This window comes from Phytopseudomonas straminea (assembly GCF_900112645.1).
GTDB classification, from domain to species: Bacteria; Pseudomonadota; Gammaproteobacteria; order Pseudomonadales; family Pseudomonadaceae; genus Aquipseudomonas; species Aquipseudomonas straminea.
The window spans coordinates 227,765-285,435 of sequence record NZ_FOMO01000003.1 but is presented as its reverse complement, the minus strand read 5'-3'; the positions used below and the strand labels follow the sequence as shown (position 1 = coordinate 285,435).

Below are 57,671 nucleotides of genomic sequence, written 5' to 3'. Positions count from 1 at the left end.
ATCGTGCCGACCCACGCCGAAACCGGTTACGGCTACCTGCAGAAAGGCGCCGCGGCGGGTGAAGGCGGCTTCACCGTCGCCCAGTTCGTCGAGAAGCCGGACAGCCAAACCGCCGAGCGCTACCTGGCCTCCGGCGAGCACTTTTGGAACAGCGGCATGTTCATGTTCCGCGCCAGCCGCTACCTGGAAGAGCTGCAGCGCTGGCAGCCTGAGATTCTCGAAGCCTGCCGCCGCGCCACTGCGCAAAGCGAAGAAGACATGCACTTCGTGCGTATCGGCAAGGAGGCGTTCGCCGCCTGCCCGGAAGACTCCATCGACTACGCGGTTATGGAAAAGACCGAAGACGCGGTGATGGTGCCGCTGGATGCCGGCTGGAGCGACATCGGTTCCTGGTCCGCGCTGTGGGACGTCAGCGACAAAGACGCCGACGGCAACGTGCACAAGGGTGACGTGCTCAGCCACGACAGCCAGAACAACTACGTGCACGCCGACTACCGCCTGGTGACCACCGTCGGCGTCGAGGATCTGATCATCGTCGAGACCAAGGACACCGTCATGGTCGCGCACAAGGACAAGGCCCAGGAGGTCAAGCGCATCGTCGAGCAGCTCAAGCGTGAAGAGCGCTGTGAGCATCTCAACAACCGCGAGGTGTATCGCCCGTGGGGCATGTACGACTCCATCGATCAGGGCGCGCGCTACCAGGTCAAGCGCATCACCGTGAAGCCTGGTGCCAAGCTGTCGGTGCAGATGCACCACCACCGTGCAGAGCACTGGATCGTGGTCAGCGGCACCGCCCAGGTCACCAACGGCGATGAAACCTACATGGTCACCGAAAACCAGTCGACCTACATCCCGATTGGCCAGATTCATGCATTGGAAAACCCGGGCATGATTCCACTGGAACTGATCGAGGTGCAGTCCGGGACCTACCTGGGCGAGGACGATATCATCCGCTTCTCCGACAACTATGGCCGTGTCAAGGAACTCAAGGTTTCCGCGGCCTGAGGTCAGGCCAGCGCTCATGTGCGCCGGCGCCCTTCACCGGGGCCCTATGGGGCCCCTTCGCCGGGTGGTTCGCCACCTCCGTAATGGCTCTGCCAGTTCACATTCAATGAGGCACGGATTGCCTTCAATTTCGCCATCAAACGGACTTCTACAACAACAAGCAAAGCGCGAAGCCCTAGTGAACAGACTCCGGATGATTTTTTTACTTTCCGACAACGAGGCTCGCCCGTGAAAACTTCCAAACTCCTGTACGACCCAGTTATTCACAAACTGAAGTTGCTGGAAGAACATGATGTGACGCCCTTGCTCGAAGAACTGAGCACGCCGAAGAAACCGACCATCGTCGGCTTTCTCAACCAGCACGGCTACAACCTGATCCAGCAGGACAAACGCGCCCGTCGCCATTTCCTGCAGATCAACCACCTGCTGCGCGACGGCATCGGCATCAAGCTGGCGTGCCAGTTGAACGGCCTGGCGCCCGGCGCCAACCTCAACGGTACCGACTTCATTCCGGCGTTGATCGAGCACGCCCTGCAGGACGAGCGCAGCGACCAGTACCAGCTGTTCGCCATGGGCACCTGTGAGCCGTGGACGGAAGAAGGTGCCAATGCCCTGTTCAACGGCCGTGAGTACCATGCCATCGATGGTTTCCAACAGGTGGAGCGCTACCTGGAGTTCGTTCAGGAGCACCTGCAGCCGGGCAAGATTCCGCTGATCGTGATGGGCATGGGCATGCCGCGTCAGGAAGAGGTGGCAGTCATCCTGCAGCGCCAGCTCAACTGCCCTGCCCTGATGATCTGCGGTGGCGCGATTCTGGATTTCGCCGCCCAGCGCTTCAACCGCGCACCTGAGGTGTTTCGCAAGGTCGGCATGGAGTGGGCCTATCGCCTGCTGATGGAGCCGCGTCGGCTGTTCGCCCGCTACGTGATCGGCATCCCGCAGTTCTTCTACTACATCGTGCGCAATGGCCGCGACAGCAAGGTCGCCGTCAGCGAGCAAGGTGCCTACGACCGCAAATCCTGAGGTCGACTGCAGAAGCCAAAACGCCCGGACGAGTGATCGTTCGGGCGTTTTTTGTTCATCGCGGTATTTCAAGGGAATCAGTCTTGGCAACGGACTGGCAATAAAGCGCTCGTTACCGATGGCTTGGCACTCTCCATTAGCATGCCGCCTTGCCTGATGGGTTTCGCCCCTTACGGGCGAGTCACTTGATTCGCTGCGCTCACCCTTCGGGCCAGCCTACGGCTGTTACTTCGCTGCGCTTCGTAGCTCTTGCTTGCCCAAGAGAAAGTAACCAAAGAGAAGGGCACCCCACCATCCGGCCCCGGCTGCGCTGGGGTTACCTCATTCCTTCACCACTCCAGGGCACGACCGAATGCGGCCCACTGACGAAGGGCCATCCCTGGCCCATCGCAGCTCTCGCGACCTCCATGTCGCTCATGGCTACCCGCCCGGCCCCTTACGTGGCGATTCCATTCGGCCTCCTGAAGGGGAATTGGGCGTCGCCTGTGCGATCGCAGCTCAAAAGCAAAAGCAAAGGCAAAAACAGACGCCGCCGAGCTTGAGCCCGTGGGAATATTGAAAGCTCGCGCTCCGGTCCCGTCAGGAGGCCGAGCGGAGGTGTCGTGTAGGGGGACGAGCCGCATGGATGCGGCGAGAGGCTTAATGGGCTAGGGACGGCCCATGTAAGCCGGCCCCCGGAGCGTCGCCAGAGCGAGGGAAGTTTCGCGCAGCGAAACCCGAATGTCGGGGTGCCCTTCTTTGGCACACCTTTCTTGGGCAAGCAAAGAGACGTAGCGAAGCGCAGTAACAGCCACAGGCTGGCCCGAAGGGTGAGCGAAGCGAATCAAGGTGTGGCGCCCGTAAGGGGCGCAACACAATGGTTCAGTAGACGCGGTAATGGATAGTGCGAAGCCAGTAGGTGATACACACAAACCTGCCAGTCCGGTATCAACCGGGTGTTCCCCTACAGAACGAAGAACATCGGTCTGACATGCTGGAAAAGGCGACGCAGCGGATGCTGCATCGCCCTTCTCCGTTATCGACCTGCGGCAACCGCGACCGACTTCTCGCTACGTACACTGCGCCCCTGCTCGATCAGCGCAAACACTTCGTTCCACATGGCCTGGGTACGGGTCTTCAGCTCCGCCGAATGCGCATTGAGGCGCGCGGACAGCGCCTGCATCTGCACCGGGTCGGTAAGGTTGTCGAGGGCGCGGTTCAGCTCCTCGTCGCTCAGGTTGATGTCCAGCACGCCTTCGGAGAAACCGTAGTCGGCGAACAGCATCTGGTACTTGTGGCTCCAGCCGGTAGCCAGCGACGGCACGCCCTGCGACAGCGCACTGACCAGACCGTGGAAGCGGCTGCCCAGGGTGCCACGGCAAGCGCCGAGGATGCCCTTGATGGCCAGCGGATCGGTCTCGCGCAGGATCGGCAGGCCACCTACGGCCTTGGACACCTGCTCGGCCAGGCGCGCATCGCCCTCGCCCTCGTGGATCAGCAGGAACGGCTTGGCGCCGCGCTCGACCAGCGCCTTGGCAGCACGTTCGAGGAACGGGGCGTAGCCCTTGGCCACACTGTCGTCGGTCTTGTCGAGCATGCGGCAGTTGGGCACCAGGCAGATCTGGTGGATTTCCGGATCGAAGTAATCCGGTACCGGCCCGGTGATCAGGTTGGTGAAGTCCGGGGCGATCTTGATGTTGTCGCGCTCACCAACGATCTCGGTCAGGTAGTCATAGGAAATCTGTTCACGGGCGAAGATCAGGTCGCAGTTGTCGACGAACGCCTTCACCGCCTCGCGGCTGCGTGGGTCACGGAACGGCCCGAACGCCTGGGGCAGCAGAATCACTTTGGAGCCCTGCTTCTTCCAGCGCTTGCTGGAGCGGGCCAGCTCTTCGGACAGGTCCGGGCCCCACTGGTCGCTGTAGGCGAAACCGGCGGCGTCCAGTACCACGTTGATGTCCTTGTCCAGCACGATGCCGTACTGCTCGCGGATGCCGGCCGGCACCAGCGCCGCCAGGTCACCGAAAGGGATGCCCTTACGCCACAGCCAGGCCTTCTGGTACAGCCCCAGGGAGGCGCGATTGAAGTACGGATATGGGCTCTTGGCGCGGCCTGGCTCCATCACTACCTTGGCAGCCGGCATGTTCTTGCGTACTTGCTGCAGGGCGGCGTGCAGCATCAGCGCAGCGCCCTTGTTGACGAAACCGGCCTTGCGAATCTCGACGTACATATCACGTTCTCCTTAATTCACGAATCAATTGGGGCACGCTCAGGAACACGTGCAGACACATACTCTTGGTCATCATGACGAACAGCGGCCGCGTCTTGCGCGACAGCAACAGGCTCACGTAGCCGGCCACGCCGTAGGAAATCAGCGTCGCCCAGGCAGAGCCGACCACGCCGTGGCTTCTGATGAGGAAATAGTTGAGGACGATGTTGCTCAGCGCCCCAAGGCCCTGGGTGACCAGGGAAAAGATGAAGGCCTCTTCGATGATGATCCACTTGCTGAACAGCGCGCGCATGAACACGAAGGTGGCCGCGAAGATATGCACGGCCAGCACCGGTCCGGCATCGGCGTACTGCTGGCCATACAGCAGATTGACGATCCAGTCGGAAAGGAAGAACACCACCACAGCCAGAGCGAAGGCCATGAAGAACAGCACGTCCAGCGACACCTGCATGAAGCGGTTGTAGCCGGCGGTATCGGTCTTGTGCAGGTCGATCATCTTCGGGAAGACCGAGGCCATGAGGATGGTCGGAATCAGGTACCAGGCCTCGGACAGGCGCGAGGCTGCCGAGTACACCCCCACGGCATACTCGCCGAGCATGTACTGCAGCATGATCTGGTCGACCTTCAGGTAGATCACCGCCGACAGCGAGCCCATGAAGATCAAGAAGCTCTTCTTGAGCAGGGTCTTGCCCAGCGACCAGGAAAAGTCGAAGCGGAAATCGCGCTTGAGCATCACCGCGTAGCAGACCAGGATCGCCGAGGTGATCATCACCACCACCACGTGTGCCAGGGCGATGTACACCAGGCCCGCACCAGCGACGGCGAGGATCATCTTCAGGCCGTTGCCACCCAGCTGACCCACGAACCCGGCCACCGCTGCGTATTTGGCCTGTACCCGCGCCTGGAACCAGTCGATGAGCATCTCGAACGGTGTGAAGAACAGCGCCAGGGCAGTGAACAGCAGCACCAGGAAGTTCTGGTCGTTGCCGAACAAGTAGGTGCTCATCATGATCGCGAAGGCGATCACCGAGCAGCCCACCTTGATCATGAAGACCGTGGAAAGAATCTGGTCTTCGTTGTCCGGGTTGCTGCGCAGCTCCTTGACCACCAGGCCAGTGAGCCCCAGGTGCACGACGATGCTGAGCAAGCCCAGCAGCGCCAGCGCATAGTTGAGATAACCGAACTCCTCAGGGCCCAGATAACGCGCCAGTACCACGGTGGTGGCCAGGCCGATGGCCAGCATCAGAAACTTCTCGGCCAGCATCCAGCCGGAATTGAGGAGGTACTTCATGCCCTCCTGGACACGCGAGGCACTCATCGAGCAGGCGACTCCAGGCGCATGTAGCTGCGGGCTTCCTCCAGCGAGAGTTTCTGCGAGTACGGCACCAGGCCAGTGTCGGCGGCGTAGCCCAGGGAAATGAACATCACGATGCGCTCATCCGGGTCGAGCTTGAGCAGCTTGGCCGCCGCCTCTTCACGCTCGGGGATGTCCGGCCAGTTGATCGAGCACGACGACACACCCTGGGTTTCCAGCGCGAACATGAAGGACATCGCCGCCAGGGCGCCGTCGATGTAGATCACGTGACGGTCACGCACATGGGGATAGGCGCGCAAGCGACCGACCACGGCGACGATAGCCGGGAAGTTGTGATCGAAACCGGCCACGCCCATTGGCAGGCGCGAAGCCTGGGCCACGGAGGCCGGATCATCGAACACCACGAAACGGTACGGCTGGCGGTTACAGGCGCTCGGCGACTGCACGGCGACTTCTACGGCCTTGTCGATCACCTCGCGCGGCACCGGGCGGTCCTGCTGATACCAGCGCACCGAACGGCGCTTCATAGCCAGCTGACGCATGGCGGTGAAGTCCACGCTCGGCGTGCTCACGTCGGCGGCGAACGGCACGCGCTCGGCATCCGGGTTGCGCAGGGTTTCCGGCGAGCCGCTGGGGCGCTCCAGGCGGGCGAACTTCTCGCGGGCACGGTTGAGCACCGGGTGATCGCCCGTTACGGCAAAGTATTCGGCGAGTACGTCATGGGCCCAACTGACTTCGTCGCGATCCACATTGCCCTTGAGCGAGGCGATGTAGCTGTCGACGGTGTCGTTGATGTAGTCCAGGGCGAACACCTGGCGCCGCGGCTGCATGATCAGGCCCTTCTCGATGCGGTGCACGGCGCGGCGCAGGAAGTAGTTCACTGGCTCGGCACCGGAGAGGTTCTGCTCATGCTGCAAGTGGCCGACCACCACCGCGTAGGCTTCACGGTCGAAAGCCGAGGAGAAGAACGAGTAATGGAAACGGCGCAACATGGCCGAGCGCGACAGCGCGCGGATCCAGCCCATGGCAAGCCGCTTCTGCAATGCCTTGAGGTTATCGATACTGTCCCGCGGCAAAACCTTCTTGAGGGATTCTTTCAACATTTTCATAGGCTGTGATTACCGTTCAATGGTTAATATCTCCCCCACAATCGCCGTAACGGTACGGCGACACTCGATTGATGGACGCTGGCAGTTCTAAGCCGAACCACAGGCACCTGCACACCAGCCACTGCTCGTCGAGGCAATGCAGGCTGCAGCATCCCTTCCCTTTGCCAATCACCCGCCTGGCATCTGCCTGCTCATGTTGGGCAGTGCAAAATCGGCATCAGGTGCTGCAACGGTTCGACATCCAACCCGGTGTTTCGAGGGTGTTGGAGGCGGCGCTCTGGGGTGCCGCTAATCGTTGTCAGGTTTTAGGACTACGCGGCAACGCTTTGATTCCACATCCACATGCTTTGCGTGAAAAAAGATGCCGAAAGTCCGTAAGGCCGCGCTTACAGGCGGGCTTGCAGGCCCTCTCAACGCCTGAACCCCACCTTTTTCAGCACTCCCTTAGGCGTCAGCGCACGGATAGCAAAGCGACTAAGGTTTCGCTCAGCTCACGTTTTGAGAACGGTTTGGCGATACTGCGCAGCGCCGGCGCTGCCGCCAGTTGCCCTACATCGGCAGCTGCGGCGACCACTAGTACGGCCAAGTCCGGACGTTCGGCCAGCGCCTTCTCGGCCAATTGCACACCGCTCATGCCGGGCAAGCTGACATCGCTGATCAGCAGGTCGAAAGACTCGCGCCCGAGCAGCTCGAGAGCCGCCTGCGGATCGGCGGCATTGACCAGTTGATGACCGCAATCGGCCGCCACTTCGCCGACCAGCAGACAGACCGACGAATCACTCTCCACCAGCAGGATGCGCGATTGCCCAGCCGGCGCCTCGCTCGCAGGCTGCCGTACCTGGGCCGCATCTTCGACCACTGGCAAGTAAAGACGCACCGTGGTGCCCACCTGCGGCTCGCTGTGAATGGTTACCTGTCCGCCACTCTGCCGAACGAAGCCGTGCACCATGGACAGACCAAGACCACTGCCCTGGCCGACCAATTTGGTGGTGAAGAACGGATCGAAAACCCGCTCCAGGGTTTCGTTGCTCATGCCGGTGCCGGTGTCCGACAGTGCAATCAACAGATAACGACCAGGCTGCAGGTCTGGCAAAGCCGCAAGGCTCTCCTGCTGCAGCTCGACGAGCGACGTATGCAGGCCGATCTCCCCACCGCCCGGCATGGCGTCCCGGGCATTGACGGCGAGGTTGAGTATCGCGCTCTCCAGCTGCCGAGCATCGGCCAGCACCCGCACGCTGCCATGCTGGTAGTCGCCCTGCAGCGCGATACCATCGCTGATAGAGCGCCGGATCAGCGCCTCGAGCGAGGCCATCAGGGGGCTCACCTCAATGGGCTGTGCCTCCAGCGGCTGGCGATGGGAAAGCGTAAGCAGACGCTGGGTCAGCGCGCTGGCGCGATCGGCAGAGATGCTCGCAGCCTCGATAAAGCGCGACAGGTCATCGAAACGCCCCGCGCCGACATGGCGCTTCATGATATCCAGCGCACCAATGATGCCGGTAAGCATGTTATTGAAATCATGGGCAACACCGTCGATCACCGACTCGACGGCGTCCATGCGCTGGCTCTGTTGCAAAGCCAGTTCCTCGTCAGGTGACAGCAACTGCTGGCTACCCTCTTTCAAGGCCTGCAAAGCGCTGCACAGCCCGCGGGAGGTGAATGGCTGCTCCACTATCAGACTGACGCCCTGCATACGCTGCGCTGCCTGGAGCGTGCCATCAACCGAGCCCAGCAGCACCACGGGAATTCTCGAATCCGCGAACCTGGCCAGGGCTTCGGCATGGCTGTCGAGCAGTTGCTCAGCTAGCAGCACAGCATCGACGCCCTCATCAAGGGCATCAAACATCTCGGAAAGGTTCGCGCAAGCAAGGCAATTTGCGCCAAGCGGCGCGAGCAGCGGCAGGAGTTGCTTGGCTTGATCACTACGGATGAGGATGCGCATGAATGAATTCCTCACGCGTCGATGCAGGCGCGACAGCGCAGTGCTCGGGCAGGCACTGTGAAGCCATCTGCGTGGGCAGTTAGACATTCGCTGCAACCGCCTTCGGCGCACGACATCACCACACCAAGCATGGCACCAACCGATGTCCGCCTTATATCCTCATCCATGATTCTCGCGCCCTGGACACTTCACTGTGCTGGGGCACATCGACCTTCACCCCAGCTTGCGCAGCGTTCGACCGCCACGCCAACGAGGCGTTCCGCTTGTGCTTAATGAGGAGGAGATAGCGGCTGATCAGCTCGGGCCAATCAGTTCCTTGACCTTGGCGATGACCAGATTGATATCAAACGGCTTGTCGAACACCGCGGCGAACAATTCAGGGCTGGCGCGCCCGACGCTGCCCTGGGCGCCACTCATGAGGATGATCGGCAGCTCTGCCGATCCAGGCCTGGCACGGATGGCCCGGGCAAATTCGAGACCATCCATCACCGGCATCATGAAGTCGGTGATCACCAGCTCAGGGCGCTCACGATCGAGCACCTCGAGGCCGCGCCGGCCATTGCTGGCCTTCACAACCATGTAGCCTTCGTCTTCCATGGCATAGCCGAGAATATCCGCAATCAGGTATTCGTCGTCGACTATCAGGATGGTTGTCATAGTTTATCGGCTCGGTCAGGCACACATGGCTCAGGCGTCCTGCGCAGGGACGGCATTGCCTGACAGCGCACCAGCCGCATGTCTGAAGGCCTTGCTGAGTTCAATACCATGATCACTGATGACCACTTCCAGGAGCGAGGGATCGTAACGGCTGTCCCTCATCTTAAGTATGGAAAGAAGGCGCTTTAGTTCAGCGTCTTTTTCCACGAAACGCATGAGAATCAGATTGTCGACGATGCTCGACAGCTCCGGCGCCGGGGCGTTGATCTCGGCCGCGAACAGGTCGCGCATTTCCCAGGTGGCGAACACCGTCACACCCATGGCACGCAGCTGGCTCATCAGCGCGCTGAAGAACTCGATCAGCCGAGTGCTGCCAGTGGCGACGCGGGCCATGCCGCCGAGGCTGTCGATATGCAGGCGCTTGATGCCCTTCTCGCGGACCGCCTTGATGACTCGCGCGCCTAGACCGTCGAGCAACCCTTCGGTGGTCGGCTGCCACATGATGTGCAGCGCGCCTTGTGCTTCCAACGCCTCCAGGTCGATACCAAGGGCCTTGGACTTGAGGCGCAGGCGTTGCGGGGTTTCATAGAAACCAAAATGCAGACCTGGCTCCTCGACGGTGGATTGCGCCAGGAAGTTGAGCCCCAGGGTGGTCTTTCCGACGCCCGCAGGCCCCATGATCAGGGTTACCGACGAAGCCGACAGTCCGCCGCCGATCAGCCCGTCCAGGCTCGGGATGCCACTGGATACCAGCCCCAGGGTTTCGCTGTCCGGCTGACTCGGGTGGCTGTACAGACTCTCCAGGCGCGGGTGGATCACCAACCCGTCGTCGGTGATCTCGCACTCGTGCAGGCCGGACAAGGCGCCGCTGCCACGGGTCTTGCGCAGGTGGATGCGCCGCACCGAGCGAGCACCGAACAGCTCCTCCCCCATCTCGATCACGCCATCGACCATGGTGTGTTCAGGGCTGCCATCGTCCAGCCGCGAGCTGGTCAGGAACAGCACCGTGCAGCCGGCGAAGGCCGCATGGCCCTGCAGCTCGGAGATGAATTTCTTGGTGTCGATCTGGTTCTCGGCCTTGGAACGGGCGTTGAGCAGGCCGTCGACGATCAACAAGGTGGCCTTCTGGCGACTGATCTCGCGGCGCAGCAGCTTGACGACTTCATCGAGCCCTTCGTTTTCCAGGGTGTCGAACGCGCTGACAAACTGAATCTCGGCGCCAACCTTGCTGGGGTCGAAAAAGCTCATCGTGGAAAGGAACTGAAAGAGCCTTTCATGGGACTCGGCCAGCAGGGTGGCGACCAGAACCCGGCCCCCGTCGCGTACGTGGTTGAACGCGACCTGGTTGGCGAGAATCGTCTTGCCAGAGCCGGGGCGCCCCTGAACGATATAGGATGCACCGGCCACCAGACCGCCCTTCAATAGAGCGTCAAGACCCTCGATCCCACTTTGCAGGCGTTGTAGCTGTTCCAAGATCTGGCGAGCCTCAGTCGAATGTGCGCCTGTCTGGCCTGGGTACTCAAGTACGTGTCCCAAGCGCCGCAGGGCTAGCTGAAAAAATGATTGGCGATACTAACATGTCATAACGGTTCATCTGCCAGACCGCCGACGATCGCCGGCAGGTAAAGCCTGATCAGAGTTCCCCAGCCAGCGGCGCTGTCGATCTGCACCCCGCCTTTTGCCTGACGGGCAAAACCATAGACCTGACTCAGGCCTAATCCGGTTCCCTTGCCGACATCCTTGGTGGTGAAAAATGGCTCGAACAAACGCGAACGAATCGACGGATCGATCCCGCAGCCTTGATCAGCCACGATGATTTCCACGAATTCACCATGCAGCCCGCCCGCCTCGCCGGCCAACTGCCGGTTGCAAGCCTGAACCTGCACTTCGCCCACTACACCCATGGCATCGCGTGCATTGAGCACCAGATTGAGCAGGGCCATTTCCAGCTCGCTGGGGTCGAGCTGTACGGGATGCAGTCCCTCATCGACCTGCATGCGCAACGTCATGGTTCGGGGCAGTGCCTGGTCGATGAAGGTGGCCGCAGCATCCAGTAACTCGTCGAGATCGACCTGCCGAGTGGCCTTGGGCTCGCAGCGAGCGAAGGTCAGCAGATTGCGGGTCATCTGCGCCCCCCGCTGACCCGCCGTCTGTATGCTGTCCAGCAGACTGGCCAGGCGTTCGGGATCGTCGGTACGGCTGGCCAGCTTGGCGGCGCTGAGGATGATGGTCAGCAGGTTATTGAAGTCGTGGGCCATGCCGCCGCTCAGCTGTCCGAGGGCTTCGAGCTTCTGAGCCTGGAACAGCTGGGCGCGCAGCGCTTCGTAACGGCCTTCGGCTTCGCGGCGGTCGGTGATGTTGCGGGTGATCTTGGCCAGGCCGATGACCTCGCCCAGCTCGTTGCGGATCGCATCGATGACCACCAGCGCCCAGAAACGCGTGCCGTCCTTGCGCACTCGCCAGCCCTCGTCTTGGGCGCGGCCTTCGCAGCGCGCCAGTTCGAGCAAGTAATCGGGCTTGCCTGCCTGGCGGTCTTCATCGGTGTAGAACAATGACAGGTGCTGACCGATGGCCTCGTTGGCGTCATAGCCCTTGATGCGAGCCGCGCCAGCGTTCCATGACACCACGACACCTGCCGGGTCGAGCATGAAGATGGCGTAGTCGACGACCGCCTGCACGAGCATCTCGTAATGGCGCTCGGTCAGGGTACCCGGTGAAAAAGGCGCAAACTGGCTATTCATGGGGCCCGTTCCAGACGGCGATGGAGGTGCAGTGTAGTCCGCGACCGCTACCGAATGACAATGCGTTGTACCACCCGCCCATCCCGTAGCGATTGCCAGATGACGGGCGGCCTGATATCTGTATAAAAAAACAGTACCCCCGCCGCCCCCATGTCTTCAACCCTTGATCCTCGTTTTTATTACCTGCACAACTTTCGCAAGGCCCTGGCCTGGATCGGCGATCGCCATGCCGACCTGCTCGACACCCGCGAACAGGCTTTTCTACAGGTCTTCGATGCCCTCGACTGGTCGGCACAGGCCCTGCTGGTACGCATGATCATGCGCAAGGGTGTGCACTTTCGCGCCAGCAAGCTCAATTACGAGGAGATCGGTTGCTGCCGTCAGGCTGCTGCGGCGCTGATCGCCACTGGCTGGGTAGTCGATGATGCCGCGCTGAGCCTCGATGAACTGCTGGCCCTGCTGCGCAAGGACGAGATCGTCGCCAGCTTCGCCGCCCAGCTCAGCGACCGGCGCGCCCGTAAGGACGATCTGGCTCTGCAGCTCGCCGAGCACTTCGAGACCAGCCAGGCATTCGCCGCCTGGTGCCCGGCACTCGATGACATGCTCTACAGCCTGACCATCGACGATTTGAGCGAGCGCCTGCGGCTGATGTTCTTTGGCAACCTGCGCCAGGAGTGGTCGGAATTCGTGCTCGCCGACCTGGGCATCTTCCGTTACGAGCGGGTCGACTTCCCGGCTGACTCGCGGGCCCTACGCTGCCGCGAGGACGTCGATGACTACCTGCACCTGCAGCGCTGCCGCGAAGTTTTCGAAGCCGGTGAAGTCAGCGATGAACTGCTTGCCTGCATCGATGCGCGTCGCTACGACAACCCCTACATCGCCGAGCGCCGCGCCAAGCTGCTGTTTCGCATCGGCCAGCATCTGGAACGCTGCGCAGAATTCGATCTGGCCCTGCAGGTTTACGCCAGCAGCGGTTATGGCGCGGCGCGGCAAAGGCGTATCCGCGTGCTGGAGCGCACCCTGCAGCACCGCGAGGCCTTCGAGCTGGCCAGCCAGGCGGTGGCCGAGCCGCTCAGCGACGGCGAGCTGCAACTGGCCGAACGGGCACTGGTGCGCCTGAGCCGCCACCTTGGCCTACCGACACAGAAGCGCAGCAAGGCGCAGGCGCCGGCACGCCTGGATCTGCAACTGCCGCGTGCGCCGCTGCTGGCGGTCGAGCAGATGGTGCAGTTGCACCTGCAACGTAACGAGGCGCCGGTGCACTACGTCGAGAACACGCTGATCTGCAGCCTGTTCGGCCTGCTCTGCTGGCCGGCGATCTTCGCTGCGATTCCCGGTGCGTTCTTTCATCCGTTTCAGCACGGCCCGGCGGATCTGCTCACCGCCGAGTTCTATGCGCGGCGCCGCATGCTGTTCGCCGAATGCCTCGCCCAGCTCGAGGACGAGCGCTACCGCGACAGCATTCGCCAAACCTACCGCGACAAGTTCGGCATCCAGTCGCCCTTCGTGCACTGGGGCGTGCTCAACGAAACGTTGCTCGAACAGGCACTGGACTGCCTACCGGCGGCGCATCTGCAGGCGTGGTTTCGCCGCCTGCTCGGCGATATCCAGGCCAACCGCTCGGGCATGCCGGATCTGATCCAGTTCTGGCCCGAAGAGAAGCGCTACCGGATGATCGAGGTGAAAGGCCCGGGTGATCGCCTGCAGGACAATCAGCGTCGCTGGCTGGCGTTCTGTGCCGAGCATGACATGCCGGTGGACGTCTGCTACGTGCAGTGGGCCGACGCGTGAGTTACCGCGTGGCAGTGCGCGCCCTGTGTGAGTTCACCGCCAAATGCGGCGACCTCGACCTGCGCTTCACACCCTCGCCTACTGCACAGGAAGGAATGGCTGGCCACGCCACGGTGGTCGCTCGGCGCAGCGAGCACTACGAGTCCGAAGTGCCATTGGCCGGCGAGTTCGCTTCGCTGCAGGTGCGCGGCCGGGCCGACGGCTTCGATCCGCTGAGCAACCTGCTCGAGGAAATAAAAACCCACCGAGGCGACATCAGCCGCATTCCCGACAACCACCGGCAACTGCACTGGGCCCAGGCACGGGTGTACGGCTGGCTACTCTGCCAGAGCCGCGACCTCGAGCAGATCGACCTCGCCGTGGTGTACTTCAACGTGCTGACCCAGAAGGAGAGCGTGTTCCGCGAAACCCGCACGGCAGCGGAGTTGCAGGCGTTCTTCGAGACGCTGTGCCAGCGCTTCATCACCTGGGCCGAGCAGGAGCAGGCACACCGCCTGAGCCGTGACGCCGCGCTGAGCAAGCTGCGCTTTCCCCACGCCGAATTTCGTCTCGGCCAGCGGCAACTGGCCGAATCTGTTTACCGCGCCGCGCGCGACGGCCACTGCCTGATGGCCCAGGCCACTACCGGTATCGGCAAAACCCTGGGCACGCTGTTCCCCCAGCTCAAGGCGTTCCCGGAAAAGCAGCTCGACCGTTTGTTTTTCCTGACCGCCAAGACGCCGGGCCGGCAACTGGCGCTGCATGCCCTGGATATTCTGCGCGGCGAATCATTGCCGCTATCATTGCCGCTGCGGGTGCTGGAGCACGTGGCGCGGGACAAGGCCTGCGAACACCCGGACAAGGCCTGTCACGGTGAGTCCTGCCCGCTGGCCCGCGGTTTCTACGACCGCTTGCCGGCAGCTCGCCAGATGGCAGTGGAGCGCGTCTGGCTGGACCAGGCCGCGGTGCGCGAGATCGCCCTTCAGCATGACGTCTGCCCCTACTATCTGAGCCAGGAGCTGACACGCTGGGCCGACGTTGTGGTGTGCGACTACAACTACTACTTCGACCTCAGCGCCCTGCTCTACAGCCTCACGCTGATCAACGAATGGCGGGTGACGCTACTGGTCGACGAAGCCCACAACCTGATCGAACGCGCCCGGCGCATGTACAGCGCCGAACTCGACCAAGCACGCTTCGAGGCCATGCGCAGCAACGCACCCAAGGGCCTGAGCGCGGTACTGACGCGCATCAGCCGGCACTGGAAGCAGCTGCACAAGGAGCAGCAAGCTGATTACCAGACCTATCCGCAGCCACCGGACCTGCTGCTCCTATCCCTGCAGAAAGCGGTCAGCGCGCTCACCGACCACCTGACCGACCAGCCCACCGGCAACGACGGCGAGTTGCTGCAGTTCTATCTCGATGCCATGGCCTTCTGCCGGCTGGCCGAAGCCTTCGGCCCCCATTCGCTGTTCGATATCAGCCGCCAGTCGGATCTGCGTGGCCGCAGCCATTCGCTGCTGTGTCTGCGCAACGTGGTGCCGGCGCCCTTCCTGGCGCCGCGCTTCGAGGACAGCCACAGCACTACATTGTTTTCCGCCACCCTGAGCCCGGCCCGCTACTACGCCGACCTGCTCGGCCTGCCCGAGGCGACGCCGTGGGTGAATGTCGAATCACCGTTCCAGGCCGCGCAACTCGAGGTACAGGCGGTGAGCAACCTGTCGACCCGCTACCAGCACCGCGAGCGCTCCCTGGCGCCCATCGTGGCGCTGATGGCGCGGCAGTTCGCCGAGCGCCCGGGTAACTACCTGGCGTTCTTCAGCAGCTACGCCTATTTACAGCAGGTACTGGAGCTGTTCGACCGTGAGCATCCGCAGCTCACCCGCTGGGTGCAGGCGCGGCAGATGGATGAAGGCGAACGCCAGCAGTTTCTCCAGCGCTTCGAGCCCGGCGGCCAGGGGATCGGCTTCGCGGTGCTTGGCGGCGTATTCGGTGAAGGCATCGACCTGCCGGGAGACCGGCTGATCGGCGCCTTCATCGCCACCCTGGGGCTGCCGCAGATCAACCCGATCAACGAGCAGATCAAGGCGCGTATGGCCGAGATGTTCGGCAGCGGCTATGACTACACCTACCTGTATCCCGGCCTGCAAAAGGTCGTGCAGGCCGCTGGGCGGGTAATCCGCACGCCCCAGGACAGCGGCGTGGTGCACCTGATGGACGACCGCTTCACCCAGCCTGAGGTGCGTGCCCTGCTGCCGGGCTGGTGGCAGGTGCAACGCAGCCGGGTGCCGCAGACGCCAATGCCGGTGCCGCCTCTGGCTCGTCAATCATCTCGACCGCAACCGACGCCAGCGCCGCGCGTGCCGGCCCTCACCCAGCGCGGACTGTTCGATCCGCCCACCTGAAAGAAGCCGGCAGCTCCTTGCCAACAGTGGCAAAAACCTGCCGACCGGTCAGCCACTTCACAAAAAATACGCAGGAATATCAGTCCGTTATCGCTATAAAACGGCCTGGCACAGGCCTTGCTAAGTTAGACGCTCAGATCAGGGAGGCCTTGTCATGAGCATCATTGGTTCGCTCAACCACTACGGCATGAGCACAGCGCTGCAGCGCACCCGTGCCGACGAACTGGATTTCAAGAAAAGCAGCGATGCGGCACTGCTCGTCGAGCCCGGTAAACCGCGGGAAAACGAACGAGTCGCGCCAGCATTCAAGAGCGATGAGTCAAACGCCCACCAGCAGGCGTACGACGAAGCATTCGCGCGGATGCTCGTGACCCTCAACAGCTCAGCGCATAACGCGAGCGACGACCTGCAGGAAACCGGTGCCCTGGCGGCCAGCGATGAGCAAAAGGCCCCGCCCAAACCGAGCGCCCGGGATGAGTTCATGGCCTATATGGCCATGACCCCGGCGGAGAAGATGCGCGACAAAATCCTCAAGGAAGTCGGCATCACCGAGGAAGACCTGGAGAACATGCAGCCTGAGCAGCGTGCCGCCGCAGAGCGCGAAATTGCCGAGAAGATGAAGATGCTTCAGGAGTTGCAGGCCACGCGGGATGAACCCGGCAGCCTGCACGAGCATGCCTGATCAGCGCAGGCGGTCGACCATCTGGCCGATCACGCCGAACATGTCGGCCGCCAGCTTCATCGAGCGTTCGCCGTTCCAACCGGTCGCTGGGTTCGGCGTATCGTCATGGTCCTTGAAGGGCATCTCCAGGGTGAACGACAGGCAATCGAATTCCTGTCCGACTGCATTGCAGGCCAGGTTCAGATTGGCCTGGCCCGGTGCGCTGCGCGGGTAGCCGAAGCGGGTCTGGAACTCGGCGCCACTATCCACCAGGCGCTGGCGAAACTCGTTTTCCAGCGCTTCCAGTCGCGGCGTGAAGCCCGGGTTGCCTTCGCAACCGGCGGTGAACACGTGGGGAATTTCCTCGTCGCCGTGGATATCCAGAAACAGGTCCACGCCGATCTCACGCATCGCCTGCTGGACGAAAAACACTTCCGGGCTGCGCTCCACATTTGCCGACTGCCACGCGCGGTTCAGGTCCTGCCCCGCCGCATTGGTGCGCAGATGGCCGCGGAAGGCGCCGTCCGGATTCATGTTCGGCACCAAGTACAGATCGGCCTGCTGCAGCAAGGCGTCCAGCTCACCATCGCCGGAATCGCTAAGGCGCCTGACGACGCCCTCCATGAACCATTCCGACATGTGCTCGCCCGGATGCTGTTGGGCGATGATCCATACCTTGCGAGTCGCGCTCGCGTGGCGGTGCACGCGCAGCAATTCGATATCGCGGCCCTCGATGCTGCGCCCGCTGGATTGAAGTTCGACACCTGGCAGGGCCAGCGCCTGCTCGATCAGCGCGGCATGTCGTGTGCGGCTGTAGGGCTCGAAATAGGCGAACCAGATCTGCGCCTGCTCGGGCTCCAGACCGAAGCTCAGCGCGCCCTTCTCGAAGCGGCTCGGTACACGGAACCAGGTCTGCTGATCGTAGGAGGCAGCGGCGTTGTAGCCCGCCCAGGCATGACTGTAGGCCGACTGCCCGGCATTGGTGATGCTGAAGTCGTGACGCGCGCCGGGAGTCAGGCCCTCGACGTGGAAATGAAACCACTGGAAATGGTCGCTGTTGAGGTCCTTGCGCATGGCCAGCAGCACCTTGTGCGGGTCGCTGGCGTCCTGCACGAGGATATTGCCGCTGTCGAAATCCGAACTGATCTTCATCGCTTTGCTCGTTGCTGTGTTCACGGTGGCGGCAGCATCGCAGGTTCGCGGCGCCGAGGAAATGCACAGACGACGATTGCAGCAGGCGGCGCTGCGTCGCACACTGGCGCCTCTCTTTATTGACCGCCGGAGCTACCGTGTCCCTAGCCGATGACCAAACCCGCCAGCACGTGCTGGACGCCGCCGACGCCCTGGATTGCACGGTCTATCGCCCGGACGAGGACGACCTGGACGCCGAGGAAGAGGATCTGGGCGATGCCAAGGTGCTGTTCACCGGCCCCTTCGAGCCGCCCCAGGAATGGGACGCCGCCGAGCGCGAGGATTACTTCGACGGCACCGATCCGGCACTGTTCGTCACCGCGCTGATCGCCTGCGAAGCCAAGCCGGGCTCCAAGGCCTTTTTCACGCCCCAGGCCGGTGACCTGCTGGCCGCCATGAACGCGGGAAAGGTCGAGATGTACTTCGTTTGCGAGCGCCTCGACGATGAGAACGGCAGCAGTTACGTGCTGATCCGTGACGATGAGACCGATTAAGCTGCGTTTGCTACAGGTATAAAAAACGGGCCCACTGGGCCCGTTTTTCATACACAGCAGTTGATCAGCTACGAATCAGATGATCGAACGCACTGAGCGAAGCCTTGGCGCCCTCGCCCACCGCGATGACGATCTGCTTATACGGCACGGTGGTCACGTCGCCAGCAGCGAAGATGCCGGGCAGCGAGGTTTCGCCACGGGCGTCGACGATGATCTCGCCACGGTCCGACAGCTCGACCGAGCCCTTGAGCCACTCGGAGTTGGGCAGCAGGCCGATCTGCACGAAGATGCCTTCCAGCTCTACCGGGATGAACGCATCGGAGTTGCGATCCTTGTAGACCAGGCCGGTGACCTTCTGGCCGTCGCCTTTCACTTCACTGGTCAGGGCGCTGGTGATCACCTTGACGTTGGGCAGGCTGTAGAGCTTCTTCTGCAGCACGGCATCGGCGCGCAGCTTGCTGTCGTACTCGAGCAGGGTTACCTCGGCGACGATACCGGCCAGGTCGATGGCCGCTTCCACGCCGGAGTTGCCACCGCCGACCACCGCCACGCGCTTGCCTTTGAACAGCGGGCCGTCGCAGTGCGGGCAGTAGGCCACACCCTTGTTGCGGTACTCCTTCTCGCCCGGCACGTTCATCTCTCTCCAGCGAGCGCCGGTGGAGAGAATCACGGTCTTGGCTTTCAGGCTCGCACCGCTCTCGAACTTCACTTCATGCAGGCCACCTTCGCTGGAAGCCGGGATCAGCGCGCTGGCACGCTGCAGGTTCATGATGTCCACTTCGTACTGCTTGACGTGCTCTTCCAGGGCGCGGGCCAGTTTCGGGCCTTCGGTTTCCTGGACCGAGATGAAGTTCTCGATGGCCATGGTGTCGAGCACCTGGCCGCCGAAACGCTCGGCGGCGACGCCGGTACGGATGCCCTTACGGGCGGCGTAAATGGCAGCTGCAGCGCCAGCCGGGCCGCCGCCAATGACCAGCACGTCGAAGGCTTCCTTGGCGTTCAGCTTCTCGGCATCACGGGCCGAGGCGCCGGTGTCGATCTTGGCGAGAATCTGCTCGGCGTCCATACGGCCCTGGCCGAACAGTTCGCCGTTGAGGTAGATGCTCGGCACCGACATGATCTGCCGGGACTCGACTTCATCCTGGAACAGCGCGCCGTCGATGGCGACGTGGCGGATGTTCGGGTTGAGCACGGCCATCAGGTTCAGCGCCTGGACCACATCCGGGCAGTTCTGGCAGGACAGCGAGAAGTAGGTCTCGAAGTTGAATTCGCCTTCCAGATTCTGGATCTGCTCGATCACCTCGGCCGCCAGCTTCGACGGGTGGCCACCGACTTGCAGCAGGGCCAGCACCAGCGAGGTGAACTCGTGGCCCATCGGCAAACCGGCGAAACGCAGGCTAATGTTGCCATTCGGGCGATTCAGCGCGAACGATGGCTTGCGGGCATCGTTGCCATCGGTTTTCAGGGTGATCTTGTCGGTCAGGCTGACGATATCGTCCAAGAGGCCTTTGAGCTCCTGGGACTTGTCGCTGTCATCGAGGGACGCGACGATCTCGAACGGCTGGCTGACCTTTTCCAGGTACGCCTTCAACTGGGTTTTAAGGGTTGCGTCCAACATATACGAGTCCTCAATGACGAAATTCGGGCAATAAAACGCCCGGGCGGGTTACGCCCGGGCGTTCGGGCCACCGGAGATGAGTGCATCCCCGGGGCTGACCATCAGGAAGCGAGGCTTCCGGGTCGTTTTTAGATCTTGCCGACCAGGTCCAGGGAAGGAGCCAGAGTCTGAGCGCCTTCTTTCCACTTGGCTGGGCACACTTCGCCCGGGTGGGCAGCGGTGTACTGAGCGGCTTGCAGTTTGCGCAGGGTCTCGGCCACGTCACGAGCGATCTCGTTGGAGTGGATTTCGACGGTCTTGATCTGGCCTTCCGGATTGATCACGAAGGTGCCGCGCAGTGCCAGGCCTTCTTCAGCGATGTGCACGCCGAAAGCGTTGGTCAGCTGGTGAGTCGGGTCGCCGATCAGCGGGAACTTGGCTTTGCCAACGGCCGGCGAGGTTTCGTGCCATACCTTGTGGGAGAAGTGGGTGTCGGTGGTCACGATGTAGACCTCGGCACCAGCCTTCTGGAAGGCTTCGTAGTTGTTGGCGGCGTCTTCGATCTCGGTCGGGCAGTTGAAGGTGAAGGCGGCCGGCATGAAGATCAGGACGGACCACTTGCCTTTCAGGCTTTCCTCGGTGACTTCGATGAATTTGCCATTGTGAAAGGCATTGACCTTGAACGGCTGGACTTGAGTGTTAATCAAAGACATCTGTGAACTCCTTCGAGGGTTAGAAAATTTACAGGAGGGATAGTAGCCCCATGTGGACCAAAGAGCCCATTGATTGAAAGCATCAAACCAATAAGCTGAGTCAATCGAACCACATAAAAAGCCTGTTAAAACAGTAATCTGAAAATTTCATGCTCTGCAACGGGCGACGCTTGAGCAATGCGCGGGTGACCGATGAACCATTTCCAGACTATCCCTGTTTGCGACACCGTTTGCTCGCTCGCGGTTCGCCCAGCATTGCGCTATCTAGCCGCCCTTGCACTTGGTCTGACGAGCGGCTACTGCCTGGCCACTGATGCGCCGCTGCGCTTCTCGATCATCGAAAGCGGCGTGATGCCCATGGTGATGATCCGCGACGGCAAAGCCGTTGACGGCATCCTGCGTGACCTTGCCGTGCAACTCGCCAGCAAGGTCAATCGCGAGGCCGAGCTGCTGGTGCTGCCACGCTTGCGCGTGCACCGCGCGTTGCAGGATCAGCAGATCGACGTGCGCTGCTACGTCAACCCGAACTGGCTCAACGAGACCTATCCCGGCTATGCCTGGAGCGTGTCTTTCATGACGCAGCGCGATCTGCTGGTCAGCCGCAGCAACCAGGCGGTCGACCCCACGCGTTTACCCGGCCAAACCATCGGCACAGTGCTAGGCTTCAACTACCCGACCCTCAATGCCTTGTTCGAAAGAGGCAGGTTGCATCGCGACGATGCCCGCACCCAGGGCCTGGTTCTGCGCAAGCTGGCAGCCGGACGTTACGATTATGCGATTAGCAACGAACTGGCGCTGCTGTGGTTCAATCGTGGTCGCGACGAAGCCGAGCAGCTTCATGAAGTCCATGAGCTGACCCGAGACGAAGTGGCCTGCCTGGTACGCGATGCGCCCGACGTGCCGACCCAGGCACTGCTCGACGCCATGCGCCAGATGCAGGAAAACGGCGAGTTCACCGCCATCCTGCAGCGCTATCGCTGAAAGCTGCCCAAGTCGCGATGGTTTTCTCGGCCTGCCAATGTGTGAATAATGCCCCGCCTGATTCGTCGCCCCCGAGGTAAACCATGAGTGGCTCTGCCCACGCCGCACCGCGCCTGAGCGCTGGGGCGATCCTGCTGATCGAACTGGCCCTGGCACTTGGCGGCTTCGCCATCGGCACCAGCGAATTCTCCATCATGGGCCTGATGCCCAACGTGGCTCAGGATCTGGGCGTCAGCGAACCCCAGGTCGGCCATGTGATCAGCGCCTATGCCTTGGGCGTGGTGGTGGGCGCGCCGATCCTCGCACTGCTCGGCGCGCGCCTGCTGCGCAAGCACCTGCTGTTGCTGCTGATGAGCGTATTCGCGGTCGGCAACCTGGCCAGTGCCCTGGCGCCCGATTACCTGACGCTGATGGTGTTTCGCTTCTTCGCCGGCCTGCCCCACGGCGCCTACTTCGGCGTGGCCATGCTGGTCGCCGCCTCCATGGCGCCGCCGCACAAGCGCGCCAAGGCCGTCAGCCGCGTGCTGATGGGGCTCAGCGTGGCGATTCTGATCGGCAACCCGCTGGCCACCTGGCTGGGCCAGAGCGCCAGTTGGCGCTTCGCGTTCGCGCTGGTCAGCGTAATCGCCCTGGCCACGGTGGCGATGATCGCCCTCCTGCTACCGCTGGACCGCAGCGAGGTACGCAGCAGCCCGATCAGCGAGCTGCGCGCCTTCAACCGCGCGCCGATCTGGCTGGCCCTGGGTATCGGCTCGATCGGCTTCGCCGGCATGTTCTGCGTGTTCAGCTACATGGCGCCAACATTGCTGGAAGTCACCCGGGTCAGCCCGGGCATGATCCCGGTAGCCATGGCGGTGTTCGGCGTCGGCTGCATTCTCGGCAACATGGCCGGCGGCTGGCTGTTCGACCGCCTGCGCTTCAAGTCGGTGGCCTGGATCCTGCTGTGGAGCGCCCTGGTGCTGCTGCTCCTGCCAGCGGCCACCCAGTCGATCTGGACGGTGCTACCGGCGATCCTGGCTCTGGGCACCATCGCCGCACTGTCGCCGGCCTTGCAGACCCACCTGATGGACGTGGCCACCGGCGCCCAGACCCTGGCGGCAGCCTCCAACCACGCCGCCTTCAATATCGCCAACGCCCTGGGCCCATGGCTCGGTGGTCTGGCGATCAGCGCCGGTTTCGGCTGGACCTCGACGGGTTATATCGGCGCGGCGACCGCGGTCGCCGGCCTCTTGGTGTTCCTCTGGGCCTGGCAGGTTCAAAAGGCCCGCGCCAGAGCCTAGGCCGAAGTTGCCTCCAGCACCGGTTCGGGCGGAGAAGGTTTGCGCCAGGCATGCAGCGGCGCGGCACCCCTGCCTGATAACAGCCAGCCGGTGCGCGCCCCCACCAGCGTGGTTACCGCATGCTGGCGGCCCATGGGCAGATGCCGCGCCACGAATAGCGCGCTGTCACGCAGCACTGCCAGTACGGCACTGTGTGACTGGAACAGCGGCGTCAGCAGACGGCTGGCTTGGCGGTAGTAGCGCAGATGGGCACGACGCGCCGCGCCATAGGCAACAAAGCAAGCTGCCGGGTCGACAGCCCGGCCAATAGCGCAAGCGCCCAGAGCATCAGCCAACGCCACGGCATCGACCAGCGCCATGTTGGCGCCTTGCCCCAGCTGCGGGCTCATGGCATGAGCGCAGTCGCCGATGGCCAGCACGCGGCCGTCATGCCACTGGTGCATGCGCACGTCGGCGTAGCTGGCCAGCATCAGTCGCTCGGGCGAGTCGATGGCACTTAAAAATGCGTCGGCCGGCTCACCCGCCAGCTTGCGCACCGAGTCCTTCCAGGCGTCCAGCCCGGCCAGCTGCCAAGCGCCGTGACTGGCCACCGGCAGGCTCCAGAACAGGCTGCTAAGGCGCGTGTTGCGGTCAGTGTGAGTACAGCCGGTCGGCATGATGCCGAACATCTGCGAACAGCCACGGTACCACTGACGCAGATCGGTTGAGTCGGCGCCTTCGGGGGTCGGCACGATGCTCCACAATGCGCCCCAGGGATAGGCCTTGACCGACTGGCGAACCTGCATCTGCGCGCGCAGTTGCGAGCGGGTGCCGTCGGCCAGGATCAGCGCCGCGTGTTCGCCCAATACAGCTTCGTTACCCTGGCCATCATCGGTGAGCAGGCGCACGTGGGTGGGCGACTGCACGAAGCGAGAGATGGAGACGCCAGTGCGGATTGTTATCCCGGCTGCGCGGGCGGCAGCGAGCAAGGCGGTCATCAGCACGCCACGGTGGATGCCGAGGCCAAAGGAGTCGTCCTGCCAGTGGGCATAGCGGGTGTCGAGAATCACCCGCTGGGCGCAGGCCGAGGTGCCGAACAGACGGCTGACCGGAGCGCCGAGGGCGGTGCATTCGTCGAGCAAACCGATATGGCGCAGCGCAGCCAAGCCCGAGGGCTGCAGCAGAATGCCGGCACCTACTGGCTGCAGGTCGGCGACTCGCTCATAGAGGGTGACTGGCCAGCCCTGGCGGGCCAACAGAATGGCGCTGGCCAACCCTGCAGTACCAGCGCCGACGATTGCGATGGGTAGATCTTTCACGGGCACATCCTGTGCGGTATCGAGTGAAGGACGATTCTACCTCGCCTGCTCGGGAAGAATATCGAAACCGCCACGGTTCTGGCTGACGATGCGCAGATTGGCCACGCCGCCGGCCTCGACCTTCACCAGCACCTCACGGTTGAGGCGCCCCTTGCCGCAAAGGGTTTCGTCCTCACTGTCGGCAGCGATACCGACGATGCGATTGCCCGCCGGCACCTGGAAGCGGCCCCGCTCGCCGACGCCGATACGCGCCGCCACCTTGCGGTCGACCAGCACGGCCACGTAGCAGCCGCCGCCCATCAGTCCCAGGTCACGGGTGACCACCACCTCGCCACCGCCCTGCACCGGCTCCTGCCAGGCGCGCAGGCGTTCGGTCGGGATGTCGGTAACCTTATCGGGATCGGCCTGGTAAGACGAGCAACCGGCCAGGACGAGCAGAGGCAGTACGGCGTAGATCAGACGCATGGGTTCTCTCCGGAGAATCTGGTTGGCGAGCGACAGGCTCTGCTCACAGACAAGCACATTGCCATAAGCGTGCAATAAATCCATTGCGCTAGCCTGCCCCCGTTCACACCACCATAATGGCGCCCCATTCTTTTCACGAGCGACCGGCATGGACACGCGCAAGAACATCGACGGGCTGGCCGGTGGCATGATGGTTGGCCTGTGCATGATCTGGGGCATGCAGCAGGTAGTGCTCAAGGGCGCAGCCGAAGACGTGGCGCCAATGCTCATGCTGGCCCTGCGCTCGGGCATCGCCGCTCTTCTGGTGGCGCTGCTGATGCTGTGGCGACGCGATGGCCTGGGCGTGCGCGCCGGCAACTGGCGGCCAGGGCTGGTGGTCGGCTCGCTGTTCGCCCTGGAGTTCATGCTGGTCGGCGAAGGGCTTCGCCACACCAGCGCTTCGCACATGGTGATATTTCTTTATACGGCGCCGATCTTCGCCGCCCTGGGCCTGCATTGGCGGTTGCCGGCCGAACGCCTGCGGCCCTTGCAGTGGCTGGGTATTAGCATCGCCTTCATGGGCATCGTGGTGTCGTTCGCCGGGCGCTCCGGCGGCGCGGAAACAGCGGATGCCGGCCGCCAGTTGTATGGCGACATCCTCGGCATTCTCGGCGCCATGGCCTGGGGCGCGACCACCGTGGTAGTACGCAGCTCGCGGCTGTCCAACGCGCCGGTCACCCAGACGTTGTTCTATCAGCTGCTGGGCGGTTTCGTACTGCTGATTCTGGCCTGCACGGTAAGCGGCCAGCTGGGCTTCAACCCGACGCCAATCGCCGTCGGCGGGCTGATCTTCCAGGCACTGCTGGTGTCGTTCGCCAGCTTTCTGGCCTGGTTCTGGCTGCTACGCAACTATCTGGCGTCACGCCTGGGCGTGCTGTCGTTCATGACGCCGATGTTCGGCATCCTGTTCGGCGTGGTGCTACTGGGCGAGCCGCTGGAAGCCAATTTCGTCCTGGGCTCTCTGCTGGTGCTGTGCGGCATCGTGCTGGTCAGCGGTTATGAATGGGTGAGTCAGTGGCTCAAGCGGCGGGTGCGATAGCGAGGAGCAGGCGGGAACGCCTCAGTAATGCGGAGATTTTTCGCGCGAATAGCGCCCTCCCACACAACCTGCAGCGAATAGGCATCTTGTGTCAGCAGGGCTCAGCGTAGCGATGATGGGTATAGTCGCTGCGCTCCTCGACCTATGTGGCCCGCTTCATGAAAAGCGAGCAGTCCGGCCCATAGGCGAGTGTGGCGTGTGGGCGGGCACGCCCAATCCATGCCCGAGTTAGTGCGCCGCTGGCGCGCTACCCGCTCACTCGGGCAAGTCTGCAGCCCTTCGCTCAGGCACTCTGAAAACGCTTCACCAGCCGGGCCTGCAGCTTCTCCAGCTCGGCTGGGTCGGCCTTGCCGCTGGCATGGTTCTGCAGCCCCTGCTCGGTGAAGCGCGGAATCACGTGCATATGGATATGAAACACCGTCTGGCCAGCGGGCGCGCCATTGAACTGGGCGATCTGCACGCCATCGGGCTGCAGCTCGTCAGCCAATACGCGAGCGACCTTCTGCACGGCCAGGGTCAACTTGGTCAGATTGTCGGCGTCGATTTCCAGCAAATTGCGGGCTTCGGCGCGCTTGGGGATCACCAGGGTATGGCCGAACGACTGCGGAAACAGGTCGAGAAACACCAGCACGTCGTCGTCTTCATACAGCTTGTAGCAAGGCATCTCGCCGCGAATGATCTTGGCGAAGATGTTCTGCGAATCGTAATCGCCGTAAAGGCTCATGGGCTTCTCCATCGCGTTATGAACGTGCTCGCACCATACCGCCTCGGCCGGCAGGTGCGAAGCAGTCAGCTATTCAACGACCTTTGCGCAGTAGCGTCAGGCCGATGATCACGCCCACGCCGCACAGGGAAATCAGGTAGTACGCCGGGCCCAGCGGGCTCCATTTGACCAGCAGCGATACTGCCACCGGCGTCAGGCCGCCGAATACCGCGTAGGACATGTTGTAGGAGAACGACAGGCCGCTGAAACGCACCGGAGCCGGGAAGGCGTGGACCATCACGAAGGGCACTGCGCCGATGGTGCCGACGAACAGGCCGACCAGTGCGTACAGCGGGAACAGCCACTGCGGATTGGTGTACAGGCCGCTGTAGAAGAACCAGGCGCAGATCGCCAGCGCGCTGCAGCCAACCACCAGTACGCGGCCAGCGCCGATGCGGTCGCACAGGGCGCCGCTGATGATGCAGCCGATGCTGAGCATGACGATGGCCAGGCTGTTGGCCTTCAGCGAAGTGACCGCGTTGAAGCCGTAGAAGGTCTGCAGGAAGGTCGGCGTCATCAGGATCGCCACCACGATGCCGGCCGACAGCAGCCAGGTCAGCAGTGCGGAAATCGCCACGCTGCCGCGGTGGTCGCGCACCACGGTTTTCAACGGCAATTCCGCGGCCAGCGCCTTGCGCTGCTGCATTTCGGTGAACACGGGGGTTTCGTGCAGCCACTGGCGCAGGTACATGGCGAACAGGCCGAACACGCCGCCGATCAGGAACGGCACACGCCAGGCCCAGTCGAGCACTTGCTCGGCGGTGAATACGCTGTTGATCAGCGTGGCCATCAGCGAGCCGAGCAGGATGCCGGTGGTCAGGCCGCAAGTCAGGGTGCCGCAGGCGTAGCCGATATGGCGCGCCGGCACGTGCTCGGAAACGAATACCCAGGCGCCGGGCACTTCACCGCCAATCGCCGCACCCTGGATGATGCGCATCAGCAGCAGCATCAGCGGCGCGAGGATGCCGATCTGCGCGTAGGTCGGCAGCAGGCCCATGATAAGGGTGGGCACCGCCATCATCAGGATGCTCAGGGTGAACATGCGCTTGCGGCCGATCAAGTCGCCGAAGTGGGCCATGATGATGCCGCCCAGCGGGCGTGCCAGGTAGCCGGCGGCGAAGATGCCGAAGGTCTGCAGCATGCGCAGCCAATCGGGCATGTCTGGCGGGAAGAACAGCTTGCCGACGATGGTGGCAAAGAACACGTAAATAATGAAATCGTAGAATTCCAGCGCGCCGCCGAGTGCGGACAGGGACAAGGTCTTGTAATCGCTACGGGTCAGGGGGCGGCCGGGTGCCGACGATGCTGCAGATTGCATGAAGGGAATTCTCGGGAGGTCTACGGAGCCCCGCGTACTTGGCCCGCGGGGCGCTCACGATAGCAAATTCGTAGCGCGTGAGCAGCGCCGTAGCGCGGCAGAATTCGGGCCGCCTGCGAAATTGTGTGCACACATTTCAGGTTACAGACAGGTTCGGAGGGAGAAAAACGGACACACACCGGGTCATACCCCGCAGTTCACATTCGTTAGCTCCCTCATTAAGGACCCTCATGGACTGGCTACACCTGCTCGTTCTGTCGCTGATTCAAGGCGTCACCGAATTCATCCCCGTTTCCTCTTCTGCCCACCTGATCCTGCCCTCGCAACTGCTGGGCTGGCCGGATCAGGGTCAAGCCTTCGACGTCGCCGTACACGTCGGCACCCTGATGGCCGTGGTGCTCGCCTTTCGTCAGCAGATTGCCGCCATCGTGAGCGGCTGGCTGGGGCATGTGGTGCACCGCCGCGCCACACCGGAAAGCCGCATGGGCTGGATGATCCTCCTGGCGACCATCCCGGCAGCAGTGGCCGGATTGCTGTTCGAATCGCTGATCGAGCAGTACACCCGCTCCATGCTGGTGATCGGCACCACTACCATCGTGTTCGGCCTGGTGCTCTGGTGGGCCGACGCCAAAGGCAGCCGCGACGCCGACATGAGCCGCATGAACTGGCGCCATGCGCTGCTGATCGGCCTGGCGCAGATGCTCGCGCTGATTCCCGGCACCTCGCGCTCGGGCATCACCATGACCGCCGCGCTGATGCTTGGCTTCGACCGCAAGAGCGCGGCGAGCTTTTCCTTCCTGCTATCGATTCCGCTGATTCTCGCCGCCGGCAGCCTCAAGGCGGTGCATCTGATCGAGCAAGGCGATGGCGCGCACTGGGGCGACATGGCCTGGGGCATCGGCCTGTCTTTTGCTTCGGCGTTCCTGTGCATCAAGCTGTTTTTGGCCGCGCTGGATCGCGTGGGCATGCTGCCCTACGTGATCTACCGTCTGATCCTCGGCACCGTCCTGCTGTTCGTGGCGCTCTAAGCACGGGTCGAGCGCAGCGCCGGCAGGCAGGCTGCGCTCGATATCCCACTACCGGCTGGCCCGACGTTACCTTCCCCTACATCCGCACGCCACGCTGCCCAGCGAAACCCCAAAGCGGGCGACGCCGGGCACGGGCATGCTTACTGCATGATTCTCGGACCCGTTACGAGAAGGCGTGCCCCCATGCAGCACTCCCACCTGACCACGCTTCACGCCGTCGTGCTGGCCCTGGATACGCTCTGCCAGAACGGCGCCTGCATCGACGAATTGCTGGCCGGCAGCGGTATCGCTCCGGCCGACCTGCAGCGTCCGGAGATGCGCATCAGCATCGCCCAGGAGCGTCAGGTGTTTCGCAACGCCACCGACCGCTGCCAGGATCTTGGCCTGCTGCTGGGCCGGCGCATGCACGTGTCTTCCTACGGTTTGCTGGGCTTCAGCCTGCTTTCAGCGGCGACGTTGGGTGAGGCGCTTCAGGTAGCATTCAGCTTTCCAGCCTTGCTGGGCACCCTGTTCGAACTGCGTCTGCGTCGCGAGGGCGCGCAGGCGTGGATCGAAGCCAGCGACTACCGTGACGCTGCGGAGCTCTCCACCTTCAATACCGAGTTCTGCCTGGCTTCCCTGAAGCTGATCTGCGATGACCTGCTCGGTCGCCAGCTGCCTCTCGAAGCAGCTCGTTTCAACCACCGCGCGCCACGCTATCAGCGACAGTACAGCCGCGATTTCGGCTGTCCAGTACAGTTCAACGCCGCCGATAACGCCATCGTCTTCGACAGCCAGTGGCTGGATCGCCGCCTACCCCTGGCCGACCCGGTGACACACCGCGATACCCTGGAACGTTGTCGCCAGCTGAACCGCGAGTTCCTCTCCCACCAGGCGCTGATCAGTCGCGTGCGCCAACTGCTCGCCAGCCAATTGCCGGACTCGCCTGGACTCGATGGCCTGGCACGTCAGTTACGCTGTTCGTCGCGCACCCTACGCCGGCAATTGCAGGAAGTAGGCACCAGCTACCAGAGCCTGCTCGACGAGTTGCGCTTCGAGCAGGCGCGCCGCTTATTGGGCGAAGAACGTCTGCCCATTGCCCATATCGCCGAGGCACTGGGCTACAGCGAAACGGCCAGTTTTCGCCACGCTTTCCAGCGCTGGAGCGGCACCTCGCCTAGCCGCTACCGGCGCCCTGCCCTGGCCTGAAGACACCGCGGACCTGGCACGGCCTTGCCCATCGACTGGGCAGCCGACACGCCAAGCATGCGCACCGATGTGGTTCGCCCGTGCGCCATTTGGTGGCCACATCTATCCCCTTTTGGCCGTTGCGCTCATTTCCTCCCCAACCGAATGCGGCCAAGAATGCTGTCATCAACAGCGGGAGAGCCGAACATGCAGACGATCTACAGCGATGACCACCAGCTGCACCATGGACGCTGCGAAATCATCGACGGGGAACTCAAACCCTGCTTTGAAATGCCTTCGCGGGCCGACCATGTACTCGCCAGGGTGCGCAAGCAGGGGCTCGGCGACGTGCTCGAGCCGAGCGACTTCGGCCGTGCGCCGATCGAACGCATTCATGACCGCGATTACCTGAGCTTTTTCGAAACCGCTTGGCCACGCTGGACTGCCATGGGCCGCGATAGCGATATCCTGCCCTTCACCTGGCCTGCGCGCACGCTGCGCAGCGTGCTGCCGGACACCCTGCTCGGGCAGCTGGGTTACTACAGTTTCGATGGCGGCGCACCAATCACGGCCGGCACCTGGCAAGCGGCCTGGAGCGCCGCGCAGGTCGCCCTCACTGGCCAGCAGTTGATCAGCGCTGGCGCCACTAGCGCCTTCGCCCTGTGCCGCCCACCAGGTCACCACGCCGCCGCCGACCTGATGGGCGGCTACTGCTATCTGAACAATGCCGCCATCGCCACCCAGGCGTTTCTCGACCAGGGCTGCAAGCGCGTGGCGATTCTCGACGTGGACTACCACCACGGTAACGGCACCCAGTCGATCTTCTACGAACGCAGCGACGTGCTGGTGACCTCGATACATGGCGACCCAAGCTTCGAATTCCCGTTTTTTCTCGGTTACCACGACGAAGTCGGCGAAGGCGCGGGCAAGGGCTTCAACCTCAACCTGCCGCTGGCTTCGGGCAGTGGCTGGGATCGCTGGAGTGCGGCGTTGGAGCAGGCCTGCGCCCGTATCACCGAGTACGCGCCCGATGTGATCGTGGTGTCGCTGGGGGTGGATACGTTCAAGGAAGACCCGATTTCCCAATTCAAACTCGACAGCCCCGACTACCTGCGCATGGGCGAACGCATAGCGCGCCTCGGCAAACCCACCCTGTTCGTGATGGAGGGCGGTTACGCGGTGGAGGAGATCGGCATCAATGCGGTGAACGTACTGGAAGGTTTCGAGGGTGCTTGACCCTAAAGACTGCCGACAACACGCCTACAACGGAGCACATAACGATGAAAAATCTCCACCATCTGTTCAGCGCCACGCTTTGTGGAGCGGCGCTGCTGGCCAGTAGCACCATGGTCGAAGCACGGGAGTTGCGGGTCTACAACTGGGCGGACTACATGCTGCCGCAGACTCTCAAGGACTTTCAGCAGAAGACCGACATCAAGCTGACCTGGGACACCTTCGAGACCAACGAGGCGCTGGAAGCCAAGCTGCTGACCGGCAACTCGGGCTACGACCTGGTGGTGCCGTCTAACATGTTCCTCGACACCCAGATCAAGGCTGGCGTGTTCCAGAAACTCGACAAGAGCAAGCTGCCCAATTGGAAGCACCTCGATCCAGCGCTACTCAAGCTCTTGGAAACCAACGACCCCGGTAACCAGTACGGCGTGCCCTACATGTACGGCACTGTACTGATCGGCTACAACCCGGACAAGGTCAAGGCCGCACTCGGCGAAAACGCGCCCGTGAATAGCTGGGACCTGGTGTTCAAGCCCGAGAATATGGAAAAGCTCAAACAGTGCGGCGTGACCATGCTCGATGCGCCCAACGAGATTTTGCCCATCGCCCTGCACTACCTGGGCCTGCCGCCTAACAGCACCAACCCGCAGGATTACGAGAAGGCCACCGAACTGCTCATGAAGGTGCGCCCCTACGTGACCTATTTCCACTCGGCCAAGTACATGACCGACATCGCCAACGGCGACATCTGTGTGGCCATCGGCTATTCAGGCAGCTTCTACCAGTTCGCCAACCGCGCCAAGGAAGCCGGTAACGGCGTGAAGGTCGAATGGCGCCTACCCAAGGAAGGCGCCCCGATCTGGTTCGATACCTTTGCCATCCCGAAAAGCGCCCAGAACGTCGAGGAAGCCCACGAGTTCCTCAACAACCTGCTCGATCCCAAGGTGATCGCACCGATCAGCGATTTCCTCGGTTATCCCAACCCGAACAGGGATTCCATGCCACTGGTGGACAAGGCGATCAGCGGCAACCCGGACCTGACGCCAACACCTGAACTGCAGAAAACCCTGTTCAGCATCCAACCCTTGCCCCAGAAGATCGAACGGGTGCGCACCCGTGCCTGGGTGAAGATCAAGACTGGCAGCTAACAACTGTCTTCACTCAACGATCCCGCGCCTGCCGCGGGATCGTACTTTTCGGGCTGACCTGCTGCGCTATAGCCTGGTGGCGAAGATAGTTTTGCCCGCAACGCTCTCTTATTTATTACAGCCGACACACGCGCAGCAAAGCAGCACCGCTGTAGATCCGCCGCCCCTCCCACGCCGACAAGGACTGTCATGCTCAAGCACTACCTCATCACGCCGACAGCTTACCTGCCTGCATCGCGCCGGCGATTCCCACTGCTTCACAATCAGCCGGCTGCACTTCGTTAGGCTAGCCACGCCGGTGCTCAAGCCCGCGTACCGACACAACAACGATCAATCGCTGACGCCAAATAGCTGGCATACCACATACCAATGATTTACGCTCCCCTAGCATTAAGCCATCACCACGCAATGTCCGTTTTGGCTGCCTTTACCAAAAAAAACAACAGCCTTCGCTCAAGCAGGAATCATCGTGAACATCAAACAGAAGCTTACCTGGGGCTTTGCGGCCATTGCCTGTGTACCCGTGGTGCTGGTCGCCATCGTGATCGTCATCAACCTGCGCGAGCAGGCCCGGGAAGATTTTCTCGATAGCAGCAGCCGCGAGATCAGGCAGATCGACAACGCGATGAACCAGTTCTTCGATGCCATCGCCCAGAACGTCGAATACCTGGCCAAGAGCGATCTGCTGCGAACCACCCGGAACCTCAAGAACTACACCGCCGCCGATGCCGCCCAGGTGCCCCTGCCTGCCATCAATCAGGCGCTGCTCTACGGCCTGAACCAGTTCGCCACCAGCCACCCGACCACCGCCTACCTGCAGGTGGGCCACCAGGATGGCGGCTACCTGGTGTGGCCAGATGACCCCAAGCTCAACAGCTACGACCCGCGCCAGCGCCCCTGGTACAAAGCGGCCATGGCCACGCCAGGCAAGATCGTGCGCACCCCGGCCTACTACTGGGCCCCCGATGATGTGGTGCTGATGGGCACCGTGCACACCGTCGACAACGCCCAGGGCCAGCCCGTAGGCGCCATCGGCCTGGACGTGTCGCTCAAGCAGCTGACCGACCTGGTCAAGCAGATCAAGCTCGGCGAAAGCGGCTACCTGATGCTGCTGGAAAGCAGCGGCAACGTGCTGGTCGACCCGCGCGATGCGGCGCACAACTTCAAGCGCCTGGACGAACTGGGTGACGGCTTTCGCGAACTGGCCGGCGTGAAGAGCGGCTTCGCGGAGGTCGAGTTGGACGGCGTGACCTACATGGCCAACGTCTGGTCATCCGAGAAGCTGGGCTGGCGTTTCATCGGCCTGATCGAGCGCGGTGAAGTGATGGCCAAGGCCACCAGCCTGACCTGGCAGATCGGCGTGATCGCCGCGGTGCTGGCGGTGCTATTCGCCATCGTCGGCGCCAGCTTTGCCGGGCTGATCGTCAAACCGATCCGTAGCGTGGCCGGTGGTCTGGAAGGCATCGCCCAGGGTGAAGGCGACCTGACCCGCAATCTGGATGTACGCGGCAACGACGAAACCGCCCTGCTGGCGCGCTGGTTCAACCAGTTCCTGGGCGCCATTCGCACCCTGGTGCAGCGTATCGGCAGCGCTTCGGCGGATCTGCAGACCGCCTCGGATGCCACCACCAGAGTGGCCCTGGACATGAACGATGCGGCCGTGCGCCAACGCGAAGCCGTGGAGCTGGTGTCCACCGCCTTCAACGAAATGGTCGCCACCGCCAACGAAGTGGCCCGCTCTTGCAGCCAGGCCGCCAGCTCCGCGGACTCCGGTCAGCGCCAGGTGCACGGCGGCCAGCTGCAGATCGACGAAGCCACCGGCAGCGTCACCCAGCTCAGCGAGAACCTGCAAAAGTCCGCCCAGGCCATGCAGGTGCTGGAGCAGGACAGCAAGAACATCAACGCCATCCTCGATACCATCCGCTCGATCGCCGAACAGACCAACCTGCTGGCCCTCAACGCGGCCATCGAGGCCGCCCGGGCCGGTGAACAGGGCCGCGGTTTCGCGGTAGTGGCCGACGAAGTCCGCGCCCTGGCCAAACGCACCGCGGACTCCACCGGGGAAATCGACGGTCTGCTTGGCGGCCTGGCCAAGCGCACCCAGGACGTGACCAAGCAGATGCAAAGCAGCCTGAGCATGTCGCAGCAGAGCGTCGAGCGCATCCAGCAGGCCCGCGACAGCTTCGAACAGATCCGCGCCTCTGTAGACGAAATCCGCGATCAGAACAGCCAGATCGCCACCGCCGCCGAGGAGCAGCATCAGGTCGCCGAGGACATCAACCGGCACATCGCGCAGATCCATACCGACGCCCAGCTGGTCGAGGAACTGGCCCACTCGGCGCGCAGCGACTCGCAGCGCCTGGAAACTCTCTCCGGCGAGCTCAATGGCCTGGTTCGCCGCTTCAGAACCTGATACGTCCTCTCTTTCATCCCCGCCTCTACGCCTGCCCATCACAAAAAAACGTGAGGGGCGGGCGCTCAAGTTTGCGTCAGTCACGCCGACTCAGTGTTCACAACGACTACAAATTCACCAGCCATCCTTTCTGCCTGCTTCAAAGCTTAAAAAAACCCAAAAAACGCTTTACGACACTGCAGGAACCATCGTGAACATCAAACAGAAACTCACCTGGGCCTTCGCGGCCATTGCCTGTGTGCCCGTCGTGCTGGTCGCCGTCGTGGTGGTGGTCAATTTGCGCAGCCAGGCGCAGGACGACTTCCTGGACAGCAGCAGCCGCGAAATCCGGCAGATCGAAAACGCCATGAACCAGTTCTTCGACGCCATCGCGCAGAACGTCGAGTACCTGGCCAAGCTTCCGGTAGTGCGCAACGCCGGCGAGCTGAAGAACTACACGGGCGCCGATGCCGCGCAGATTCCGCAGACCGATGAAGGCAAGGCATTTCTGGAAATGTTCGGCCAGTTCGCTGCCAGCCACCCGAGCACTGCCTACCTGTCGCTTGGCAAGGCAGATGGGGGTTATGCCTCCTGGCCGGACGATGCCAAGCTGAGCAGCTATGACCCGCGCGTTCGCCCTTGGTACAAGGCCGCTGTGGCCGCGCCAGGCAAAACCGTACGCACCGCCGCTTACTACTGGGCGCCTGATGATGTGGTGCTGATGGGCACGGTGCACACCGTTGATGATGCCCAGGGCAAGCCCGTCGGCGTGGTTGGTCTGGACGTGTCGCTCAAGCAACTCACCGAGTTGGTCAAGCAGATCAAGCTCGGCGAAAGCGGTTATTTGATGCTGCTGGAAAGCAACGGCAACGTGCTGGTCGACCCGCGCACCCCGGAGCACAACTTCAAGCTGATCAGCGAGCTGGGCGACGGTTACGCAGAGCTGGCCAAGGTCGAGCAAGGCCTGGTGGAAGTCGAACTGGGCGGGGTGTCCTATATGGCCAACGTGTGGTCGTCTAAAACCCTCGGCTGGCGCTTTATCGGTCTGATCGAGCGCAGCGAAGTGATGGCCAAGGCTACCAGCCTGACCTGGCAGATCGGCGTGATCGCCGCGGTGCTGGCGGTGCTGTTCGCCATCGTCGGCGCCAGTTTCGCCGGGCTGATCGTCAAGCCGATCCGCAGCGTGGCAGGCGGTCTGGAAGGCATCGCCCAGGGCGAAGGCGACCTGACTCGCAGCCTGGATGTGCGCGGAAACGATGAAACCGCCCTGCTGGCGCGCTGGTTCAACCAGTTCCTGGGCGCCATCCGCACGCTGGTACAACGCATTGGCAGCGCTTCGGCGGACCTGCAGACCGCGTCGGACGCCAGCACCCGCGTGGCCCGCGACATGAACGATGCCGCCGGCCGCCAGCGTGAAGCCGTGGAGCTGGTGTCCACCGCCTTCAACGAAATGGTCGCCACCGCCAATGAAGTGGCCCGTTCGTGCAGCAACGCCGCCTCGTCCGCCGACTCCGGCCAGCGCCAGGTGCACGATGGCCAGCAACAAATCGACGAAGCCACCGGCAGCGTCACCCAGCTCAGCGAAAACTTGCAGAAATCTGCCCAGGCCATGCAGGTTTTGGAGCAGGACAGCCAGAACATCAACGCCATCCTCGATACCATCCGCTCGATCGCCGAGCAGACCAACCTCCTGGCCCTCAACGCAGCCATCGAAGCAGCACGAGCCGGCGAACAGGGCCGCGGCTTCGCGGTAGTCGCCGACGAAGTGCGTGCGCTGGCCAAACGCACGGCGGATTCCACCGGCGAGATCGATGGCCTGCTCGGCGGCCTGGCGCGGCGCACCCAGGAAGTCACCAAGCAGATGCAGAGCAGCCTGAGCATGTCGCTGCAAAGCGTGGAGCGCATCCAGCATGCCCGCGACAGCTTCGAGCAGATTCGCGCCTCGGTAGACGAGATCCGCGACCAGAACAACCAGATCGCCACCGCCGCCGAGGAGCAGCACCACGTGGCCGAAGACATCAACCGCCACATCGCGCAGATCCATACCGATGCCCAGCTGGTCGAGGAGTTGGCCCATTCGGCACGCACCGACTCGCAGCGCCTGGAGGCACTATCGGGCGAGCTGAATGGCCTGGTCGGGCGCTTCCGCACCTAAGGGACCATTGCCCGGAGCGCAAGCGCAATGCTTGCGCTCCGGCAGTGATTCGTAACTTATCTCAAGCAAATTTCGCTAAATGACCGCGCTCGATAGCGTTCCGCTATCGACTTTTCGGGGCCATTGAACTGCCTCCCGACAGCTTATTTTCCAGCCCGTCGCGCTATTGATGAATACCCGTCGATAAGCACATCAATACTTATCAAACCGGCTCTTTATTCGACGCCCCAAAAGAGTGCGCCAGCCGAAGTTATTTGCCTGCAACAGTGACCAATATGGGATAGCCGGCATCGGGGCGACTTACCTACCATCAACTTGGCCCAACTGGTTTTCTGTTTTTTATTCATCCGTGAATAAAAAACCACTAATAACCAATTGCCCTGCGCGCACTGAGCGTTATGCAACTTCACCGATGCTTTTGTTTGCATAACGCGCGGCAGCGTCATCTTCCAAGTTGTGCCAGGCCTGCACTTCCGACCCCGAGAATGCCATGACTACTAATACAAGAATCGACTTCATCTACCTCTCCGAACAAGACATGATTCGCGCTGGCGTGACCGACATGCTCGGCTGCGTCAATACCATGGAAGAGGTATTCGAGCTGTTGTACAAAGGCGACTATCGGATGGCCGGCCCGAACAACGATTCCCACGGCGCCATGGTGTGTTTCCCGGAAGACTCTCCCTTCCCGAGCATGCCGCGCCACGCTGCCGACCGCCGCATGATGGCGATGCCGGCCTACCTGGGCGGCAGCTTCCGCACTGCCGGCGTAAAGTGGTACGGCTCCAACGTCGAGAACCGCGAGAAAGGCCTGCCGCGCTCGATCCTGATGTTCACCCTCACTGACGTCGACACCGGTGCTCCGCTGGCCCACATGTCGGCCAACCTGCTGTCGGCATATCGCACCGGTGCGATTCCGGGCGTTGGCGCACGCCACCTGGCCCGCAAGGACTCGCGCGTCGTCGGCCTGCTCGGTCCAGGCGTGATGGGCAAGACCACCCTCGCAGCCTTCATCGCCGTGTGCCCGCTGATCGACACCCTCAAGCTCAAGGGTCGCAGCCAGAAGAGCCTCGACGATTTCATTGGCTGGGTGAAGGAAACCTACCCGCAGATCACCACCATCGAAGTGGTCGACAGCATCGAAGACGTGGTGCGCGGCTCCGACCTGGTGACCTATTGCACTTCCGGCCGCACCGGTGACCCGACCGAATACCCGCTGGTCAAGCGCGAGTGGGTCAAACCCGGCGCTTTCCTGGCCATGCCGGCCGGCTGCAACATCGATGAAGGCATGGAACAGCACGACGTGCGCAAGGTGCTCGACAACATTGGCCTGTACCAGGCCTGGTTCGAAGAGCTGCCCAAGCCTGCCCACAACCACGTACCGGTGATCGGCGTGCGTTTCATGGACATGCTCGAGGAAGGCAAGCTGCCCCTCGACCATCTCGAAGACATCGGCAAGATCATCGCCGGGGAAGCCCCGGGCCGTCGCAGCGAAGACGAAATCATCATCATGTCGGTCGGTGGCATGCCGGTCGAGGATGTGGCCTGGGGCACCGTGGTGTACCGCAAGGCGCTCGAACTGGGTATCGGCGTGAAGCTGAACCTCTGGGAAACCCCAGCCCTGCGCTAACCCTCTCACTCCCTCAAGGACCCTACGCCATGACCACCATCAGCAAAGTCAAAACCGGTTCCAAGTACGAAGAAATGGGCAGCTACTCGCGCGTGGTCGCGGTAGGCGACTGGATCTTCGTGTCCAACACCGCCGGCCGCAACCCGGACACCAAGGAGATCTCCGAGGACCTGGCCGAGCAGACCCACCAAGTGTTCGCCAACATCGAGTCGGCACTGGCAGCCGTAGATTCCAGCCTGGCCGACGTGGTGTGTTCGCGCGTGTTCATCCAGAACCCGCAGGACGTACCGGCGGTGATGACCATCGTCGGCGAGAAATTCCGCGGCATCGACCCGGCCTCGACAGTCACCTGCCCGCCTCTGGGCTCGACCGTCTACAAGGTCGAACTGGAGCTGACCGCTTTCCGTGGTGCCTCGCGCGCCGACGTGAAGAAAATCAACCTGGCTCAGTGAGCCAGGTTTTCTGTCACGTCATCACCCTTACTGTTGAGTGCTCTTTATGTCGCCTCGAATAGAGCCCGTACAAACCTCCACCGAGTTTCCCTCGAACAGCGCCGTGGTCATCATCGGTGGGGGCATCATCGGCCTCACCGCGGCCCTGACGCTGGCCGAGCGCAACATCCCGGTGGTGGTACTGGAGAAAGGCCGCATCGCGGCCGAGCAGTCTTCGCGCAACCTCGGTTGGGTACGCAAGACCAACCGCCATATGCACGATATTCCCCTGGCCCTGGCCGCCGAGCGGCTGTGGCTGCAGATGCCGGAACGCGTTGGCCAGGATGTGGGCTTTCGTCAGGCCGGCATCATGTTCGTCGCCCGTAACGACGCGCAGATGGCCATGCACGAGGGCTGGCTGAAATCGGTCGCCTCGCTAAACCTGGACTCGCGGCTGGTCAGCACCGCGGAAATCGCCAAGATGGCACCCGGGGGCCAAGGCCAGTGGGCGGGCGGTATCTACACGCCTTCCGATGCCCGCGCGGAGCCAACCCTGGCCTCCAGCGCCATCGCCAAAGCGGCGATGGCAAAGGGCGCGCTGATCATCGAGAACTGCGCAGTGCGGACCCTGGTGACCAGCGGTGGGCGTGTCAGCGGCGTGCTGACCGAGCGTGGCGAGATTCGCTGCGAGCAGGTGCTGCTCGCCGGTGGCATGTGGTCGCGTCGCTTTCTCGGCAACCACGGCATCAACCTGCCGACCCTGCCGCTGACCTGCTCGGTGATGCGCACCAAGCCGATGGACGGGCCGACCGAAATCGCCCTGGGCGCACCGGACTTCTCGTTCCGTCGCCACAAGGATGGCGGTTTCATCGTCACCCAGCGCGGCGCCCTGGATGCACACCTGACCCTCGACCACCTGCTGATCGGCATGCGCTATCTGCCGCAGCTCAAGGCGCAGCGTGATTTCCTGCGCGTGTCCTTTGGCAAGGAGTTCTTCAAGGACCTGGCCCTGGCGCGCAGCTGGAAAGGCACTTCCGTCACGCCGTTCGAGAAAGTCCGCACCCTCGACCCGGCGGCCAACCCGTCACTGAACGACGAGGCGATGCGCAACCTGGTCGCCGCCTGGCCGATGTTCGCCAACGCCCAGATCGAGCAAAGCTGGGCCGGCGTCATCGACATCACACCGGACTCCAACCCGGTCATCGGCCCGGTCGCGAAGATTCCCGGCCTGACCCTGGCAACCGGCTTCTCCGGTCACGGTTTCGGCACCTCGCCGGCTGCAGGCCAACTGGCCGCCGACCTGCTGTGCGGCACCACGCCGATTGTCGATCCGAGTCCGTATCGTTTCGAGCGCCTCAGCTAAGCGCTCACCTCTGCTCCGGCTTGTGCCCTGCATGAAAATGCGGGGTATTTTTTTGTCCGGGATTTAGCTGTTTCAATAACTCGCCTTATAGCCTGTTCACGATCTTTATGCGCATGAAGCGGCAGCTACAAAGCAAAAGCGGACATCGATGCAGAGCGTAGGATGGGTGAAACCCATCAAATTGCGATGGGTTTCACCTACGCGGCCCGCCCCATCCTACGGCCTGTGGGAACGGGCGGGGACGCCCAGTCCATGCCCGCGATTTTTCGCGCGCATGGCGTGCTCGCACAGTGGATCGGCGAACGGCTGCTCCCGCCGCTTAGTTACCGAATCGACGAACCTGGGCTGAAAGATCGGCCTGCCCTTACACAGTGCGCCCTTATAGCCAGCACTGCGACTGCAAAAAGCAGAGAAGGCCCGAGCGTGAGCTACGTGCCTTCTCTGTCGGAGCGTTGGCGATCAAAGCCTGCTATGGGGCGGATCACCAGGCGCGAGGATTAACACTGAGTTGCCTTCAAGGCATCGACACCAGGCGGCTTTGCGCGGCGCCCTGCTGCAGCGCCGTAGCGCGAATGGAGAGCCCGCCATGAATCGCCAGGGTCAGCACCGCGCAGACGCCGGAGAAGATCAGTGCTGCCGAGTAGTCATAACGCTCGATCAGGCTGCCGGCAATGGCCGGCCCGAAAGCGGCGCCCAGGGAGATGCACACGGTGCCCAGCGCCACCAGCTTGCCGGAGGTATCGAACTCGGCCATCAGGCCGAAGGTGTAGGCCAGCACGAAGTTGATCGACAGCAGGAACAGCAGCGTACCGACGGTGAAGGTGGTCATCGAGGTGAACTGGCCGATGATCACCAGGCCGACCAGCACCACCGCGACGATGGCCGCCACCGGCATCACGCGACCAAGCTTGAGACCAAGCGAGGAGGCAATGAAGCCACCGATGGCGTTGATCAGAAAGCCCACCGAAAGCACGGTGCCGATCTCGTTGGAGGACAAGCCGGTCTTCTTGCCGATCAATTCCAGGAACGGCCACACGGCCATGACGCCGGTCATGAACACCAGGCTGGCGACCAGGCTCATCCACACGATGAACTGGTGCTTGCCAGCATCGGCATGGATGCTGGCGGCGATCAGGTCTTCACGCTTCACGGCGCGGCTCGGCACACCAAAAAGCGCCAGGCCCATCAACAAGGCAGATGCTGCCAGGGCGATCAGAATGCCGTCGAAGCCCCACTGCGGTGCAACCGCGACTGGCAGCAGAATCAACAGCGCCGCGCCGGGAATCGATTCCATGCCCAGCTTGAAGCCGAAGGCTCGCTCTGGTCGGTCGCTACCACCGAAGATCACCATCGCCAAGGCGTAGAGCGCACCCGTCGCGCCGCCTGCCACGGCCATGATCACCAGCAACTCGCCATACGAGGGCTTGTTGAGAATGGCCACAATGCCCAGGGTGACGATCACCGTCGCCACGGCGGCAATCGTGCGCCAGCTGAATACGCCCAGCCAGGCCAGGGAGATTACGCCAACCAGTGCGAACGCCAGGTTGCTGGCCAGAGCCAGTGTACCGAGTTGCTGTTCGCCGTAACCCAGGGTCTCGCCGATAGCGCCGAACAGCACAGGCATGACATTGAGCAGCAGCGCGCCACAGGCCGATAACAAGCCGGCGCATATATAAACACGAACATTATCGATTGGATTTTTTCTTGGGCTGTTCATGACACATTCCTGATAGGTTGGACTTCTAACACTTCATCTGTATTGCAGTTGGAGTGGCGCGCGCTTCGGTTTAACAGCGCAGCAAGGATGCTGCGGAACAACTTTTCAGCTCACTGAGACTTGCACTTGAAACTTCACCGGACATGTCGCGCCCTACGATCTGCGCGCGCAGCAGAGCTACCCGGAAAAATTTTCCAGTAACGCTTAATGGACAAGTACTGTTATCGATTAAACGGGGCGGCTAACTAATTGGCAGCCCCTGATCGCTGCGAAACTTGATTAGCGCATTCATTACCCTGCGCACTCAACGCGCACGCGGCGTTTGCGACGGCGTTTCACCAAACAGCGTTCGGTAGGCGCCGGAGAAATGCCCCAGGTGGCTGAAGCCCAGATCGCTGGCAACGCGGGCGACGGTCAGTTGCTCCGTTTCGGTGCTGCGCAGGCGGCGACGGGCGATATTGAGGCGCAGCGCCCGCAGGTATTCCACCGGCCGCAAACCGGTCACGCTGAGGAAGCTACGTTGCAAGGTGCTGCGGCTCACGTTCAGGTGCTTGCAAAGATCAAGCACCGAGGGCGGCTCGTCCTGATTGGCCAGCGCCAGTTCCTGGCTCTGTTTGACCAGATAGGTGCTCACCGTGGAGTTGGCGCTGCGCCCTACCGACCACTCCAAGGCACTGTCGAGCAGCACCAGCATGAACTCCAGCACCTGCTCTTCCAGCTCAGCCTCGGACAATGCCTCGCCAACCAGTGCGTTGTCGATCAAGCGCTCCAGGTGCTTGCGCATGCGGTGGATCATCGCCGGCTCCAGATCGAGCCGGGTGATTCGCGACAGCTGGCACAGATCCGCGCTGGAGAACTCCCGGGAGGCGAAGGTTTCCAGGCTGGCGATGTCCACCGCGACGCACAGCAGATCGATGCCGCCTGGTGACTGAACGAAAAACTCCTGGCCGCCGTGGAGAACGGTGACACTTTCGCCGGTCAGCGGCTTGCCCTGAAACACACTCGGTTCGCTGCTGCATACCGGCATCGCCAAACACAGTCGCCCGGCCGGTGCCGCGCCGATTTGCACGATGCGCTTGTCGAAGGTCTCACGGAAAATCTGGAACCGCTCTGCGGTGAGGTGTTTGAGCGTGGTGTGGGCGTGACCAGCACCGAGCTGGTCATAGGTTTGCTGCCAACCGATTACCGAATTGGCATGTACATCTACATCGTCGAAGCAGTTGCATTGCACCAGCATGGTGGTCGTACCCATCTTTCCAGACGCTCGACCATTTGCAGCAAACTCTGCGCCACCGGCATTGCCACCGGGCGGAATGCCACCATCGCGACGAGCGGTGGAGAGCACCGCTTTCTGGCATGACGATGCAGCGTAATGATTCTGAAAGTAGGACACAGCGCCCCTCCAGGCCCGATTTCGGGCATGTACCGACTAGCCAGGCTGGCCATCGCACGTTTGGCGTGATTAACGACGTCGCAAGGTCGCCAACCGGATGACTCCTACCACCACCAGGGTGGCGAGGCAGGCGTTGGCCAGCAGGGAAACGAACAGTCGTCGAACACGCACCGACACGGCTTCGTCGACAGACGCAGCAGCGTGAACCACGTGATCACGGTATTGGGGAGGATGCACGACGCAAGGAGAGACGATCATTCTGCTAGACCTGTTGTAAGGGCAGTCTTTGCGAGAAATAAACCGCGCGGCAGTAGCCGCAGACGGCGAATAATTATTATGGGGCCAATCAAGTGAGGTCGATGCTAGCCCCCGGCATGGGCGGCGGCTATCCCGTTTTAGTCATGTCGACGGTTGGGCTCGGCTTTTGGGCGATTATCGGTGCATCCGGTCGTCCGGACGTATGGGGCCGCCGGCGCAGCCCCGAAAGGTCAGTGTTTGAACTCGGCCTCTGCTTCCTTGAGGTCCTGTAGCGCTTCATCGAGCTTGGCCTGGCGCTTGGCGATCTTTTGCGGGTCGCCGCTCAGTTCGGCCTCACGCAGGTCGGCCTCGCGCTCGCGTATCTCGTCGCGAGCCTTGTTGACCTTGGCCTCCAGCTCGCGCATCAGCGCCTTGTCCGAGCAATTCTCACGCACGCCGTCCAATGCTGCGCTGAGGCCCTTGGCCTTTTCCGCGTGGCCTTCGGCCCAGGCCGCCTGCAGCTGCTTCTCGATGTTCGCGGCCTTCGCATCGCACAAGGGGTTGGCCGATTGCTCGGCCAGGGCCGGCAAGGCGGCGACCAACAACAGGCTTGGGATCAGGGCTTTCATCAACGCGCTCCATTAACGGCAGACAGCTGCGCCGGATGGCGTGCCGCGCATACAGACCACGGATTGCCACGATGATTTCACGGCCTCCGCAAACAGCGCGCAAATGCCGACCGGCAGGCACTTTGCAGGAACTTCGTCTAGCCTCACCTGCCGATCTAATAAGAAGTCGAACAATGCAATTCGGCGATGCAGAGGAGTCGATGAAATGCCCGATGCTCAAGGCAAGGTTCGTTACGCAGTGGTCGGTGGTGGCTGGATTTCCCAGGGGGCTTTCATGCCCGGCGTGGGCCAGACCGACAACTCGGTGATCACCGCACTGGTCACCGGCGATCCGATCAAGGCCGACAAGCTGGCCAAGCTCTATAACATCAAGAGCTACCGCTACGAAGAATTCTCCACCCTGCTCGCCTCCGGCGAGATCGACGCCATCTATCTGGCCACACCGAACTTCCGCCACCGCGAATTCGCCGAGCCGGCGCTGGATGCCGGCATCCATGTGCTGCTGGAAAAACCCATGGACACCAGCCAGGAAGACTGCCAGGCCATCACCGCGGCAGCCGAGCGCTCGGGCGCCAAGCTGATGATCGCCTATCGCCTGCACTTCGAGCCCGGCACCGTGGAGATGATTCACCGCGTTCGCGCCGGCGATATCGGCGACCCACGGCTGTTCAGCGCGACCTTCACGCAGACCGTCGACCCGGCCAACCACCGCATGCAGAGCGGCTACTGGGCCGGCCCCGTGACCGACATGGGCCCGTATCCGATCAACGCCGTGCGCAACCTGTTCGATGACGAGCCGCTGGAAGTGCGCGCCGTGGCCGTGCAGACCCCCGGCCGGGAAATCAATACGCCGGATACCGTGGCAGTGACGATGCGTTTTGCCGAAGAGCGCATGGCCACATTCACCGTCAGTTACAGCCTGCCCTACACCGAGCGATTCCAGATACTGGGTACCAAAGGCGAGTTCGAGGCCTCCCCCTGCTTCGGCTTCGGCGAAGACTCGGCGATCAGCTACCGCGCCACCATCGGCGGCAAGACCACCGAGCACGAGCATCCGGTGGTCGACCAGTTCGCCGGGGAAACCCAGTACTTCTCCGACTGCATCCTGCAGAACCGCGAGCCGGAGCCTGACGGCGACGAAGGCTGGCGCGACGTGCGTGTACTGGAGGCGATCGAGCGTGCTCTGGAAACCGGCCAGCCGCAGCGCCTCGACCCGCTGCCCAAACGCCCGGGCATCAGTGTCGAGCAGGCGCGCCGCCTGCCGCTGGCGAAGGTGCCGGAGTACGTCAACACCACAGAGCCGGTGAGCTGAAACGCAGCGAGCAGGTAATAAAAAAGGGACGCCGAGGCGTCCCTTTTTACATGCCGTCGAAACGACCCGATTACAGCTGCACCACGTCGAACTGCACGTCGGTGGCCACATCGGCGTCATAGTCCACGTCGCTGCGCTCGAAGCCGAACAGGTTGAGGAACTGCTTCTTGTAACCGGCATAGTCGGTCATTTCGAACAGGTTCTCGGTGGTCACCTGTGGCCACATGGCTTTGCAGGCGTCCTGTACGTCATCGCGCAATTCCCAGTCGTCCAGGCGCAGGCGGGCTTTCTCGTCGACTGCAGCCGGGGCACCGTCGGCGCGGTACAGGCGGTCACGGAACATGCGGTCGAGCTGGTCCTGGGTGCCTTCGTGAACGCCCTTTTCCTGCATGATCTTGAAGACCATCGACAGGTACAGCGGCATCACCGGGATGGCCGAGCTTGCCTGGGTGACCACCGACTTGAGCACGGCCACGTTGGCACCGCCTTTGACTTCGCCAGCCAGTTTCTTGTCCAGGCGCAGAGCGGTTTCGTCCAAGTCCTGCTTGGCCTTGCCCAGCGCGCCGTGCCAGTAGATCGGCCAGGTGATTTCCGTGCCGATGTAGCTGAACGCCACGGTACGCGCGCCTTCGGCCAGCACGTCGGCGCCAGCCAGGGCGTCGATCCACAGCTGCCAGTCCTGGCCACCCATGACGGTCACGGTGTCGGCAATTTCCTGCTCACTGGCCGGTTCGATGGACGCCTCGATGATCACGTCCTTGTTGGTATCGATGGCGGTCGACTTGTACGGCTGGCCGATCGGCTTGAGCGCCGAGCGCACCACTTCACCGGTCTGCGGCAGCTTACGCACAGGCGAAGCCAGGGAATAGACGATCAGGTCGACCTTGCCGCCCATCTCGTTCTTGATCAGCTCGATGACCTTGGCGCGGGCTTCATCGGAGAAGGCGTCGCCATTGATCGATTTGCTGTACAGGCCTTCGGCCTTGGCGAACTTGTCGAATGCTGCCGAGTTGTACCAGCCAGCGGTGCCGGCCTTGGTTTCGGTGCCCGGCTTCTCGAAGAACACGCCCAAGGTATCGGCGCCAAAGCCGAAGGCGGCGGTGATGCGCGCCGCCAGGCCGTAGCCGCTGGAAGCACCGATCACCAGCACCTTTTTCGGACCGTCATTACGCACGCCCAGTTTGCGTGTCGCCTCGATCTGCTCGGCCACGTTGCGCTCGCAACCCAGCGGGTGGGTGGTGGTACAGATGAAGCCACGAACTTTAGGGTGAATAATCAACGTGTTTACCTCGTCATCGTTTTTGGGCAGGCGGGAGTTTACTGCCGATTTCCCGCCCGAGAAAAAGGGTAATTAGACCTATTGGTCGCTCCAAAAGCCAGCCAGGCCACATTTTGCCCGGCGGGTTGGTTGTCGCAGGCCACGGGCAGCGCTGCTATCTACGTCAGCCAAGACCCTGGGTATAAGAGTTGCTCAACACAGGCCACAGGTACACGACCTCGTGCCGTAGCCCGGCGTAGAGCGCAGCGAAACCTGGGAAGACAACGCCGGTCATATCCCCGGCACTGGCCTTCGCAGTGGCGATTCCTTACCATCGCAGGCCTTCCAATTTTAAGAGTCTGTTCAAAGTCTCGCGAGCTAGAGCAGTGCAAGGCGAAAACAGGCGAGGACGCGGAGTTTACGAGCTGTAAATGAGCAGTCCGAGCCGGTTTTTAACGCCGCAGTGCCGACGCGCAGCAGACTTTGAGCAGGCTCTAAGGCCGTACAGGCCGTATTACGCCCCGCGCCTGCAGGGCGTCCGTCTTGCTCGATTCAGGTAACCCATGAAAATCGCCCGTCTGCGCGCCGACATCCTGGCCGGTCTCACGTCCTCGTTCGCGCTGGTGCCCGAATGCATCGCCTTCGCCCTGGTGGCCCAGGTCAACCCGCTGATGGGTCTGTACGGCGCCTTCTTCATCTGCCTGATCACCGCGCTGTTCGGCGGCCGCCCTGGCATGATCTCCGGCGCGGCAGGCTCCATGGCGGTAGTGATCGTCGCCCTGGTGGTGCAGCACGGCGCCCAGTACTTGCTCGCCACCGTGCTGCTCAGCGGCCTGATCATGACGGCCTTCGGCCTGCTGCGTCTGGGCAAGCTGGTGCGCATGGTGCCGCACCCGGTGATGCTCGGTTTCGTCAACGGCCTGGCCATCGTCATCGCCCTGGCGCAACTGGAACACTTCCAGCACGACGGCCGCTGGATCGAGGGCAACGCCCTGTATCTGATGCTCGGCCTGGTGGCGCTGACCATGGCCATCGTCTACATCCTGCCGCGCCTGACCAAGGTCATCCCGCCGGCACTCGCGGCGATCCTCAGTGTCGGCCTGCTCACCTACTTCCTGCACCTGCCCACCCACACCCTGGGCGACATGGCCAAGATCGCCGGCAACATGCCGGTGCCGGCGCTGCCGCAGATTCCATGGAGCCTGGAAACCCTCAAGATCATCCTGCCCTACGCGGTGCTGATGGCCATGGTCGGCCTGCTGGAAACCCTGCTGACCCTCAACCTCACCGACGAGATCACCGAAAGCCGCGGCCACCCGGACCGCGAATGCGTGGCCCTCGGCGCGGCCAACATCGCCTCGGGCATGTGCGGCGGCATGGGCGGCTGCGCGATGATCGGCCAGACCATGATCAACCTCAGCTCCGGCGGCCGTGGCCGGCTGTCCGGCATCGTCGCCGGGGGGATGATCCTGCTCTATATCCTGTTCCTGTCGCCGCTGATCGAGCTGATTCCCCTGGCGGCCCTGGTCGGCGTGATGTTCGTGGTCGCCCAGCAGACCTTCGCCTGGGCCTCGCTGCGCGTGCTTGGCAAGGTGCCGCTCAACGACGTGCTGGTGATAGTCGCGGTGACCATCATCACCGTGTTCACCGACCTGGCCGTGGCGGTGTCGTGCGGTATCGTCATCGCCGCCCTGAACTTCGCCTGGCAGCATGCCCGCGACCTGCACGCCGAAGCCCACCTGGAAGCCGACGGCAGCAAGCGCTACGTGCCCTGGGGCACGCTGTTCTTCGCCTCCACCACGCAGTTTCTCAACCAGTTCGACACCGCCAATGACCCCGAACACGTGACCATCGACTGCCGCCACCTGAGCTTCGTCGACTACTCGGCCATCGCCGCCCTGATGACCCTGCGCGAACGCTACACCAAGGCCGGCAAACACCTGCGCGTGGTGCACCTGTCCGAGCGCTGCAAGCAATTGCTCAAGCGGGCAGGGATGCAGGCGGGCTGATGGCGACCGGCGGGAGACGCTGACGCACTTTTGACGTAAAGCTCCTGAAAGGAATCAACATGACCGAAGTATCCGATGATCCGTTGTGCCTGGTTTTCATTCCAGCGTTGGTGACGGTTCTCTATGCAGCAGAGAAGCACAAAGGTGCTCTGCTTACCGAAAAGGAAGTAATCGATATCCGTGACAATGCGACTTGCATGAAAGTCCCTTTCAGCGTGGCGCTAGAGGGCGAGCAGAAAAGAGGTTATCCGGATATCGCTGCAGAGAATTGCTGGGAAGAGTGGCAATCGTTGCGTACCGAACTCCTTAACTAAGAATCTACAACGCATGGGCTGGCAGCCCCTTGACTTTTTACTGCAAACATTTTAACGGAGATGGTAGGTTTTCGGAGGCTCTCTAAAACTTCGAAACTCGACGTCAACTTTCCGCACCTGCTCGCACCATATCGAGCGCCCATGAAAAATAAATCGACGAAAGGAATAGCATGTTCTTTAAATACATCCCTCTCTCTCTATCGTTACTTTTCCCCTTAGTGACCCAAGCAGCAGAAACCTATACCATCCAAGACAAATTCAGCATCTCCGCGCCCACAAAATTAAACTGGAAGCGGGATAAATCAGATGAAGAAAACCAAATAACCCTTGCGCACCAAACAGACTCACCACCTTACTACACTTCTTTTCTAGAGCTAAAAATTAGCACCATCGATTCGAAAATTAATGCTATAGAACACCTCTTAGATCAAGCAGGCAAAAAGCTGTCCAGGTTTTCCATCAGAGAGGCTGATGTCGAACTGCTGGAGAGCTTTACTTACAAGCGCGAACACTTTTTAGAGATGGACTGCATTTCGAACACTTGGACAACTGTATATCCGCGCCAAAAAATTGCAAGGTCGATGCCGACTTACAGAACATTCAACATGCTCGAGTGCCCAATCCCAAACACCTCCCAGATATTGTCACTTTCTTTTATGTATTCGGGCAAAGAACACAATATTCCACCAGCCATGCAAAAAGATGCGAAAGACTTCTTTAACTCGCTAACGCTGCATGCGGCAAAAGACTGATTGCATCTCTGCATACAATCAACATTAGGCTTGACGGCGTCATTCACAGGAATTGGATTTATCAGTTAGATCACCGCCTACGCGACGTCTGCCGCGGCTGCAGCGCATCGAGCGCCGGAGCATTGTCGCGGGCCCAGCTGTAGATCAGCTCGATGGGCTCGACCAACCGTTGGCCAAGCTCGGTGAGCGAGTAGTCAACCGTAGGCGGTACGCTGTCGTGTACCTGGCGGTCGATCAGGCCGCTGGCTTCCAGTTCGCGCAGGGTCTGCACCAGCATCTTCTTGGAGATACCGGGCAGGCTGCGGTGCAGCACGCCGGTGCGGGCGGTGCCGCCGTGGCGGGCATGCAGGGTGTGCAGAATCATGCTCGTCCACTTGGTGGCGAACAGTTCGAGTACGCGTCGCGGCGCGCAGTCTTCGCGCCATTGTTCATCGGGAGTGCCGGGTTGCATCGGGGTGGTTACCTTTTGGTGCCGTCTTGGTTTGAGTCTGCAGCGTCGTTATGGTGCCAATACTCGTTCTGAAGGAGGAATAGCTGTATGGCACATCACGCACTGGTCGTCGGCGCCAGCGGTATCGTCGGCAGCGCCACCGCGCGCCTGCTGGTTGAACAGGGTTGGCAGGTCACCGGCCTGGCTCGCAAGCCGGGCACGGCCGAGAACGTCACGCCACTGGCGGCCGACCTGCTCGATCCCGCCTCGCTGGCCAGCGCCGTCGAAGGCCTGAAGCCGACCCACGTGTTCCTGACCACCTGGGCACGCCAGGCCACCGAGGCGGAAAACATCCGCGTCAACGCGGCGATGGTTCGTAACCTGCTGGACGCCCTGCGCCCCGCGGGTAGCGTCAAGCACGTGGCTCTGGTCACCGGCCTCAAACACTACCTCGGCCCGTTCGAGGCCTATGGCAAGGGCGTGCTGCCGCAAACCCCGTTCCGCGAGGAACAGGGCCGCCTGGATGTGGAGAATTTCTATTACGCCCAGGAAGACGAAGTGTTCGCCGCCGCAAAGCGTGACGGTTTCACCTGGAGCGTGCACCGCCCGCACACCGTCACCGGCGTGGCGGTCGGCAATGCGATGAACATGGCGACTACCCTTGCCGTCTACGCCTCCATCTGCAAGGAAACCAGCCGCCCGTTCCGCTTCCCCGGCTCGGCCGTGCAGTGGAACAGCCTCACCGACATGACCGACGCCCGCCAGCTCGCCAAGCAGCTGCACTGGGCTGCCACCACCCCGGCAGCGGCCAACCAGGCCTTCAACATCGTCAACGGTGACGTGTTTCGCTGGAAATGGATGTGGCAACGCATCGCCGAGTGGTTCGACCTAGAGGCCGCGCCCTTCGACGGCGAGCCCGCACCGCTGGAAGAACAAATGGCCAGTGACGCCGCAGCCTGGCTGGAACTGGTCGCCAAGCACGACCTGGCCGAAGCCGATATCACCCGCCTGATATCCCCCTGGCACACCGACGCCGACCTGGGCCGCCCCATCGAAGTGGTCACCGACATGTCGAAAAGCCGCAAGCTGGGCTTTGTCGATTACCAGGCCACCGACGATGCGTTCTTCGCGGTGTTCGAGCAGCTGCGGGCGGCCAAGCTGATTCCATAAACGCAACACCCGCCCCTCTCGGGAGCCCGCCTATGGGCTCCCAACTTCGACGCCCGACTCCCCTCCCACTCCAATACTCTACTACCACTATTGGATGGCTTGCGTAACACCTGGCAGATTGGCTAACGTCGGCCTTATTGATAGCGATAAGCCATATTCTTGCCGCGCTTGGTGAAGCAATCTGTTAATCGGTGCTTCATGGCGTAAAAGCGAGGCAGTCAGGGAAATGACTTCTGCCGGCAAATGCCGCAACAGGGAAGTAACGAGATGGCCAGACGTCGCAAGACCTCCACATTCGAAGACCTTATCGTCATCGCCAGTCGTCTGCCGTGGTGGCTCAGCATCCTGCTGGCGCTGCTTAGCTGGTATTGGCTGTATGGCTATGCAACTAGTATCCCTCCACGATTGACCGACCCAAGCCAATTCTCAGGCCATCTGACCGGCGCAGTTTTTCGCGGCTGGGCAACGGCGTTTCAGTACATCGTTCCCGCAGCCTGCGTATTCGGGGCCATCGCCTCGATCTTCGGTCGTATCCGTCGTCGCAAGCTACTCGCCGAAGTCGCCACTGCAACACTCAGTGGGCGCACGTTGGAAAACATCTCCTGGCAGGAATTCGAAAGACTGGTTGGTGAGGCCCTGCGCCAGCAGGGTTACGCCATCACCGAAACCGGGGGCAATGGGCCGGATGGCGGCGTCGATCTGATCCTGCGCAGTCCTGAGGGCGAGCGTTATATCGTCCAGTGCAAACAGTGGCGCGCCACCAAGGTAGGTGTGCCGGTCATTCGCGAATTCCTGGGTGCGATGGTCACCCACGGCGCGGTTGGCGGCTTTGTCGTCACAGCAGGCAGTTTCACCAGCGAAGCTAGGGAATTTGCCAGTGGCCGCAACATTCGGCTGGTGGATGGAGTGGAACTGAAGAAGTGGATTGCAGCGGCCAAGCGTGCTCTGATTCAGCCGCCTCAGACAGACACGCACATTAAGCCCGTTCTCGAAGAAGTAAGCCTCAAAGCCGAAACACCCAACTGCCCTGTTTGTAATTCGACCATGCTCAAACGTGTAGCCAAACGAGGGCCGCATATCGGCCGGGCGTTTTGGGGATGCACCAAATGGCCTGGCTGCAAAGGCACGATCTAACCAATCGAGGTTAGAAGTCCCATAAACATGGCTCTCATCAAACCATGCACGACCAAGGAAAGACGTTATGGAATTTGAAGAAAGACTAGCCAGCCTGGCTGCGAAGATTCGTCAGCAGAAGTCAGCAATTCAAACAGAAGAAGCCACAAAAAATGCGTTCGTCATGCCGTTCATACAGAACGTGCTCGGTTATGACGTCTTTGATCCGCTGGAGGTGGTTCCAGAATTCGTATGTGACGTGGGGACAAAAAAGGGAGAGAAGATTGACTACGCCATCCTCAAAGACGGACAGATCCAGATTTTGATTGAGAGCAAGAAAGTTGGTGAGCCACTAAATATCAACCACGCTAGCCAGCTCTTTCGGTATTTCCATGTAACCACCGCGCGCATTTCCATATTGACGAACGGTCAGGTCTATCGGTTTTTTACCGATCTAGATGCACCAAACAAAATGGACGAAAAACCGTTCCTTGAATTCGACTTACTCGACATAGATGACCACGTCGTGCCGGAACTTCAGAAGCTTACAAAATCGGCATTCGACGTTGACTCGATCATCAGCGCTGCTGGCGAATTGAAGTATGTTGGTCAAATAAAGCGTGAGCTGGCTATTCAGTTCCAGCAGCCGGACGAAGACTTCGTACGTTTTTTCGCATCTCGTGTTTATGAGGGTGCCATCACCCAAAAAGTCAGAGAACAGTTCGCTTTACTCACCCGTAAGGCGACGATGCAATTTCTCAGCGACCAAATCAATGAGCGATTGAAGTCGGCAATTTCCGGATCTAACCAGCCGATCATCGTGAACAATGCGCAGCCGGTAGAGCTACCAAAAACCGAGCAAAGCCAAGTTGAGGTGATAGAAAAGGACTTGGTTGTGACAACGGTCGAGGAAATCGAGGGCTATAACATTATCAAGGCGATTGTCCGTACCGAGGTAGACGTAAAGCGAATTGCTGCCCGAGACACCCAGAGCTATTTCGGTATTCTGCTGGACGACAACAACCGCAAACCTATTGCACGCCTTCATTTCAATCGAGCACAAAAATACATAGGCACTTTCGATGCCGATAAGAAAGAAACTAGACACCCAATCGATACACTCGACGATATTTTCGGATTTGCTGACGCATTGAAAGCTGCGGCAAAGTCCTACGAAAGTAATTAATCACCGCCCTTCAGAGGCAGTGAAATATGGGGTGAGCCAAGACGCCTAACACGCGAAACTAGCTCTTCCCATTCCTCCCCTCATCCTCTCGCCCCCTCCGCCTCAGCCGCAGCGCTTCGCCAACCTGAACCAACTCGCCCATTCTCGCCCTAAGCAGTACCGCTGCAGGGAAAGGGAACCGGGCTGGTGTGGCCGGCTGGCAGCGTAATCGGGTTTGGGAATTTGGGCGTATTGCCCTATCCTCGCGCCCCTTCGAATAAGACGACCAAAGGAAGACGCCCGTGTCTGCGTTGCTCGATGCCTTCTCCGGCCTGCTCTGGACCTACCTTGCCATCCCCATGCTGCTGCTCAGCGGTATCTACCTGACCTACAAATGCCGCGGTGTGCAGCTGCGAATGATTCCGGAAATGTTCCGGGTGATCCTCGAGCGCAACCACGGTGACAAGGAGGCGATTTCCTCCTTCAAGGCGTTCACCATTTCCGCGGCGTCGCGGGTCGGCACCGGCAATATCGCAGGCGTAGCCACAGCCATCGCCGTGGGCGGCCCTGGTGCGGTGTTCTGGATGTGGATGGTAGCGCTGGTCGGTGGCGCCACCTCGTTCGTGGAGTCGACTCTGGGTCAGTTGTACAAGTCGGACAAGCAGTACCGCTACCACGGAGGCCCAGCCTACTACATCCAGCGTGCCCTGGGCTGGCGGTGGCTGGCGGTGGTGTTCGCGGTGATGATCAGCATCACCTACGGCCTGGTGTTCAACTCGGTACAGGCCAACTCCATAGTTGACGCCATGCAGACCTCTTTCGGCGGTGAAGGCGGCAGCCGCACCCTGGCCTGGGGCGTGGGCATCGCGCTCACCGTATTGACCGGCGTGATCATCTTCGGCGGCGTGCAGACCATCTCCAAGGTGTCGGTCACCGTAGTGCCGGCCATGGCCCTGATGTACCTGGGCATCGGCCTGCTGGTCATCCTGCTCAACATCGACCAGGTGCCGCGGGTATTCGGCGACATCTTCAGCCACGCCTTCGGTCTGCGCGAGATCGCTGGCGGCGGTATCGGCGCGGCGATCATGATGGGCGTACGTCGCGGCCTGTTCTCCAACGAGGCCGGCATGGGCTCGGTGCCCAATGCCAGCGCCACTGCATCAGTGTCGCACCCGGTCAAGCAGGGCCTGGTACAGACCCTGGGCGTGTATTTCGACACGCTGGTCATCTGTACAATGACCGCGCTGATCATTCTGGTCGCCGACCCGAGTCACGCCTATGGTGATGCCACCCAGGGCGCCAGCCTGACCCAATGGGCGCTGGCCGAAGAGCTCGGCAGTTGGGCACTCCACTACCTGACCTTCGCCATCCTGCTGTTCGCCTTCACCTCGGTGATCGGCAACTACTATTACGGTGAATCCAACATCCAGTACATGTTCGACAGCAAGCTGCTGCTCAACCTGTTCCGCGTGCTGGTGATGGCTTTCGTGCTGATCGGCTCGGTGGTCAAGGTATCGGTGGTGTGGGCCATGGCCGATGTGTTCATGCCGCTGCTGGCCCTCACCAACCTGATCGCCATCCTGCCGCTGGCGGCAATCGCCGCGCGCCTGCTCAGCCACTACAACGCCCAGCGCCGCAAGGGCGTGGAGCCGGTGTTCCACCGCGATGAGATGCCAGACCTGAAGAACGTCGAATGCTGGGATGGCAGTGACCACGTTACTTGCGCAGAAACCTACAGCGACTCGGCGAACAATGCGCTGAAGAACTGACGATATCTGGACTACGCAGCAACCCTGAACGCCGACCTCCATAGGTCGGCGTTCTGCTATCTGCAATGTTGAAGCTAGGCGGCCCGCGCGCTCAGCAGGCGAACTCCCAAACTGATAAACAGCGCGCCGGTCAGGCGCTTGATGGTCGCTACCCAGCGCAAGGCCTTGAGCCGCTTGCTGAAGCGAAAGGCGACAAAGCAGTACAGCGAATGCACCACCACCACGATGGCGGCGATGGTCAGGTACATGACCGTGAACTGCAGCGACACGGCGCGCTCTGGCTGCAGAAACTGCGGCAGGAAGGCGCACAGAAAGATCATCGTCTTGGGGTTGCTGGCCGACACCAGAAATGCTTCGCCGGCAATACGCCAACCGGCTACCGCAACGGCAGCGGATAGCTCCACTGAAGAGTTCCCGGCGGCTACCTGACGGGTGAACAGCTGGCGCAGCCCCAGATAGATCAGGTAGCCGGCGCCGATGATCTTCAGGGTCAGGAAGGCTGTGGGCATGGCGATCAGCAGCGCGCCTACGCCCAATGCAACGCCGGAGGTAACCAGCAGTTGCGCCGTGAGGTTGCCGAGCAACGTGGCGCCCATGGCGCTTGGGCCGTGGCGCAAGGCATTGCGCACTACCAGCAGCACATTCGGCCCCGGCGTCAGCGTGGTAGCCAGGTAAGCCAGGGTGAAGGTGAACCAGAGGTGCAGGGCCATGACGGCGGCTCGTGAGTGCGAACGAACCTGATCCTAACAGTAACCAGATATGTCAGGCAGTACGAATTTTTAGCCAATGGATTACGCCAGACCCAAGCTGCTCCCAGCCTGCTGCTCCAGCCAGGCAATCAGGTCGCCGGTCTCCAGCGGCCGCGAGATGTAGAAGCCCTGAGCTTCCTGGCAGCCCCAGTCGCGGATCACCTTGAGGGTTTGTTCGGTTTCGATGCCTTCGGCAACCACGCGCTGGCCCAACTCCCTGGCCAGGCTGATCAGCGCGCGCACGATGTTCCAATCCTTTCCGCCTGGCTGCAGATCATCCATGAACGAGCGGTCGAGCTTGACGATGTTGGCTGGAATGTCGCGCAGATAAGACCAATTGCTGTAACCGCTGCCGAAATCGTCGATGGCGATTTCCACGCCTATGGCCTTGAGCCGTTCTATCTGAGTGATCACCACTGAGAAGTCGCCGATCAGCGCGCTTTCGGTGAACTCTACTTCCAGGCACGAGCCGTCTAGCTCATTGCGCGCCAGCAGACGGACGATCTCGTCGGTAAGGTGATCGTTGTTCAGGTCTTCGGCGGACACATTGATCGCCACCTTTAGATCGACCCCCTCGCGGCGCCAGGCGTCGATCTGGGTGATCGCCTGGTTGATCACCCAGAAGCTCACCGCGTGAATCAGCGGGGTCTTCTCGGCCAGCGGAATGAATTCGGCTGGGCTGACTTCGCCCAAGGTTGGGTGTGTCCAGCGCAGCAGCGCCTCGACGGAGAGGCACTCGCCGCTGTGCAGATCGACGCGCGGCTGGAACACCAGACGCAGTTGATCATGGGCGCGTACCGCATCGGCCAGATCGTTGAGCAAGCGGGTACTGCGCTGCTGCGCGGCGTCCATCTGCTCGTCGTAATAGGACCAGCCCTTTCCCGCCTTGCGCGCCTCATCGGCTGCGCAAACGATCAGGCGTAACCAGTCATCGGGGGTTTGATCCGGCTCCAGGCGCAGCACACCGATACCGATTTGCGGCAGCACCGGCAATTCCTGACAATGAATCGGCCTGCTGAACGCCTCGGCCAGGGTAGCGAACACGGCGGGGGCCTGCTCCAGCTGATCGCCTGGCACCACGCAGGCGAAACGCAG

The 57,671-nt window shown here is 61.8% G+C and carries 47 protein-coding genes (2 of these 47 running past the window's edge); 26 read left to right on the top strand and 21 right to left on the bottom strand.

Annotated features, from left to right (window positions below; all coding sequences use genetic code 11):
• Positions 1 to 1,005, top strand: partial view of a mannose-1-phosphate guanylyltransferase/mannose-6-phosphate isomerase gene (locus BM279_RS09045; protein WP_093502984.1) — the 3' portion only. 426 nt of this gene lie to the left of the window's left edge; 1,005 of the gene's 1,431 nt are visible here — the last part of the coding sequence; the start codon falls outside the window, past its left edge; it ends in the stop codon at positions 1,003 to 1,005.
• A 228-nt stretch (positions 1,006 to 1,233) separates the two neighbouring features.
• Complete coding sequence (locus BM279_RS09040; RefSeq protein WP_093502982.1) at positions 1,234 to 2,028, top strand: WecB/TagA/CpsF family glycosyltransferase; 795 nt, start codon at positions 1,234 to 1,236, stop codon at positions 2,026 to 2,028.
• A gap of 1,015 nt (positions 2,029 to 3,043) precedes the next feature.
• Here the strand turns inward: BM279_RS09040 and BM279_RS09035 are convergent.
• The 7 genes from BM279_RS09035 to BM279_RS09005 all read right to left on the bottom strand — a co-directional run bounded on the left by BM279_RS09035 (position 3,044) and on the right by BM279_RS09005 (position 11,998).
• The gene (locus BM279_RS09035) at positions 3,044 to 4,237 is read right to left on the bottom strand and encodes a polysaccharide pyruvyl transferase family protein (protein WP_093502980.1); all 1,194 of its coding nucleotides are present in this window, start codon (positions 4,235 to 4,237) and stop codon (positions 3,044 to 3,046) included.
• Position 4,238: 1 nt separating this feature from the next.
• Positions 4,239 to 5,555: a flippase gene (locus BM279_RS09030; protein ID WP_093502978.1), complete on the bottom strand. Its 1,317-nt coding sequence runs from the start codon at positions 5,553 to 5,555 to the stop codon at positions 4,239 to 4,241.
• Positions 5,552 to 6,661, bottom strand: coding sequence for a nitroreductase family protein (locus tag BM279_RS09025; protein WP_051415016.1), 1,110 nt, complete (start codon positions 6,659 to 6,661; stop codon positions 5,552 to 5,554). Before BM279_RS09025 ends, BM279_RS09030 begins: the two co-directional genes overlap by 4 nt.
• 451 nt (positions 6,662 to 7,112) lie before the next feature.
• Positions 7,113 to 8,711: an ATP-binding protein gene (locus tag BM279_RS09020; protein WP_143103579.1), complete on the bottom strand. Its 1,599-nt coding sequence runs from the start codon at positions 8,709 to 8,711 to the stop codon at positions 7,113 to 7,115.
• Between the two features lie 183 nt (positions 8,712 to 8,894).
• The gene (locus tag BM279_RS09015) at positions 8,895 to 9,257 is read right to left on the bottom strand and encodes a response regulator (RefSeq protein ID WP_093502974.1); all 363 of its coding nucleotides are present in this window, start codon (positions 9,255 to 9,257) and stop codon (positions 8,895 to 8,897) included.
• A 30-nt stretch (positions 9,258 to 9,287) separates the two neighbouring features.
• Positions 9,288 to 10,730, bottom strand: a complete 1,443-nt coding sequence (locus BM279_RS09010) for an ATPase domain-containing protein (RefSeq protein ID WP_093502972.1) — start codon at positions 10,728 to 10,730, stop codon at positions 9,288 to 9,290.
• Between the two features lie 107 nt (positions 10,731 to 10,837).
• The gene (locus tag BM279_RS09005; protein ID WP_093502970.1) at positions 10,838 to 11,998 is read right to left on the bottom strand and encodes a two-component system sensor histidine kinase NtrB; all 1,161 of its coding nucleotides are present in this window, start codon (positions 11,996 to 11,998) and stop codon (positions 10,838 to 10,840) included.
• A 150-nt stretch (positions 11,999 to 12,148) separates the two neighbouring features.
• On the opposite strand from BM279_RS09005, the gene BM279_RS09000 reads away from it, so the two are divergent.
• From BM279_RS09000 to BM279_RS08990, 3 genes are all read left to right on the top strand, one after another.
• Entirely contained in the window at positions 12,149 to 13,789 is a 1,641-nt protein-coding gene (locus BM279_RS09000) for a VRR-NUC domain-containing protein (protein WP_093502968.1), read from the top strand.
• Complete coding sequence (locus tag BM279_RS08995) at positions 13,786 to 16,173, top strand: ATP-dependent DNA helicase (RefSeq protein WP_093503523.1); 2,388 nt, start codon at positions 13,786 to 13,788, stop codon at positions 16,171 to 16,173. The genes BM279_RS09000 and BM279_RS08995 overlap by 4 nt, the downstream gene beginning before the upstream one ends.
• Before the next feature lie 154 nt (positions 16,174 to 16,327).
• Complete coding sequence (locus BM279_RS08990; RefSeq protein WP_093502966.1) at positions 16,328 to 16,855, top strand: hypothetical protein; 528 nt, start codon at positions 16,328 to 16,330, stop codon at positions 16,853 to 16,855.
• Here the strand turns inward: BM279_RS08990 and BM279_RS08985 are convergent, their stop codons facing one another.
• Complete coding sequence (locus BM279_RS08985) at positions 16,856 to 17,986, bottom strand: M14 family metallopeptidase (RefSeq protein WP_093502964.1); 1,131 nt, start codon at positions 17,984 to 17,986, stop codon at positions 16,856 to 16,858. It lies immediately after the preceding gene.
• A 137-nt stretch (positions 17,987 to 18,123) separates the two neighbouring features.
• On the opposite strand from BM279_RS08985, the gene BM279_RS08980 reads away from it, so the two are divergent.
• Positions 18,124 to 18,519 (top strand): hypothetical protein, encoded by a 396-nt coding sequence (locus BM279_RS08980; RefSeq protein ID WP_093502962.1) that lies wholly within the window; start codon positions 18,124 to 18,126, stop codon positions 18,517 to 18,519.
• 64 nt (positions 18,520 to 18,583) lie between these two features.
• Here the strand turns inward: BM279_RS08980 and ahpF are convergent, their stop codons facing one another.
• Positions 18,584 to 20,137: an alkyl hydroperoxide reductase subunit F gene (gene ahpF / locus BM279_RS08975; protein WP_075935034.1), complete on the bottom strand. Its 1,554-nt coding sequence runs from the start codon at positions 20,135 to 20,137 to the stop codon at positions 18,584 to 18,586.
• 128 nt (positions 20,138 to 20,265) lie between these two features.
• Positions 20,266 to 20,829: an alkyl hydroperoxide reductase subunit C gene (gene ahpC, locus BM279_RS08970; protein ID WP_013790773.1), complete on the bottom strand. Its 564-nt coding sequence runs from the start codon at positions 20,827 to 20,829 to the stop codon at positions 20,266 to 20,268.
• A 255-nt stretch (positions 20,830 to 21,084) separates the two neighbouring features.
• On the opposite strand from ahpC, the gene BM279_RS08965 reads away from it, so the two are divergent.
• Together BM279_RS08965 and BM279_RS08960 are read left to right on the top strand one after the other, a co-directional pair.
• Positions 21,085 to 21,810 (top strand): substrate-binding periplasmic protein, encoded by a 726-nt coding sequence (locus BM279_RS08965; RefSeq protein WP_244154144.1) that lies wholly within the window; start codon positions 21,085 to 21,087, stop codon positions 21,808 to 21,810.
• An 83-nt stretch (positions 21,811 to 21,893) separates the two neighbouring features.
• Entirely contained in the window at positions 21,894 to 23,090 is a 1,197-nt protein-coding gene (locus tag BM279_RS08960) for an MFS transporter (protein ID WP_093502958.1), read from the top strand.
• On the opposite strand, the gene BM279_RS08955 is transcribed toward BM279_RS08960, so the two are convergent.
• Both BM279_RS08955 and BM279_RS08950 read right to left on the bottom strand, forming a co-directional pair.
• Entirely contained in the window at positions 23,087 to 24,388 is a 1,302-nt protein-coding gene (locus BM279_RS08955; protein ID WP_093502956.1) for an FAD-dependent oxidoreductase, read from the bottom strand. The two genes, BM279_RS08960 and BM279_RS08955, sit on opposite strands and share 4 nt — an antisense overlap.
• A gap of 36 nt (positions 24,389 to 24,424) precedes the next feature.
• Positions 24,425 to 24,853 carry a 3-isopropylmalate dehydratase gene (locus BM279_RS08950; RefSeq protein WP_093502954.1) on the bottom strand — a complete coding sequence of 143 codons (429 nt, stop codon included), beginning with the start codon at positions 24,851 to 24,853 and terminating at the stop codon, positions 24,425 to 24,427.
• A gap of 148 nt (positions 24,854 to 25,001) precedes the next feature.
• Between BM279_RS08950 and BM279_RS08945 the strand changes: the two genes are divergently transcribed.
• Positions 25,002 to 25,931 carry a DMT family transporter gene (locus BM279_RS08945; RefSeq protein WP_093502951.1) on the top strand — a complete coding sequence of 310 codons (930 nt, stop codon included), beginning with the start codon at positions 25,002 to 25,004 and terminating at the stop codon, positions 25,929 to 25,931.
• Positions 25,932 to 26,214: 283 nt separating this feature from the next.
• Here the strand turns inward: BM279_RS08945 and BM279_RS08940 are convergent, their stop codons facing one another.
• Positions 26,215 to 26,655, bottom strand: a complete 441-nt coding sequence (locus BM279_RS08940; RefSeq protein ID WP_093502949.1) for an HIT family protein — start codon at positions 26,653 to 26,655, stop codon at positions 26,215 to 26,217.
• A 73-nt stretch (positions 26,656 to 26,728) separates the two neighbouring features.
• Entirely contained in the window at positions 26,729 to 28,012 is a 1,284-nt protein-coding gene (locus BM279_RS08935) for an MFS transporter (protein ID WP_093502947.1), read from the bottom strand.
• A 230-nt stretch (positions 28,013 to 28,242) separates the two neighbouring features.
• Here BM279_RS08935 and BM279_RS08930 point away from each other — a divergent pair, with 230 nt between their 5' ends.
• From BM279_RS08930 to BM279_RS08890, 9 genes are all read left to right on the top strand, one after another.
• Positions 28,243 to 29,040 (top strand): undecaprenyl-diphosphate phosphatase, encoded by a 798-nt coding sequence (locus BM279_RS08930; RefSeq protein ID WP_093502945.1) that lies wholly within the window; start codon positions 28,243 to 28,245, stop codon positions 29,038 to 29,040.
• Between the two features lie 183 nt (positions 29,041 to 29,223).
• Positions 29,224 to 30,228, top strand: a complete 1,005-nt coding sequence (locus BM279_RS08925; RefSeq protein ID WP_093502943.1) for an AraC family transcriptional regulator — start codon at positions 29,224 to 29,226, stop codon at positions 30,226 to 30,228.
• A gap of 186 nt (positions 30,229 to 30,414) precedes the next feature.
• A complete protein-coding gene (locus BM279_RS08920) occupies positions 30,415 to 31,443 on the top strand; it encodes a histone deacetylase family protein (protein WP_093502941.1) in 1,029 nt (342 codons plus the stop codon).
• A gap of 44 nt (positions 31,444 to 31,487) precedes the next feature.
• The gene (locus tag BM279_RS08915; RefSeq protein WP_093502939.1) at positions 31,488 to 32,588 is read left to right on the top strand and encodes a polyamine ABC transporter substrate-binding protein; all 1,101 of its coding nucleotides are present in this window, start codon (positions 31,488 to 31,490) and stop codon (positions 32,586 to 32,588) included.
• 469 nt (positions 32,589 to 33,057) lie between these two features.
• Positions 33,058 to 35,001, top strand: coding sequence for a methyl-accepting chemotaxis protein (locus BM279_RS08910; protein ID WP_093502937.1), 1,944 nt, complete (start codon positions 33,058 to 33,060; stop codon positions 34,999 to 35,001).
• 190 nt (positions 35,002 to 35,191) lie between these two features.
• Positions 35,192 to 37,135 (top strand): methyl-accepting chemotaxis protein, encoded by a 1,944-nt coding sequence (locus tag BM279_RS08905; protein ID WP_093502935.1) that lies wholly within the window; start codon positions 35,192 to 35,194, stop codon positions 37,133 to 37,135.
• A gap of 490 nt (positions 37,136 to 37,625) precedes the next feature.
• The gene (locus tag BM279_RS08900) at positions 37,626 to 38,765 is read left to right on the top strand and encodes an ornithine cyclodeaminase family protein (RefSeq protein ID WP_093502933.1); all 1,140 of its coding nucleotides are present in this window, start codon (positions 37,626 to 37,628) and stop codon (positions 38,763 to 38,765) included.
• 29 nt (positions 38,766 to 38,794) lie between these two features.
• Complete coding sequence (locus tag BM279_RS08895; RefSeq protein WP_027909544.1) at positions 38,795 to 39,217, top strand: RidA family protein; 423 nt, start codon at positions 38,795 to 38,797, stop codon at positions 39,215 to 39,217.
• A 46-nt stretch (positions 39,218 to 39,263) separates the two neighbouring features.
• Positions 39,264 to 40,559, top strand: a complete 1,296-nt coding sequence (locus BM279_RS08890; protein ID WP_093502931.1) for an NAD(P)/FAD-dependent oxidoreductase — start codon at positions 39,264 to 39,266, stop codon at positions 40,557 to 40,559.
• A 514-nt stretch (positions 40,560 to 41,073) separates the two neighbouring features.
• On the opposite strand, the gene BM279_RS08880 is transcribed toward BM279_RS08890, so the two are convergent.
• The 3 genes from BM279_RS08880 to BM279_RS08870 all read right to left on the bottom strand — a co-directional run bounded on the left by BM279_RS08880 (position 41,074) and on the right by BM279_RS08870 (position 44,535).
• Entirely contained in the window at positions 41,074 to 42,183 is a 1,110-nt protein-coding gene (locus tag BM279_RS08880; protein WP_093503521.1) for an MFS transporter, read from the bottom strand.
• A gap of 397 nt (positions 42,184 to 42,580) precedes the next feature.
• Complete coding sequence (locus BM279_RS08875; protein ID WP_093502927.1) at positions 42,581 to 43,528, bottom strand: helix-turn-helix domain-containing protein; 948 nt, start codon at positions 43,526 to 43,528, stop codon at positions 42,581 to 42,583.
• A 629-nt stretch (positions 43,529 to 44,157) separates the two neighbouring features.
• A complete protein-coding gene (locus BM279_RS08870) occupies positions 44,158 to 44,535 on the bottom strand; it encodes a DUF1090 domain-containing protein (RefSeq protein ID WP_093502925.1) in 378 nt (125 codons plus the stop codon).
• A gap of 205 nt (positions 44,536 to 44,740) precedes the next feature.
• Between BM279_RS08870 and BM279_RS08865 the strand changes: the two genes are divergently transcribed.
• The gene (locus BM279_RS08865) at positions 44,741 to 45,847 is read left to right on the top strand and encodes a Gfo/Idh/MocA family protein (RefSeq protein ID WP_093502923.1); all 1,107 of its coding nucleotides are present in this window, start codon (positions 44,741 to 44,743) and stop codon (positions 45,845 to 45,847) included.
• A 70-nt stretch (positions 45,848 to 45,917) separates the two neighbouring features.
• Here BM279_RS08865 and fabV read toward each other — a convergent pair whose 3' ends face one another.
• Positions 45,918 to 47,126 (bottom strand): enoyl-ACP reductase FabV, encoded by a 1,209-nt coding sequence (fabV, locus tag BM279_RS08860; RefSeq protein WP_093502921.1) that lies wholly within the window; start codon positions 47,124 to 47,126, stop codon positions 45,918 to 45,920.
• A gap of 542 nt (positions 47,127 to 47,668) precedes the next feature.
• Between fabV and BM279_RS08855 the strand changes: the two genes are divergently transcribed.
• The 3 genes from BM279_RS08855 to BM279_RS08845 all read left to right on the top strand — a co-directional run bounded on the left by BM279_RS08855 (position 47,669) and on the right by BM279_RS08845 (position 50,180).
• The gene (locus BM279_RS08855; protein WP_093502919.1) at positions 47,669 to 49,114 is read left to right on the top strand and encodes a SulP family inorganic anion transporter; all 1,446 of its coding nucleotides are present in this window, start codon (positions 47,669 to 47,671) and stop codon (positions 49,112 to 49,114) included.
• A gap of 59 nt (positions 49,115 to 49,173) precedes the next feature.
• The gene (locus BM279_RS08850) at positions 49,174 to 49,428 is read left to right on the top strand and encodes a hypothetical protein (RefSeq protein WP_036986396.1); all 255 of its coding nucleotides are present in this window, start codon (positions 49,174 to 49,176) and stop codon (positions 49,426 to 49,428) included.
• A 170-nt stretch (positions 49,429 to 49,598) separates the two neighbouring features.
• The gene (locus BM279_RS08845; protein ID WP_093502917.1) at positions 49,599 to 50,180 is read left to right on the top strand and encodes a hypothetical protein; all 582 of its coding nucleotides are present in this window, start codon (positions 49,599 to 49,601) and stop codon (positions 50,178 to 50,180) included.
• 70 nt (positions 50,181 to 50,250) lie between these two features.
• Here the strand turns inward: BM279_RS08845 and BM279_RS08840 are convergent, their stop codons facing one another.
• Positions 50,251 to 50,631, bottom strand: a complete 381-nt coding sequence (locus BM279_RS08840) for a winged helix-turn-helix transcriptional regulator (RefSeq protein ID WP_093502915.1) — start codon at positions 50,629 to 50,631, stop codon at positions 50,251 to 50,253.
• A gap of 87 nt (positions 50,632 to 50,718) precedes the next feature.
• Between BM279_RS08840 and BM279_RS08835 the strand changes: the two genes are divergently transcribed.
• From BM279_RS08835 to BM279_RS08820, 4 genes are all read left to right on the top strand, one after another.
• Positions 50,719 to 51,780: an SDR family oxidoreductase gene (locus BM279_RS08835; protein ID WP_093502913.1), complete on the top strand. Its 1,062-nt coding sequence runs from the start codon at positions 50,719 to 50,721 to the stop codon at positions 51,778 to 51,780.
• Positions 51,781 to 52,047: 267 nt separating this feature from the next.
• Positions 52,048 to 52,914, top strand: coding sequence for a restriction endonuclease (locus tag BM279_RS08830; protein ID WP_093502911.1), 867 nt, complete (start codon positions 52,048 to 52,050; stop codon positions 52,912 to 52,914).
• Positions 52,915 to 52,981: 67 nt separating this feature from the next.
• Positions 52,982 to 54,079, top strand: a complete 1,098-nt coding sequence (locus BM279_RS08825) for a type I restriction endonuclease (protein WP_093502909.1) — start codon at positions 52,982 to 52,984, stop codon at positions 54,077 to 54,079.
• Between the two features lie 281 nt (positions 54,080 to 54,360).
• Positions 54,361 to 55,827 (top strand): alanine/glycine:cation symporter family protein, encoded by a 1,467-nt coding sequence (locus BM279_RS08820; protein WP_093502907.1) that lies wholly within the window; start codon positions 54,361 to 54,363, stop codon positions 55,825 to 55,827.
• A 74-nt stretch (positions 55,828 to 55,901) separates the two neighbouring features.
• Here BM279_RS08820 and BM279_RS08815 read toward each other — a convergent pair whose 3' ends face one another.
• Both BM279_RS08815 and BM279_RS08810 read right to left on the bottom strand, forming a co-directional pair.
• Positions 55,902 to 56,537, bottom strand: coding sequence for a LysE family translocator (locus tag BM279_RS08815; protein WP_093502905.1), 636 nt, complete (start codon positions 56,535 to 56,537; stop codon positions 55,902 to 55,904).
• 81 nt (positions 56,538 to 56,618) lie between these two features.
• On the bottom strand, positions 56,619 to 57,671 hold the 3' portion of the coding sequence (locus BM279_RS08810; protein WP_093502903.1) for a sensor domain-containing phosphodiesterase. 744 nt of this gene lie beyond the right edge of the window; the window shows 1,053 of its 1,797 coding nt (coding positions 745–1,797); the start codon falls outside the window, past its right edge; the stop codon is at positions 56,619 to 56,621.

Coding starts and splice junctions, on each gene's coding strand:
- BM279_RS09035 (WP_093502980.1), bottom strand. CDS start 4,237: ATGTACGTCGAGATTCGCAAGGCCGGTTTCGTCAACAAGGGCGCTGCG.
- BM279_RS09030 (WP_093502978.1), bottom strand. CDS start 5,555: ATGAGTGCCTCGCGTGTCCAGGAGGGCATGAAGTACCTCCTCAATTCC.
- BM279_RS09025 (WP_051415016.1), bottom strand. CDS start 6,661: ATGAAAATGTTGAAAGAATCCCTCAAGAAGGTTTTGCCGCGGGACAGT.
- BM279_RS09015 (WP_093502974.1), bottom strand. CDS start 9,257: ATGACAACCATCCTGATAGTCGACGACGAATACCTGATTGCGGATATT.
- BM279_RS09005 (WP_093502970.1), bottom strand. CDS start 11,998: ATGAATAGCCAGTTTGCGCCTTTTTCACCGGGTACCCTGACCGAGCGC.
- BM279_RS09000 (WP_093502968.1), top strand. CDS start 12,149: ATGTCTTCAACCCTTGATCCTCGTTTTTATTACCTGCACAACTTTCGC.
- BM279_RS08990 (WP_093502966.1), top strand. CDS start 16,328: ATGAGCATCATTGGTTCGCTCAACCACTACGGCATGAGCACAGCGCTG.
- BM279_RS08985 (WP_093502964.1), bottom strand. CDS start 17,986: ATGAAGATCAGTTCGGATTTCGACAGCGGCAATATCCTCGTGCAGGAC.
- ahpF (WP_075935034.1), bottom strand. CDS start 20,137: ATGTTGGACGCAACCCTTAAAACCCAGTTGAAGGCGTACCTGGAAAAG.
- ahpC (WP_013790773.1), bottom strand. CDS start 20,829: ATGTCTTTGATTAACACTCAAGTCCAGCCGTTCAAGGTCAATGCCTTT.
- BM279_RS08960 (WP_093502958.1), top strand. CDS start 21,894: ATGAGTGGCTCTGCCCACGCCGCACCGCGCCTGAGCGCTGGGGCGATC.
- BM279_RS08950 (WP_093502954.1), bottom strand. CDS start 24,853: ATGCGTCTGATCTACGCCGTACTGCCTCTGCTCGTCCTGGCCGGTTGC.
- BM279_RS08945 (WP_093502951.1), top strand. CDS start 25,002: ATGGACACGCGCAAGAACATCGACGGGCTGGCCGGTGGCATGATGGTT.
- BM279_RS08940 (WP_093502949.1), bottom strand. CDS start 26,655: ATGAGCCTTTACGGCGATTACGATTCGCAGAACATCTTCGCCAAGATC.
- BM279_RS08935 (WP_093502947.1), bottom strand. CDS start 28,012: ATGCAATCTGCAGCATCGTCGGCACCCGGCCGCCCCCTGACCCGTAGC.
- BM279_RS08930 (WP_093502945.1), top strand. CDS start 28,243: ATGGACTGGCTACACCTGCTCGTTCTGTCGCTGATTCAAGGCGTCACC.
- BM279_RS08925 (WP_093502943.1), top strand. CDS start 29,224: ATGCAGCACTCCCACCTGACCACGCTTCACGCCGTCGTGCTGGCCCTG.
- BM279_RS08920 (WP_093502941.1), top strand. CDS start 30,415: ATGCAGACGATCTACAGCGATGACCACCAGCTGCACCATGGACGCTGC.
- BM279_RS08915 (WP_093502939.1), top strand. CDS start 31,488: ATGAAAAATCTCCACCATCTGTTCAGCGCCACGCTTTGTGGAGCGGCG.
- BM279_RS08900 (WP_093502933.1), top strand. CDS start 37,626: ATGACTACTAATACAAGAATCGACTTCATCTACCTCTCCGAACAAGAC.
- BM279_RS08895 (WP_027909544.1), top strand. CDS start 38,795: ATGACCACCATCAGCAAAGTCAAAACCGGTTCCAAGTACGAAGAAATG.
- BM279_RS08890 (WP_093502931.1), top strand. CDS start 39,264: ATGTCGCCTCGAATAGAGCCCGTACAAACCTCCACCGAGTTTCCCTCG.
- BM279_RS08880 (WP_093503521.1), bottom strand. CDS start 42,183: ATGCCTGTGCTGTTCGGCGCTATCGGCGAGACCCTGGGTTACGGCGAA.
- BM279_RS08875 (WP_093502927.1), bottom strand. CDS start 43,528: ATGGGTACGACCACCATGCTGGTGCAATGCAACTGCTTCGACGATGTA.
- BM279_RS08870 (WP_093502925.1), bottom strand. CDS start 44,535: ATGAAAGCCCTGATCCCAAGCCTGTTGTTGGTCGCCGCCTTGCCGGCC.
- BM279_RS08865 (WP_093502923.1), top strand. CDS start 44,741: ATGCCCGATGCTCAAGGCAAGGTTCGTTACGCAGTGGTCGGTGGTGGC.
- BM279_RS08855 (WP_093502919.1), top strand. CDS start 47,669: ATGAAAATCGCCCGTCTGCGCGCCGACATCCTGGCCGGTCTCACGTCC.
- BM279_RS08850 (WP_036986396.1), top strand. CDS start 49,174: ATGACCGAAGTATCCGATGATCCGTTGTGCCTGGTTTTCATTCCAGCG.
- BM279_RS08845 (WP_093502917.1), top strand. CDS start 49,599: ATGTTCTTTAAATACATCCCTCTCTCTCTATCGTTACTTTTCCCCTTA.
- BM279_RS08840 (WP_093502915.1), bottom strand. CDS start 50,631: ATGCAACCCGGCACTCCCGATGAACAATGGCGCGAAGACTGCGCGCCG.
- BM279_RS08835 (WP_093502913.1), top strand. CDS start 50,719: ATGGCACATCACGCACTGGTCGTCGGCGCCAGCGGTATCGTCGGCAGC.
- BM279_RS08830 (WP_093502911.1), top strand. CDS start 52,048: ATGGCCAGACGTCGCAAGACCTCCACATTCGAAGACCTTATCGTCATC.
- BM279_RS08825 (WP_093502909.1), top strand. CDS start 52,982: ATGGAATTTGAAGAAAGACTAGCCAGCCTGGCTGCGAAGATTCGTCAG.
- BM279_RS08815 (WP_093502905.1), bottom strand. CDS start 56,537: ATGGCCCTGCACCTCTGGTTCACCTTCACCCTGGCTTACCTGGCTACC.